The 55,438-nt window shown below is 63.7% G+C and carries 50 protein-coding genes (1 of these 50 running past the window's edge); 22 read left to right on the top strand and 28 right to left on the bottom strand.

Annotated elements, in window-relative coordinates:
• Positions 1-578, bottom strand: the 5' portion of a protein-coding gene (locus BLS51_RS09110; RefSeq protein ID WP_090181380.1) for a hemerythrin domain-containing protein. Its footprint begins 7 nt before the window's first position; only the first 578 of its 585 coding nucleotides appear in the window; it begins with the start codon at positions 576-578; the stop codon falls past the left edge of the window.
• An 84-nt stretch (positions 579-662) separates the two neighbouring features.
• On the bottom strand, positions 663-1,721 hold the full coding sequence (locus tag BLS51_RS09105) for an FUSC family protein (RefSeq protein ID WP_090181384.1): 1,059 nt from the start codon (positions 1,719-1,721) through the stop codon (positions 663-665).
• Positions 1,722-1,811: 90 nt separating this feature from the next.
• Between BLS51_RS09105 and BLS51_RS09100 the strand changes: the two genes are divergently transcribed.
• The gene (locus BLS51_RS09100) at positions 1,812-2,699 is read left to right on the top strand and encodes a LysR family transcriptional regulator (RefSeq protein ID WP_090181386.1); all 888 of its coding nucleotides are present in this window, start codon (positions 1,812-1,814) and stop codon (positions 2,697-2,699) included.
• On the opposite strand, the gene BLS51_RS09095 is transcribed toward BLS51_RS09100, so the two are convergent.
• Complete coding sequence (locus BLS51_RS09095) at positions 2,677-3,645, bottom strand: LysR substrate-binding domain-containing protein (protein ID WP_090181388.1); 969 nt, start codon at positions 3,643-3,645, stop codon at positions 2,677-2,679. The two genes, BLS51_RS09100 and BLS51_RS09095, sit on opposite strands and share 23 nt — an antisense overlap.
• A 105-nt stretch (positions 3,646-3,750) precedes the next feature.
• Between BLS51_RS09095 and BLS51_RS09090 the strand changes: the two genes are divergently transcribed.
• Positions 3,751-5,007 (top strand): aminotransferase class V-fold PLP-dependent enzyme, encoded by a 1,257-nt coding sequence (locus BLS51_RS09090; protein WP_090181390.1) that lies wholly within the window; start codon positions 3,751-3,753, stop codon positions 5,005-5,007.
• Here the strand turns inward: BLS51_RS09090 and BLS51_RS09085 are convergent.
• Both BLS51_RS09085 and BLS51_RS09080 read right to left on the bottom strand, forming a co-directional pair.
• The gene (locus tag BLS51_RS09085) at positions 5,004-7,091 is read right to left on the bottom strand and encodes a TonB-dependent receptor (RefSeq protein WP_090181392.1); all 2,088 of its coding nucleotides are present in this window, start codon (positions 7,089-7,091) and stop codon (positions 5,004-5,006) included. The two genes, BLS51_RS09090 and BLS51_RS09085, sit on opposite strands and share 4 nt — an antisense overlap.
• 84 nt (positions 7,092-7,175) lie before the next feature.
• Entirely contained in the window at positions 7,176-7,547 is a 372-nt protein-coding gene (locus BLS51_RS09080; RefSeq protein ID WP_090181395.1) for a DUF2946 domain-containing protein, read from the bottom strand.
• A 153-nt stretch (positions 7,548-7,700) separates the two neighbouring features.
• Between BLS51_RS09080 and BLS51_RS09075 the strand changes: the two genes are divergently transcribed.
• Positions 7,701-8,390 (top strand): hypothetical protein, encoded by a 690-nt coding sequence (locus tag BLS51_RS09075; RefSeq protein WP_090181398.1) that lies wholly within the window; start codon positions 7,701-7,703, stop codon positions 8,388-8,390.
• Between the two features lie 18 nt (positions 8,391-8,408).
• Positions 8,409-9,062: a TonB family protein gene (locus tag BLS51_RS09070; protein WP_090181401.1), complete on the top strand. Its 654-nt coding sequence runs from the start codon at positions 8,409-8,411 to the stop codon at positions 9,060-9,062.
• Here the strand turns inward: BLS51_RS09070 and BLS51_RS09065 are convergent, their stop codons facing one another.
• A complete protein-coding gene (locus BLS51_RS09065) occupies positions 9,063-9,248 on the bottom strand; it encodes a hypothetical protein (protein ID WP_229207492.1) in 186 nt (61 codons plus the stop codon).
• 43 nt (positions 9,249-9,291) lie between these two features.
• Positions 9,292-9,714 carry a response regulator gene (locus tag BLS51_RS09060; protein WP_090182209.1) on the bottom strand — a complete coding sequence of 141 codons (423 nt, stop codon included), beginning with the start codon at positions 9,712-9,714 and terminating at the stop codon, positions 9,292-9,294.
• Positions 9,715-9,913: 199 nt separating this feature from the next.
• Between BLS51_RS09060 and msrA the strand changes: the two genes are divergently transcribed.
• From msrA to BLS51_RS09025, 7 genes are all read left to right on the top strand, one after another.
• The gene (gene msrA, locus BLS51_RS09055) at positions 9,914-10,417 is read left to right on the top strand and encodes a peptide-methionine (S)-S-oxide reductase MsrA (protein WP_090182210.1); all 504 of its coding nucleotides are present in this window, start codon (positions 9,914-9,916) and stop codon (positions 10,415-10,417) included.
• Between the two features lie 108 nt (positions 10,418-10,525).
• Positions 10,526-10,924 carry a DUF1842 domain-containing protein gene (locus BLS51_RS09050; protein WP_090181408.1) on the top strand — a complete coding sequence of 133 codons (399 nt, stop codon included), beginning with the start codon at positions 10,526-10,528 and terminating at the stop codon, positions 10,922-10,924.
• 45 nt (positions 10,925-10,969) lie between these two features.
• Entirely contained in the window at positions 10,970-11,983 is a 1,014-nt protein-coding gene (locus tag BLS51_RS09045) for a cupin-like domain-containing protein (RefSeq protein ID WP_090181411.1), read from the top strand.
• A 15-nt stretch (positions 11,984-11,998) separates the two neighbouring features.
• On the top strand, positions 11,999-12,733 hold the full coding sequence (locus BLS51_RS09040; RefSeq protein WP_090181414.1) for a YoaK family protein: 735 nt from the start codon (positions 11,999-12,001) through the stop codon (positions 12,731-12,733).
• A gap of 18 nt (positions 12,734-12,751) precedes the next feature.
• The gene (locus tag BLS51_RS09035) at positions 12,752-13,447 is read left to right on the top strand and encodes a TetR/AcrR family transcriptional regulator (protein ID WP_090181415.1); all 696 of its coding nucleotides are present in this window, start codon (positions 12,752-12,754) and stop codon (positions 13,445-13,447) included.
• A 75-nt stretch (positions 13,448-13,522) separates the two neighbouring features.
• Entirely contained in the window at positions 13,523-15,748 is a 2,226-nt protein-coding gene (locus BLS51_RS09030; protein ID WP_090181418.1) for an ATP-binding protein, read from the top strand.
• Positions 15,749-15,756: 8 nt separating this feature from the next.
• Positions 15,757-16,212 carry a response regulator gene (locus BLS51_RS09025; RefSeq protein WP_090181421.1) on the top strand — a complete coding sequence of 152 codons (456 nt, stop codon included), beginning with the start codon at positions 15,757-15,759 and terminating at the stop codon, positions 16,210-16,212.
• On the opposite strand, the gene BLS51_RS09020 is transcribed toward BLS51_RS09025, so the two are convergent.
• Positions 16,199-17,821: a response regulator gene (locus tag BLS51_RS09020; RefSeq protein WP_090181424.1), complete on the bottom strand. Its 1,623-nt coding sequence runs from the start codon at positions 17,819-17,821 to the stop codon at positions 16,199-16,201. The genes BLS51_RS09025 and BLS51_RS09020 overlap by 14 nt on opposite strands.
• 124 nt (positions 17,822-17,945) lie before the next feature.
• Here BLS51_RS09020 and BLS51_RS09015 point away from each other — a divergent pair, with 124 nt between their 5' ends.
• Positions 17,946-18,524 carry a biliverdin-producing heme oxygenase gene (locus BLS51_RS09015; protein WP_090181426.1) on the top strand — a complete coding sequence of 193 codons (579 nt, stop codon included), beginning with the start codon at positions 17,946-17,948 and terminating at the stop codon, positions 18,522-18,524.
• Here BLS51_RS09015 and BLS51_RS09010 read toward each other — a convergent pair.
• Positions 18,487-19,608, bottom strand: a complete 1,122-nt coding sequence (locus tag BLS51_RS09010; RefSeq protein WP_090181429.1) for a branched-chain amino acid ABC transporter substrate-binding protein — start codon at positions 19,606-19,608, stop codon at positions 18,487-18,489. The genes BLS51_RS09015 and BLS51_RS09010 overlap by 38 nt on opposite strands.
• A gap of 142 nt (positions 19,609-19,750) precedes the next feature.
• Positions 19,751-21,967, bottom strand: coding sequence for a hypothetical protein (locus BLS51_RS09005; protein WP_139168674.1), 2,217 nt, complete (start codon positions 21,965-21,967; stop codon positions 19,751-19,753).
• A gap of 181 nt (positions 21,968-22,148) precedes the next feature.
• Here BLS51_RS09005 and BLS51_RS09000 point away from each other — a divergent pair, with 181 nt between their 5' ends.
• The 5 genes from BLS51_RS09000 to BLS51_RS08980 all read left to right on the top strand — a co-directional run bounded on the left by BLS51_RS09000 (position 22,149) and on the right by BLS51_RS08980 (position 29,438).
• On the top strand, positions 22,149-22,502 hold the full coding sequence (locus tag BLS51_RS09000) for a hypothetical protein (protein WP_090181434.1): 354 nt from the start codon (positions 22,149-22,151) through the stop codon (positions 22,500-22,502).
• Between the two features lie 84 nt (positions 22,503-22,586).
• Positions 22,587-25,007 (top strand): catalase, encoded by a 2,421-nt coding sequence (locus BLS51_RS08995; protein WP_090181436.1) that lies wholly within the window; start codon positions 22,587-22,589, stop codon positions 25,005-25,007.
• A gap of 82 nt (positions 25,008-25,089) precedes the next feature.
• Positions 25,090-26,712: an MFS transporter gene (locus BLS51_RS08990; RefSeq protein WP_090181440.1), complete on the top strand. Its 1,623-nt coding sequence runs from the start codon at positions 25,090-25,092 to the stop codon at positions 26,710-26,712.
• Positions 26,713-26,715: 3 nt separating this feature from the next.
• Positions 26,716-28,041, top strand: coding sequence for an HlyD family secretion protein (locus BLS51_RS08985; RefSeq protein ID WP_090181442.1), 1,326 nt, complete (start codon positions 26,716-26,718; stop codon positions 28,039-28,041).
• Positions 28,038-29,438, top strand: a complete 1,401-nt coding sequence (locus BLS51_RS08980) for an efflux transporter outer membrane subunit (protein WP_090181444.1) — start codon at positions 28,038-28,040, stop codon at positions 29,436-29,438. Before BLS51_RS08985 ends, BLS51_RS08980 begins: the two co-directional genes overlap by 4 nt.
• On the opposite strand, the gene BLS51_RS08975 is transcribed toward BLS51_RS08980, so the two are convergent.
• From BLS51_RS08975 to BLS51_RS08940, 8 genes are all read right to left on the bottom strand, one after another.
• The gene (locus BLS51_RS08975) at positions 29,428-29,889 is read right to left on the bottom strand and encodes an AraC family transcriptional regulator (protein ID WP_090181446.1); all 462 of its coding nucleotides are present in this window, start codon (positions 29,887-29,889) and stop codon (positions 29,428-29,430) included. The two genes, BLS51_RS08980 and BLS51_RS08975, sit on opposite strands and share 11 nt — an antisense overlap.
• Complete coding sequence (locus BLS51_RS08970) at positions 29,861-32,983, bottom strand: efflux RND transporter permease subunit (protein ID WP_090181448.1); 3,123 nt, start codon at positions 32,981-32,983, stop codon at positions 29,861-29,863. Before BLS51_RS08970 ends, BLS51_RS08975 begins: the two co-directional genes overlap by 29 nt.
• 9 nt (positions 32,984-32,992) lie before the next feature.
• Positions 32,993-34,105, bottom strand: coding sequence for an efflux RND transporter periplasmic adaptor subunit (locus tag BLS51_RS08965; RefSeq protein WP_090181449.1), 1,113 nt, complete (start codon positions 34,103-34,105; stop codon positions 32,993-32,995).
• Positions 34,106-34,119: 14 nt separating this feature from the next.
• Entirely contained in the window at positions 34,120-35,574 is a 1,455-nt protein-coding gene (locus BLS51_RS08960) for an efflux transporter outer membrane subunit (RefSeq protein ID WP_229207493.1), read from the bottom strand.
• Positions 35,571-36,269 (bottom strand): CerR family C-terminal domain-containing protein, encoded by a 699-nt coding sequence (locus BLS51_RS08955; RefSeq protein WP_090181453.1) that lies wholly within the window; start codon positions 36,267-36,269, stop codon positions 35,571-35,573. Before BLS51_RS08955 ends, BLS51_RS08960 begins: the two co-directional genes overlap by 4 nt.
• Before the next feature lie 288 nt (positions 36,270-36,557).
• Positions 36,558-37,913, bottom strand: coding sequence for a hybrid sensor histidine kinase/response regulator (locus BLS51_RS08950; RefSeq protein ID WP_090181455.1), 1,356 nt, complete (start codon positions 37,911-37,913; stop codon positions 36,558-36,560).
• Between the two features lie 53 nt (positions 37,914-37,966).
• Positions 37,967-38,707 carry a 2OG-Fe dioxygenase family protein gene (locus BLS51_RS08945; RefSeq protein WP_090181457.1) on the bottom strand — a complete coding sequence of 247 codons (741 nt, stop codon included), beginning with the start codon at positions 38,705-38,707 and terminating at the stop codon, positions 37,967-37,969.
• Positions 38,704-39,159 (bottom strand): MarR family winged helix-turn-helix transcriptional regulator, encoded by a 456-nt coding sequence (locus BLS51_RS08940; RefSeq protein WP_090181459.1) that lies wholly within the window; start codon positions 39,157-39,159, stop codon positions 38,704-38,706. The genes BLS51_RS08945 and BLS51_RS08940 overlap by 4 nt, the downstream gene beginning before the upstream one ends.
• Before the next feature lie 115 nt (positions 39,160-39,274).
• On the opposite strand from BLS51_RS08940, the gene BLS51_RS08935 reads away from it, so the two are divergent.
• On the top strand, positions 39,275-40,360 hold the full coding sequence (locus tag BLS51_RS08935) for an HD-GYP domain-containing protein (protein ID WP_090181461.1): 1,086 nt from the start codon (positions 39,275-39,277) through the stop codon (positions 40,358-40,360).
• A 2-nt stretch (positions 40,361-40,362) separates the two neighbouring features.
• Positions 40,363-42,273, top strand: a complete 1,911-nt coding sequence (locus tag BLS51_RS08930; protein WP_229207494.1) for a CHASE domain-containing protein — start codon at positions 40,363-40,365, stop codon at positions 42,271-42,273.
• Here the strand turns inward: BLS51_RS08930 and BLS51_RS08925 are convergent.
• A complete protein-coding gene (locus tag BLS51_RS08925) occupies positions 42,264-43,079 on the bottom strand; it encodes a sugar phosphate isomerase/epimerase family protein (RefSeq protein ID WP_090181466.1) in 816 nt (271 codons plus the stop codon). The two genes, BLS51_RS08930 and BLS51_RS08925, sit on opposite strands and share 10 nt — an antisense overlap.
• Positions 43,079-43,918, bottom strand: coding sequence for a phytanoyl-CoA dioxygenase family protein (locus BLS51_RS08920; RefSeq protein ID WP_090181468.1), 840 nt, complete (start codon positions 43,916-43,918; stop codon positions 43,079-43,081). Before BLS51_RS08920 ends, BLS51_RS08925 begins: the two co-directional genes overlap by 1 nt.
• Positions 43,919-44,028: 110 nt before the next feature.
• On the opposite strand from BLS51_RS08920, the gene BLS51_RS08915 reads away from it, so the two are divergent.
• Positions 44,029-44,952, top strand: a complete 924-nt coding sequence (locus BLS51_RS08915; protein ID WP_229207495.1) for a LysR family transcriptional regulator — start codon at positions 44,029-44,031, stop codon at positions 44,950-44,952.
• 88 nt (positions 44,953-45,040) lie between these two features.
• On the opposite strand, the gene BLS51_RS08910 is transcribed toward BLS51_RS08915, so the two are convergent.
• The 3 genes from BLS51_RS08910 to BLS51_RS08900 form a co-directional block, all read right to left on the bottom strand.
• Positions 45,041-45,328 (bottom strand): XRE family transcriptional regulator, encoded by a 288-nt coding sequence (locus tag BLS51_RS08910; protein WP_090182211.1) that lies wholly within the window; start codon positions 45,326-45,328, stop codon positions 45,041-45,043.
• A gap of 14 nt (positions 45,329-45,342) precedes the next feature.
• Positions 45,343-45,672: a type II toxin-antitoxin system RelE/ParE family toxin gene (locus tag BLS51_RS08905; RefSeq protein ID WP_090181472.1), complete on the bottom strand. Its 330-nt coding sequence runs from the start codon at positions 45,670-45,672 to the stop codon at positions 45,343-45,345.
• A 77-nt stretch (positions 45,673-45,749) separates the two neighbouring features.
• A complete protein-coding gene (locus tag BLS51_RS08900) occupies positions 45,750-46,805 on the bottom strand; it encodes a hypothetical protein (protein ID WP_090181475.1) in 1,056 nt (351 codons plus the stop codon).
• Between the two features lie 152 nt (positions 46,806-46,957).
• Between BLS51_RS08900 and BLS51_RS08895 the strand changes: the two genes are divergently transcribed.
• On the top strand, positions 46,958-47,410 hold the full coding sequence (locus tag BLS51_RS08895) for a hypothetical protein (protein WP_090181478.1): 453 nt from the start codon (positions 46,958-46,960) through the stop codon (positions 47,408-47,410).
• Positions 47,411-47,434: 24 nt separating this feature from the next.
• Here the strand turns inward: BLS51_RS08895 and BLS51_RS08890 are convergent, their stop codons facing one another.
• Positions 47,435-48,508 (bottom strand): serine hydrolase domain-containing protein, encoded by a 1,074-nt coding sequence (locus BLS51_RS08890; protein WP_229207496.1) that lies wholly within the window; start codon positions 48,506-48,508, stop codon positions 47,435-47,437.
• A gap of 84 nt (positions 48,509-48,592) precedes the next feature.
• On the opposite strand from BLS51_RS08890, the gene BLS51_RS08885 reads away from it, so the two are divergent.
• Positions 48,593-48,928: an apolipophorin gene (locus BLS51_RS08885; protein WP_229207497.1), complete on the top strand. Its 336-nt coding sequence runs from the start codon at positions 48,593-48,595 to the stop codon at positions 48,926-48,928.
• Positions 48,929-48,931: 3 nt separating this feature from the next.
• On the opposite strand, the gene BLS51_RS08880 is transcribed toward BLS51_RS08885, so the two are convergent.
• The 4 genes from BLS51_RS08880 to BLS51_RS08865 form a co-directional block, all read right to left on the bottom strand.
• Positions 48,932-50,989: a tetratricopeptide repeat-containing diguanylate cyclase gene (locus tag BLS51_RS08880; RefSeq protein ID WP_090181481.1), complete on the bottom strand. Its 2,058-nt coding sequence runs from the start codon at positions 50,987-50,989 to the stop codon at positions 48,932-48,934.
• Between the two features lie 171 nt (positions 50,990-51,160).
• Complete coding sequence (locus BLS51_RS08875) at positions 51,161-52,939, bottom strand: ABC transporter ATP-binding protein (RefSeq protein ID WP_090181484.1); 1,779 nt, start codon at positions 52,937-52,939, stop codon at positions 51,161-51,163.
• Positions 52,929-54,683: an ABC transporter transmembrane domain-containing protein gene (locus BLS51_RS08870; protein WP_090181486.1), complete on the bottom strand. Its 1,755-nt coding sequence runs from the start codon at positions 54,681-54,683 to the stop codon at positions 52,929-52,931. The genes BLS51_RS08875 and BLS51_RS08870 overlap by 11 nt, the downstream gene beginning before the upstream one ends.
• Positions 54,684-54,806: 123 nt before the next feature.
• On the bottom strand, positions 54,807-55,391 hold the full coding sequence (locus BLS51_RS08865) for a phasin family protein (RefSeq protein WP_090181488.1): 585 nt from the start codon (positions 55,389-55,391) through the stop codon (positions 54,807-54,809).
• Between the last annotated feature and the right edge of the window lie 47 nt (positions 55,392-55,438).

Genomic DNA, 55,438 nt, shown 5'->3' with positions numbered 1-55,438 from the left:
GGCTTGGCTTTCCTGCTCAGCAGCAGCGCGGCGGCTGCGGTGCCAACCACGCCCAGTACTAGCGCGGCGGTGCTGCCGGAAAAGCCGACTGCGGTTTCCATGGCGATCTTGCCGGCTTTCGGGCCGACCAGTTCCAGGCGGCGCCTTGTCATCGCCGCGCCCAGTTCACTGAGGCGGTCCTTGCCCAGCAGGCGCTCGGCGTGCGGCAGCAGCACGGTTTCTTCGTCAGCGACGTGGTGGATCACGTCGCGCATCAGCTCTTGCAGCAGCTGGCCATGCCGGATATCGGTGGCTGGCGTGGCACGCAACTCGGCGATCAGGCGGCGCATCTCATTATGTTCAGGTACGCTCTTCTGCAGTACCGGCTCGTTGCTGTCGATGCTGCGCATGGCCGGGTAAAAAATCTCTTCTTCCAGCGTGGCGTGGATTTCCAGCGCGTCGCAGATGGTTTCTGCCAGCGCTTTCTTGACCTTCGGCTTGGCGTCCGCCGTGTATTGATGGAAGGTGACCAGCACGTGCGAGTGGTCGAAGCGGATCATGTCGGTAATGGTCGGGCTGAGTTTCTTAAGCGAAAACATAACGATGTCTCCTGGCTGGGGGCTGGGAGTTCCATCATAGCGGCGACGCCGCGCCACTTGCGTAGGATGACGCCGATTTGCGTGTCAGACAGCGCCGCGTTTCAGCAGCTTATCCGTCAGCGGCCACAGTACCAGCGTGGCGGCGATGGCGATCGCGCTGCCGAGCAGGTTGTTTTCCAGCCGCGCCAGCGCGTAGTTGTAATCAATGGCCGGCATGGCGTAATCGGCCACCAGCACGAAGGAGGGCGTCAGGAAGGCGACGAACACGCTGTAGCCCACCGGCCGCAAGGCCATCGTCAAACCGATCAGCAGGAACACCGCCAGCGCGATCTGCAGCGGCGTTTGTGCCAGGCCGCTGATGGCAATCGCAATCAGGGTGCCAACCACCGTGCCCAGTGCGCGCTCGACGCTGCGCGGCAGCGTGCCGGAAGCGGACGGTTGAAGGATCAGCAGCACCGCCATGGTGGCCCAGTAGCCGCAGGGCAGATCAAGAATATGCACGGTCAGGTAGGCGGTGGTGGTGGCGATGCCGAGACGCAGCGCGAAGTGCATGCCGTCGCTGGACAGCGAGGTGTGTTCGCGCAGTTGGGCGATGGCGTCGCGCACCGTCTGCACGGCGGCCTGCTGCCAGCTGGTGTTGTGATACTCCGGCGCGAAAGGACGGATCTGCCAGATCACCATGCTCAGCGCGGTGGCGAACAGGCAGCCCAGCAGGTACAGGCCGAGGTAGGCCATGTCGCCGGCTGCCGCCGATGGATGGTCGATCATCACCACGCAGGCGGTGGCCGCCAGGATCGCCACTTGATACGGGCGCTCGCCCCAGATACGCGTCAGGCCGGCCATCGTGACGAAGATCAGGATGGCCAGCGCACCGGCGGTCGGGCTCAGTGCGGCCGTGTAGGTCACCAGCGCGCCGCCCACCGTCGACAGCAGGGCGAACGACAGCATCGACGCCAGGCGGCTGCGCGCGGTGTCCGGCGCTGTGGCCAGCGAGGTCCAGAAGGCGCCGATGGCGGCCCAGGAGAAATCCGGCACGTTCAGCGCGCAGCCCACCAGCAGCATGATGGCGGAAGCCGAGGCGGCACGCATCCCGTCCAGCAGGTTGGCTTTGGCGGCGGTGGTGGTGATGAGGGTCTTGAACATGACGATAGATTAAAAGACCGGCATCGGCAAATCCAATATTTCGTGGTAGTCTCTTCAAGACGAAAAAGATATCGATACGTAAGGAGTCATATGGAATTTCGCCAGTTGCGTTACTTCCTGGCGGTGGCCGAACATCTGCATTTCACCGTGGCGGCCGAGCGGCTGGGCATCGCACAGCCGCCATTGAGCCAGCAGATCATCAAGCTGGAACGGGAGATCGGCGCCAAGCTGTTCATCCGCCATCCGCGCCGGGTGGAGCTGACCGAGGCGGGCGTGATCTTCAAGGAGCGCGCCCAGCGCGTGCTGGAAGATGCCAACGACGCGCTGGAACATGTCAAGATGGCGGCGCGCGGCGAGAGTGGCCATTTGTCGATCGGCTTTGCCGGTTCCACAGTATTTCATCCGACGGTGGCGCGGTTGCTGCGCCGCTTCCGCGAGGACTATCCGGGCGTGAAGATCCGTACCGAGGAAAGCAACGCCGCCGCGCTGGTCGGCAAGCTGGCGGATGCGCAGGTGGATTGCGCGATGATACGCCTGCCGCTGGACTGCGGCGATGCCGTGGTCACCACATTGGTGCAGGAGAAAATGATCGCGGTGCTGCCGAATGGCCATGCGCTGGGCCGTCGCCGCACCATCGACCTGAAGCAGCTGGCTGCCGATCCGTTCATCCTGTATCCCCGCGCGATCGGGCCGGAGCTGTATGACGCCATCATCAGCGCCTGCCGCACGGCCGGCTTCTCGCCGAAGATCGAGATGGAGTCGCCGCAGATTTCTTCCGGCGTCAACATGGTGGCAGCGGGCTTCGGCGTGGCCATCATTCCGGAATCGATTGGCCAGTTCCGCGCCGAGGGCGTGACTTATCAGGACATCAGCAACAAAGACCTGGGCACGGCGATTGCGCTGATTACGCGGCCGCGCGAGAAGTCTGTCACCGTGAATAACTTCCGCGAACTGGTCAAGCAGTTTCACCGGCGTTGAGGTCGAAGCTGTGCAGCGGGCCTGAGTGCTCGCCAGCCGCCATCGCCTCCGACAAGGTGCGCATGTCGATTTCCAGCCGCTTGCGCATGGCGCCCAGCATCTGCCGCACAAAGGGCGACGCCGGCTGCGCGGCGGGTTGCACCGTCAGCGAGGTGTAGGTCAGCCGTTCGGAGAAAGGACGGAACACCAGCCCGGCGTGCAGGTAGTCGCAAGCGGTGATGGGATTCACGACGGCGATGCCGACCTGGTTGCGTACCAGCTCGCACTGGCTGATGGTGAACGGGCATTCGACCACCGTGCGCAGTTCCACGCCGTGATTGCGGCAGATGCGGTCCAGCCGCAGGCTGACGCTGTCCTCGGGATTCAGCGCGATGAATGGATACCTCGCCAGCATGGCGGGCGTTATCCGCTTGTGCCGCGCCAGCGCATGGCTGGCGGGCAGGGCAACCACGCCGAAGTAATGTGCGAATAAAGTTGTTTCGATCCCGCTGGTGGAGACATCGTCCGCCACCACGCCCAGCTCCGCCTCGTTGCCGAGGATACGTTTGCGGACATCGGCCGAGCCCATAATCTGTAGTGATACCAGCGTGCGTTCGCGCTGCTGCGTCAGATCCGCCAGCACGCGTGGCAGAAAGCCGACGCCAACGCCGGGAAAGCTGGCAATGCGGATGCGGCCTTCGCCGAACTGCCGCAGCGCGCGCAGGCGCTGTTCGATCACTTCCATGCCCACAAAATGCCGCTCCACTTCCGCCAGTAATGCTTTGGCTTCCTGCGTCGGTTGCAGCTTGCCGCCGGTGCGCAGGAACAAGGCCAGGCCGGCGCTGTTTTCCAGCCGGCGCAGCGACTGGCTGATGGCGGGCTGTGTCAGGTTCATCAACCGGGCAGCCTTGGTGGCCGAGCCGGTGGTCATCACTACCCGAAAGATCTCTATTTCGCGGCTCAGCATGGCGGCACCTATAACTGGAATTTATGGAATGATAAATCATGCGCCATGCACGATGATGGCCAATCTCTATACTGGTCTGCAATATCAACTCTGTGGAGGTGCGGGATGGATGGATTTCAGGCTGGCCGGCGCAAGCTGCTTGGGGCGGCTGTAGGCATGACGGCATTGACGGCGGCAGGTGCGTCACGCGCTGCACCGGCAAGCGGCGCCGATTGGGACGCAATCGCGCAGAGTTACGATATCGCCGGCGACTTCGTCAACCTGGAGAATGCCTACTACGGCATCATGGCGCGGCCGGTGGCGGAGGACTTCAAGCGCAATATCGATTACCTGAATCGCTATAACTCCTACCACCTGCGGCGGCAGTTCGACCGCGCCGGCATGGATCAGCTGCGCACGCTGCTGGCAGCGCACACCGGCGTGGCGCCGGAAGAACTGGCGATCACGCGCGGCGCCACTGAGTCGCTGCAAAACCTGATCTGCAATTACAAGTTGCTGAAGCGTGGCGACAGCATCATGTACGCCAATCTGGATTATGACGCCATGCAGTACGCGATGAACGACCTGGCGCAACGCAGCGGCGCCAAGGTGGCAGTGGTGCAGTTGCCGGATCAGCTTAACCGCCAGGCCGCCGTCGACACCTATGACAAGGCGCTGCGCGCCAATCCACGTACGCGGCTGCTGCTGCTTACCCACATCAACCACCGCACCGGCTTTGTGCTACCGGTGGTGGAGATTATCAAGCTGGCCAAGGCGCGCGGCGTCGATGTGATTCTAGACGTGGCGCAGTCGTGGGGACAGCTGGATTACAAGCTGCCGGACCTGGGCGCGGACTTCATTGGCGCCAACCTGCACAAGTGGGTGGGAGCGCCGCTGGGCACCGGTTTCCTGTACATCCGCAAGGAGCGGCTGGCGGATATCGGCATCGAACGCGGTGACGAGGATTACGCCGTCACCGACATCCGTTCGCGCGTCCATTCCGGCACGGTGAACGCCGCCGCGCTGATGACCATCCCCGCTGCGCTCAAGCTGCACGACGATATCGGCGTGGCGAATCGCGGCCGCCGCCTGCGTGCGCTGCGCGACCACTGGGTAAGTCAGCTGCGCGGCCATGACGGTGTGCAGATCCTGACGCCGGACGAGGAGGGCAGCTACGGCGCTGTCACCTCGTTCCGCCTGAAGGGCCACACCAGCTTCGAGCAGAACGTGGCGCTGGTGAACCGGCTGGTGGAGCAGTACCGCATCTTTACCGTTGCCCGCAAAGGCCCGGCGGGCGGCGCCTGTATCCGCGTGACGCCGGGGCTGTTCACGCGCACCGCAGATCTGGATCAGCTGGTCGCCGCCATCCGCAACCTCGCCTAGAATGCCTGGCGAAGTTGCAGCTCGTAGCGCCGGTCCGCACCGAGCAGCCATTGGGCGCTGTTGTAGTAGGCGGTCTGCGCGTAGCGCTTGTCGAAGACATTGAAGCCACGCGCAGTCAGCGCGGTGCGGTCGGCCAACTGCCAACGCAGGCCCAGGTCGACGGTGGTGTAGGCCGGCATCTTCAGCGTATTGGCGCTGTCGGCGTTGAGTTCGCCGACATAGTGGGCGCTGGCGAGTGCCGTCCATTGCGGCGCGATGCGGTAGCTGCCGAAGATATTCGCCATCCGTTCAGGGACATCTGCCGGCGTATTGCCGGCGCGCGACACCAGCTTGCCGCCGCTGTTCTCGTTGAATTCATCGTACTGCGCGCGCAGCGCGGTGGCATTCGCCTCCAGTCGCCACAGTGCGCCGTGGCTGAATACCACGGTCGCTTCCAGGCCGCGCGACGACTGTTCGCCGACCTGAATGCTGCGGCTGATATTGCTCGGGTCGCGCGTCAGCAGATTGTTCTTGACGATGCGGTAGGCGGATAGCGTCCACTCGCCATCGCCGCCCCAGAATGTCTGCTTGGCGCCGGCTTCGATCTGCTTGCCCTTGGCCAGGTCGAACGCGGCGCGCGTGGTATTGGTGAACAGCAGCGGGCCGAGCGGATCGTGCGCCACCGAATACTGCGCATACAACGCGGTATGTTCGTTCAGCGCGCGCACCGCGCCGAGGCGGTAGCCGGTGTTGCTGAAGGTTTTATCGAACGATGACGATGGCGTCACCAGGTCGCGCTTTTCCACTTCGTCGCGGTCGTGGCGCAGGCCGGCCACCAGCGATAGCTTGTCGTCCAGTTGCAGGCGATTCTCGATGAAGCCGGCGTACTGGCGCGCACGCACCTGGTACTTGAGGAAGGCGTTGTCAGGGCTGAAGAATTCGCCTGCCAGCGGTTGATCGATATCGACCACGCTGCTGCCTGAGTAGGGCGAGTTATTGGTGTGGCCGAAGCGGCTGCGATTGAATTCCACACCGCCGGAGAAGGTGTTGCGCATGCCGAACAGCAGACCGTTCAGCGTGGCCACGGTCATATTGCCGGACTGCTCCTGGTTGTGGCGGATCTCGGTGTAGTCGGAGCGTTCGATTTGCGTGGTGCCGGGCAGCCAGCTGTAGCTCTCGGCGTTGCGCCATTGACGCCTGCTGCGGATGTGATACAGCGTGCTGCTGACCGATACGCCATCCACAGGCTGCCAGTGCAGCGCGGCGCTGGTCTGCTGGTCGCGATATTGAATCACGCCGTCGGCCACGTTGTAGTTCTTGTCATAGGTGCGCGGCGAGAACTGGCCGTCAATCAGCGGTACGCCAAAGTAGCGCATCGGATGCTGGTCGCTCTGCGCGTGCGAGAGCACCACATTCAGCGTCGGGCTGATGTCGTAGCGCAGCGCGGCGGAGATATTGTTATCGCGCGATTCGCCATTGGCCATCCAGTTGTCGCTGCGGTTGCCGCTGACGTCCAGCCGGTAGGACAGCTGTTCGCTGATGCCGCCGCCGCTGCCGAAGCCGTAGCGCCGCGTGTCATGGCTGCCTGCGCCCAGCATGATCTCGTTCTGTATCGCTCCGGCGCCGGGCTTGCGTGGAATGATGTTGACCACACCGCCAATGGCGCCGGCGCCGTAGATCACCGAGGCCGGGCCGCGCAGAACTTCGATGCGCTCGACCGACCAGGTGTCGAACGGGAAGGTCAGCGCGCCGCTGCCGTACTGCTTCATGCCGTCATACAGCTGGGTGACGGAGGCCAGGTCGGTGAAGCCGCGCGCCGCCAGCGCCGAGCCGCCGTTGCCCGGATGCGGGAAAACATTGAGGCCGGCGGCACGGCTCAAGGCATCCACGATACGGGCGTCGCCGCGATCGACCAGTTGCGCGCGGCTGATGCTTTCGATGCTGGCCGGCGTTTCCAGCGGCGTCAGTCCGAGGTTGCTGCCGGTGCTGGTGTTGCGTTCCAGGCTAGCTTGTTGTGCGCCCTTGATTTCCACGGTGGGCAGGTCTTCCGCATACGCGTTCATGTTCATTGCGGCGGCGATAAAAATAACAGGATGGATTTTCATGATGTATCTGCGTTGAGTGCCGCGCGCACGCGGCGAAGCAGCCCAAGCGCGCAAAGGCGTCGGGCGATAAGGCACTGCTGGAACTCAAGCGGAGAAAGGTGGCGCGCGCGGGTTGGCCGTGGACCAGGCGAACAGCGGCTTTGGGGCGTGATAGAACAGCGCGGGGAAAACCGCCTGGCCGGAAGGCAGCGGGAAATGCCAGGCAGATGGTGGCGGTAGCGACGGTGGCGTCGCATGCGCGGCGCAATACGGGCAGTGCTCGAAGGCGTGGACGATGGCGTCCGACAGCGACTTGCCCTTCAGCGGCTGCTGACCGCTGACCGTACACATCTCCAGCCCAGGAATTGTCGAGGCGGCTGTCACCGCGTGCGAAACGGAAGGTGCGATGGCACTGAACAGGAGCGCCAGGATGGCGATCCACAAGTGCAGTACATTCCGTTTATCCGATAAGCGCATCCACGAATTATAGCCAGCGCGGGGCGCCCCGGTCTACAAGCTGCGTCAATAATCCGCCAGCCTGGCCCGATCGACTGTCCTTGCTGATGAGTGCGCGGCGATTTTCCGCGATGAGGTAAATTGTATTTATAACATCAACGAGGAAATCTGCCTATGAAACGTCACGCCACTGTTGCGGCCATGCTGCTGGCCGCGCTGCTCACCGCTTGCCACAAGAAGGAAAAGACCGAGGAGGCGGTGCCTGTCGCCGCACCAGTTCCGGCTCAGGCCACCGCTCCGGTACCGGCCGCTGATACGCCGCCCGCCGAGCAAACACCTGAACAGCGTGAACAGGCTCGCAAGAAATCACAGCTGGAATATGGCGTGATGGAGGACAAGTACATCAATGATGCGCGCGCCCAGTGGGCCACGCAGGCCAAGGCCAGCTCGGTGTTCGGCGGCGCCGACAAGCGCAAGCCCGGCGATAGCAACACGCCGGAGCGTGCCACCGGTCCGGCGGACGGCAATTCCTGGACCAACGAAAACATCGACAAGGGCTTCGACTGGCTGGAGCTGGAGTACGCCACCCCGGTCAACGCCACCGAGGTGCGGGTGGTGATTGACAGCGGCCAAGGCGTCGAAGCGATCAACAAGGTCGAATTGCAGGACACCGATGGCAAGTGGAGCACCGTGTGGGAAGGCGTCAACGACGTCAAGCGCGACTATCGCGGCAACCGCACCTGGTTTGTGCGCAGCTTCGACAAGACCGCCAACAAGATCAAGGCAGTCAAGCTAACCTACGCCAACAACCTGCAACATGACTACAAGGTGGTCGACGCGGTGCAACTGGTCGGGGACAAGTAAGCGCGCTATGATCGCGGCATGAACAAGAAATTGCTTGCGCTTGCCGCTGTCGTCCTGATTGTCGTCGTTATCAACCTGGTCGGACGTGCTCAGCCTGAAGTGCAACGGGTGCCGTTCGCGGCGCTGCTGACGCCAGCCAGCTGCGCGCAACCGCAGTGGCCGGCCGAAGCGGTCCGCTACGAAATCACCGGCACCACCATCATCAGCTTCCAGATCGGCCAGGACGGCAAGGTGCGCAAGCCCACCGTCAGCAAAAGCAGCGGCTGGCAGATACTCGACGCCGCCGCCATCGCCGGCATCACGCAATGCGTGTTCCGGTCGGGGCTGAAGGAGGCGCGTGACGGCGCCGTCTTCCCTTTGCAATACGAATGGAAATTCAGCGATGCGCCGGCGCTGCGGCCGCTGCTGGTGAAGGATAGTTGTCAGCCATCGGCGCAGTTTGCCGGCTTCCGCGAAGCCGATCAGCGATCGAGCGGTCCGGATGGCATTCTGCTGCGCTTCCTGCTTAACGCCGATAGCGCGCCGGTGCGCGTGGTGGCAGAGCCCAACGGCCAGCCGCAGGCGCTGGTGGGGCAGGCGATCGCTTATCTGCAAACCTGCCGCTTCGCCTACGACGCGCAATTGAGCGGCGAACGCACCGATACCGCTTTCGGCCGCGTGTTGCTGAAATAGCTAGCGCAGGTCGCCGGCACGACGCTGTTCGGCGTCGTTCAGCACGCGGGCGATGACAGCCAGCGGCAGGCCGGCGTCTTCAAGGAACAGGGCAGCCGCTTCGCGGCCTTGTTTTTGCTTCATGGCAATGCCGGCATTGACGGCGATCGCCTTGTCGCGGTCGGGGCGGGTACGTCTCTCAAGCATGATGACACCTCCTGTCTGACCTCAGACAGTATCACAAAAGCAATTACACTGCCTCGCTGAGGGCAGCCGTGCAGAGTTGCTCACGCTTGGCCAGCGCATTGCGCACGGCGGCCAGAATACGGTCCAGGTTGGCCGGCTTGATGACATGTTCGTCAAAGCCGGTATCGACCACGCGCTGGCGGGTGACTACGTCGCCCCAGGCGGTGAAGGCGATCAGCGCGACGTCATCGTAGTCCGGCACAGCGCGCAGCGCAGCCGCCACCTGGTAGCCGTCCATGCCCGGCATGCCGAGATCGAGCAGCACCGCGTGCGGCTGGAAAGTGCGTACCGCTTCCAGGCCGGCCAGGCCAGCATAGGCGACGGCGGTGCGGTAACCCTGCAGTTCCAGCAGCTCGGCGGAGATATCGGCCGCTTCGTTGTTGTCGTCTACGACTAAAATACGTTGGATGGGTTTGGTCTGGTCCATGATCTCGGAACGGTAAAAAAACACGACGTTCGGCTGGGTCCAGGCCGGGGAATTGGTAGCGCGACAAACTAGGGGGCACGCGTGAAGGGAGCTAATTGGCTTTCCTAACGTCAATTATAGTGGGATTTCAGGTATTTGCTTGAAGAAATATGTATCTGTCTCCAAATTGAGCAAGAACATTTATGGAAAGGAATTCAATATGACGACCAAAACAGAGAGGGCCATCCTGGCTGGCGGCTGCTTCTGGGGCATGCAGGACCTGATCCGCAAGCAGCCGGGCGTGGTCAGTACCCGTGTCGGTTACAGCGGCGGCGATGTGGCCAACGCCACTTACCGCAACCATGGCACGCACGCCGAGGCGATCGAGATTGTCTTCGATCCGGCCGTCACCAGCTACCGCAAGATGCTGGAATTTTTCTTCCAGATCCACGATCCGAGCACCAGCAACCGCCAGGGCAACGACATCGGCACCAGTTATCGTTCTGCCATCTTCTACGCCAGTGACGAACAGAAGGCGGTGGCTGAGGACACCATCGCCGACGTCAACGCTTCCGGCTTGTGGCCGGGCAAAGTGGCGACCGAACTGGCGCCGGAAGGCCCGTTCTGGGAGGCGGAACCCGAGCATCAGGACTATCTGGAGCGCATTCCGAACGGCTACACCTGCCATTACATCCGTCCGGACTGGGTTTTGCCTAAGCGATAAAATTGTTGTTAATCAGTGGCTTAGTCATCTGAAGGTATTCGGAAGGACACTTTTCAGCGGCACACCTAGAGTGAAGACCTGTTCCACATCTTCACTTTAGGAAATGCCATGAGTCAGTTATTTGCCGCCGTCTATGAAATCCGCAGCGCCTCCCAGAGCCGTCCTGTTTTGCGCCTGAACCTGGTGGTCAACCGGGTCAACGGCAGCGTGGTTGGCACCGCGATGGTTGAAACCGTTACCGGCGATATTCACGAAATATCGGTGCGCGGCCACCATCTGGAAATCGAAAGTGCCGAGTCTTTGCAGGCCATCGTGCTGGCTGGCACGCCGCCGATTTTTGCCGTGCTGGACGAGCAGCCGGATTCCTTCCAGGCGCTGATGGTGTTGCCTTCGGCTAACAAAACCGGCCAGGCTTATTTCAAGATGAGTGTGGGCAAGATCTATCCGCGCGTCATCGATGTGCGTGACGGTGTCGCCCGCGCGGTGTTGCCGGAGACCGTCTACTAGTATACCGTGTAGCCTGAACCTGATATGTAGGAAAGGGCAACCCGGATGAACCAGCAGGACGCGGCGCCGGCCGTGGAGGTCAACGATTCCTGGCGCGGATGGATCGCCGAAAACCTGATCCTGGGCGGCCATCCCGAGCAGCTGGCCGGCATCATGGTTGCCTCCGGCATTGCCGAGGCTTCGGCGCGCGCTGAAGTCGATGCTGCCCTGCGCAGTCCCTACCTGAGTGGCGTATCGCGCCTGCACAACCGGCTGGCCAAGCGCGACTGGGTGCTGGGCATTCAGTCGCGGCTGAACCGGCTGGCGCAGGCCGAGGTGCCGCGCCGCGCGCGCCTGTCGGGCGACGCCTTTCTGCACGACTATTACCGCCGCAACCAGCCGGTGATCATCACCGGCATGCTGGAGGATTGTCAGGCGAGCAACAAATGGAGCTTTGACTACCTGTCCACTGCGCTGGGCGGGCGCGAGGTCGAAGTGCAGTTTGGCCGCGATGCCGACGCCGACTATGAGCTGAACAGCGTCGCCCACCGCCGCCGCCTGCCGTTTGCCGATTACGTGGAACTGGTGCGCAACGCCGGCGTCACCAACGATTTCTACATGACCGCCAATAACGACGGCCATAACCAGGACGCATTGCGCCAGCTGATGGCGGATCTGCCGCCGCTGTCCGAGTACCTGAGCGAAGCTGGCGGCTTTTTCTGGTTTGGCCCGGCCGGCACCATCACGCCCTTCCACCACGACCTGACCAATAACTTCATGATCCAGGTGGCGGGGCGCAAGCGGGTGCGGCTGATCGCCCCGTGCGACACGCCCAATATCTACAACCAGCGTCACTGCTTCTCGCAAGTCGACGGCCGCGCCATCGACTTGCAGCGCTTCCCGCTGATGGCCAATGTGACCGTCATCGACTGCGTGCTGGCGCCGGGCGAAATCCTGTTCCTGCCGGTGGGCTGGTGGCATTTCGTCGAGGCGCTGGACGTCAGCATCACGGTTTCCACCACCCGTTTCCGGTGGGACAACGACTTTTACAGCCATTATCCGAGCAACCAGGATTACTGACGCGCGAGGCCGCCCATGCCCATGCATTACCTGCGGAGCTACGCCAGCCCGCAACGCGACGACACCGGCAACCGCCGACTCGGGTTATCGCTGGCCTTCGTCGCCGGCGCGGTCAACGCCGGCGGCTTCTTCGCGGTAGGCGAGTACACCTCGCATATGTCGGGCGTGGTGTCGGCGCTGGCGGACAATCTGGTGCTGGGCAAATTCACGCTGCTGCTGGCCGGACTGGGTTCGCTGCTGGCGTTCTTTTTCGGCGCCGCCACCTCGGCCATCCTGATCAACTGGGGCCGGCGGCGCCAGGCGCACAGCCGCTATGCGCTGCCGCTGATGCTGGAGGCGGCGCTGCTGCTGGTGTTCGGGCTGCTGGGCGCGCGGCTGGCGGCGAACGGCCACATTGCCGCCACGGTGGCGCTGCTGTGCTTTGTCATGGGGCTGCAGAACGCCATTGTCAGCAAGGCGTCGCGCTCGGAGATCCGCACCACCCACGTCACCGGCCTGGTGACCGACATCGGCATCGAGCTGGGCAAGCTGTTTTACTGGAACCGCGACCACGCCGCCGACGGCCGTGTCACCGCCGACCGCCGCCGCCTGTCGCTGCTCAGCGCCCTGCTGGCGATGTTCCTGGCCGGCGGGCTGGCCGGTGCTTTCGGCTTCCAGTGGCTGGGCTTCAGCGCCACCGTGCCGCTGGCCTGCGCGCTGCTGTTATTGGCGGTGGTGCCGCTGCTGGACGATGTGCGGCGCGGCGGCTAGTCGTCTATACTCGCCTCCATGAACGATACCCACACCACCCCCGCAGCCAACCACCAGAAGCGTGCCGGCATCGAACGCCGCGAGCGTACCCGCGCGCTGTTGATACGCAGCGCCATCGACGTCTTTGCCCGGCTGGGGCCGGATGCGCCGGTGGTCGACGATTTTATCGCCGCCGCCGGCGTTGCGCGCGGCACCTTCTACAACTACTTCAAGACCGCGCACGAACTGCTGGCCGCCGTCACCGAGGAGTTGAACGAGGAGGTGCTGGGCATGGTCGATCCGCTGGTGCTGCGCTATGACGACCCGGCCGTGCGCTTCTGCGTCGGCACCCGGCTGTACGTGCATTTCGCGCTGCGCTACCCGGTGTGGGGCGCCTTCCTGACCCGCATCGGGCCGGCCCATGCGGTGCGTGGCCGGCGCATGGACCGCTACCTGCTGCGCGACCTGGCGCTGGGCCTGTCCAGCGGCCGCTTTACCGCCGGCAGCGCGCTGGTGGTGCGCGACATGATATTGGGCTCGCTGTTCTTCGGCATCGAGACGCTGCTGACCGAAGGCGGCAGCGACCAGCACATCGAGGACATGCTGTACACGGTGCTGCACGGTATCGGTCTGCCGGCCGAGGAGGCGCGCGCCATTGCCTACATGCCGCTGCCGGCGCTCGGACCGGTGGCGTCGCCGGTGTTTGCCACCCTGAAAACGGTCCAGGACAACTAAGTGTTTCGTGCGGCGGAAGATGGCAGAGCTTGGTATGATGCAGGCCTGATAATTCAGGATTCTTCCGTCCCCGCCATGCCCCAGGACAGCACCGCCATCGATATCGCCAGCTGCGAGCGCGAACCCATACGCACGCCTGGCGCGGCGCAGCCGCATGGCTTTTTGCTGGCGCTGGCCGGTGGCGCGCAGCCGCAGGTGGTGCAAGTCAGCGACAACCTGGCGCAGTTCACCGGCCTGATGCCGGAAGCGGCGCTGCAACGCCCGCTGGCAGACATCATCGGCGCAGCTGGTGCGGCGGTGCTGGCGCAGCTGCTGGTGGACGGCGAGCTGCGTGAGCGTCCGGCTTACCTGACCACTCTCAGCGTGGGCGACACGGCATTCGACGTGCTGGCGCATGCGTGGGATGGCTTGCAGATCCTGGAGTTCGAGCCGGCGCGCGACGATCACGGCGCCGAGTTGCAGCGCTTGTATCCACTGGTCGGCGACTTCCTCAACAAGATCAATGATGCCGACAGCATTGAAGCATTGTGCGCGCTGGCCGCCGCCGACATCCGCGCACTGACCGGCTTTGGCCGGGTGCTGGTCTACAGCTTCGACGAAGACGGCCACGGCAATGTGCTGGCCGAATCGCTGGCCGATGGTTACGACAGCTATGTCGGCCAGCGCTTCCCCGCCAGCGATATCCCGCGCCAGGCGCGCGAACTGTATATCGCCAACCGCGTGCGCATCATCCAGGACGCCAACTACACGCCGTCCCTGCTGACGCCAGCGAGCAACCCGCTCAGCGGCAAGGCCAGCGACCTGTCGTTTGCCGCGCTGCGCAGCGTCTCGCCGGTACACCTGCAATACATGCGCAATATGGGCACGCTGGCGTCGATGTCGGTGTCGCTGGTGGTCAAGGGCAAGCTGTGGGGACTGATCTCCTGCCACCATGCGGAGCCGCGCATGCTCAGCTTCCACCAGCGCACCGTGTGCGAGCAACTGGGGCAGATTCTGGCGCTGCACATCAAGAATCGCGGCGATGCAGATGAGCTGCAATTCCGCCTGGAGGTGCGGCGTTCGATGGTGCGCATCCTCGGTGGCCTGACGCAGGGCGCCGACTTTATCGAAAACCTGCGCAGCGTGCTGCCCGAACTGCTGCACTTCGCCCGCGCCGGCGGCGTCGCCATCGTCATCGACGACAGGCTGACCACCTTTGGCGACACTCCGTCCGATGAACAGATCCGCGCACTGTCCGACTGGCTGGGCGCCAACGTCCACGAGGAGGTGTTCCACAGCGGCCACCTGTCGGCACAGTATCCGCCGGCACTGGAATTCACCGACAGCGCCAGCGGCCTGCTGGCGATGCAGATCTCGCGCATCCACCAGCACTACCTGCTGTGGTTCCGTCCCGAACACGTCTACCACATCGACTGGGCCGGCCGGCCGGATGGCAAGGAACTGCGCGCCGGCCAGCTGACGCCGCGCACCAGCTTCCAGCTGTGGCGCGAAACCATACATGGCAGCAGCACGCCGTGGCGCGAAGGCGAGGTGGAACTGGCGGTGGAGTTCCGCACCGCGCTGCTGGGCATCGCACTGGAACGCGCCGAGCAGATGGCCGATCTGGCCGAGGAACTGGGCCGCGCCAACAAGGAGCTGGAGGCGTTCTCGTATTCGGTGTCGCACGACTTGCGCGCGCCGTTGCGCCACATCGTCGGCTTCTCCGACCTGCTGATGGAAACCGCCGGCACTGACAGCCCGGAGCGGCGCCAGCGCTTCCTCGCCAACATCAAGGATGCGGCCCGCCTGGCCGGCAAGCTGGTTGACGATCTATTGAGTTTTTCGCAGATGGGCCGCGCCGCGCTGCGGCCGATCCGCGTGCGCATGGACGACCTGGTGCAGGGCTGCATCGACAAGCTGGCGCCGGACCTGCCGCAGCACCGCATCGACTGGCAGGTCGGGCCGCTGCCGGAGATCATCGCCGATCCCGCCTTCCTGCAGCTGGCCTTGTATAATCTGTTGTCGAACGCGGTCAAGTTCACGGCAGGGAGCAATCCGGCGGTGATACGCATCAGCAGCGAACAGCTGCCGGGCGAGACGGCGTTTCACATTGCCGACAATGGTGTCGGTTTCAACATGGAATATGCCCATAAGCTGTTTGGCGTATTCCAGCGCCTGCACCGCATGGAAGATTTCCAGGGCACGGGCATTGGTCTTGCCAATGTGCGCCGCATCATCGAGCGCCATGGCGGCCGTGTCTGGGCCACTTCCGTGCCGGGGGAGGGCGCAACGTTTTCGTTCGCTTTGCCGCATCATGATTGAGAGTACCCATGTTAAAGCCCATACTGCTGGTAGAAGATAATCCCAACGATCTGGAACTGACCCTGATCGCGCTGGAGCGCAGCCAGTTGGCCAATGAAGTAATCATCGTGCGCGACGGCGCCGAGGCGCTGGACTACCTGCATGCGCGCGGCGCGTATGCCACGCGCGAGCAAGGCAATCCGGCGGTGGTGCTGCTCGACCTGAAACTGCCGAAAGTCGACGGCCTGGAAGTGCTGGCCGAGATCCGCGCCTCAGCCACGCTGAAAAGCATGCCGGTGGTGATGCTGACCTCGTCCAGGGAAGAACAGGACCTGGTGCGCAGCTATGAGCTGGGCGTCAATGCCTATGTGGTCAAGCCGGTGGACTTCGCCGAATTCGTGCGTGCCATCGCCGACCTGGGCATCTTCTGGGCGGTGCTGAATGAACCGCCGCCAGGTTCGCATCGCTACATCAAGCCGCAGTAATCGACGGCGTGTTCCGCCGCAGCAGGTGGCGGATGCGCGCGCTCAGCACCTCGGCGGTATAAGGCTTGTGTAGCAGGTGCACATTCGGCGGCAGCTTGCCATCGTGCGCCAGCACGCCTTCGGCGTAGCCTGAGGTGAACAGCACCTGCGCCGTGGGCTGCTTGCGCTGCACCAGCTCACTGAGTTCCAGGCTGCTGACTTTGCCGGGCATGATGACGTCGGTGAACAGCAGGTCGATATGGACGCCATCCTCAATCAGTTGCGCCGCCTGTTCGGCGTCGGCGCTGCTCAATACCTTATAGCCCAGCGCGGCCAGCAGGTCGACGGTGGCGACGCGTACTTCCTCTTCATCTTCCACCACCAGGATGGTTTCCACGCCGCCGCTCAGCGGTTGCACCGGTACAGGCATCAGTACCTGTGGCGTGCCCTCGCTGCGGCGCAGGCAGATCTGCACGCAGGTACCTTTGCCGACCGTGCTTTGCAGCGCGATCTCGCCGCCGGACTGCTTGACGAAGCCATAGGCCATGCTTAATCCAAGGCCGGTACCCTGGCCGGTTGGCTTGGTGGTGAAGAATGGTTCAAAGGCACGCAGGCGTACCTCCTCCGGCATGCCTTCGCCGGTGTCGGCAATGTCGATCAAGACGTAGTCGGCGCTGCTTTCACCATGGTTGTCCGGCAGCGGCGAGCCGGCCGGCAGGTTGCGTGCGCGGATGGTCAGCGTGCCTTCGCCATTCATGGCATCGCGCGCGTTGATGGCCAGGTTGAGGATGACGTTGTTGAACTGGCCGATATCCACCTCGGTGTTCCACAACTGCGGCGCGATGTCGGTGATGACCACCGCGCGCGGTCCCAGCACGCGGCGCAGCATGTCGTCCATATTCGCCAGCACCGGTTCCAGCGCCACCACCGCGTTTTGCAGCGGCTGGCGGCGCGCGAACGCCAGCAGGTGCTGCGCCAGACGCGCGCCGCGTTCGACGCCGCCGAGTGCATTGTCGATCCGCGCCATGCCTTGCGGGTTGACGCCGCCGATCATCTTCACCAGTTGCAGGTTGCCGCCGATGATCTGCAGCACGTTGTTGAAATCGTGCGCCACACCGCCGGTCAGCTGGCCGATGGCTTCCATCTTCTGCGACTGCTGCAGCGCCGCCTGGCTGGCGCGCAGTTCTTCCTCGCGCTGGCGCAGTTCGAGGAAGGCGGCGTCGCGCTCGCAGCGCGCCCGGTAGGCCGCGCTGTGGTAGCGGATGCGTGCTTCCAGTTCGCGCGCGTCCGGCCATTTCACCAGGTAGTCATTGGCGCCCAATGCGAAGGCGCGCGCCTTGATGTCGGCGTCGTCCTCGGACGAGAGCAGGATGATGGGCACATGCTCGGTCTCCGGCGTGGCGCGCAGCATGCGGATCACGTCGAAGCCATCGGCGCCGGGCATGCGCAGGTCGACCAGCACCACCGTGGCCTCGGTTTCACGGCACAGCGTGGGCGCGTGCTCGGCGCGCTTGTCGTAGCGCAGGCGGATGCCGTCCTGACGTGACAGGTGGTAGCCGATCAGGTCTTCAGCCATGGCTTCGTCGTCAATCAGCAGGACCGAGCAGGGTGGGGCGGTAATATTGTTCATAGGCAGCAGATAATGAGTACGGAAATTCTACCCGAGCATGGGAATCGGCGAATGTGCTGTTGCGTACCGTGCGCATAAAGCGCGTGTGTACAATCATCAAATCATGTTGAGTTAGGGGAACAAGTTGGATGTATTGACCGCCTTGCGGGCCGCTACTGCGGCGCGCCACGCCGCGCTGGATACACGCACGCCACTGGCGGCCGAGGCGCCCGATTTGCGCGCCTACCGCGATCATTTGTCTTTGCTGGAGGCGTGGCTGGCGCCGCTGCAACCGGTGCTGGCTGATGCGCAAGCCGGCCTGCCGGCGCGCGATTACCTGTCGCTGATCCGTGCCGACCTGGCGCATCCGGCGCTGGCCGGCTTGCCGGCGTTGCCCGTATTGCAGCCGGCGTCGTTGACGCAGCTGGACGATGCAGCGTATCGCTGGGGCGTGGCGTATGTGGTCGAGGGATCGCAACTGGGCGGCGCGGTGCTATACAAGCGCCTGGCGGAGCGGCTGGCGCCGCATCCGCTGGCTTATCTGCGCGGCGAGGGTGCGCCGGGCCCGCGTTGGCAACAGTTCCTGGCCGCGCTACGTGCCGCCGTGGTGACAGAACGCCAGATTGAGCAGGCTTGCCGGGGCGCCCAGCAAGCCTTCGACAGCCTGATCGGCCTGGTCGACAGCCTTAATAGCTCGTCAGCGCAAGCGGCTGGCCGGCCTTGAAGGTGAAGATGGTCACTGGCGACTGCTTCATATCGCCCTTGGCATCAAACGCGTAGGTGCCGGCCACGCCCTGGTAGGCACCGGCGCTGATGACTTGCTGCACTTTTTGTGCATCGGTCGAATTCGCCTTTTGCATCGCCTGGGCGTACATCATGGTGGCGTCGTAGTAGGCGGCCGCGTAGACGTCGGCATCCTGCTTGAAGCGGGCCTTGAACTTGGCCTTGAAGGCCGGGCCTGCCGTGGCTTTTTCCAGGATGGCGCCGCCTTGCGAGCACAGCACGTTGTCGCCGACGGCATCGCCGCCCAGCTTGCCCATTTCGGCGGTGCAGATGGTATCGCCGCCCAGCAGCTTGGCGGTGATGCCCAGCTGTTTCATCTGGCGCGCCATCGGTGCGGCTTGTGGTGCATAGCCACCGAAGAAGATCGCTTCGACCTTTTTGGTTTTCAGCTTGGTCAGGATGGCGGTGAAGTCGAACGCCTTGTCATTGGTGAACTCGTGGCCGACCACATTCATGCCGGCGGCCTTGGCTGATTTCTTGAATTCTTCCGCCACACCCTGGCCGAAGGCGGTGCGATCGTCAATCACGGCCACGGTCTTGAATTTCAGTTCCTTGGCGGCGTACAGCGCCATTTTCGAGCCCAGCTGGCTATCGCTGGCGTTGACGCGGTACAGGCCCTTGTAGCCTTGCTGGGTCAGCTTTGGATTGGTGGCGACGGTGGCGATCAGTGCGCCGGCGTCGTTGTAAGCGCGCGATGCGGGAATCGCCACGCCCGAGTTGTACGGGCCGACCACGAAGTGCACGCCTTTGTCGATCAGTTTCTGGGCGGCTGCCATGCCGGCTTTCGGATCGCCCTGGTCGTCTTCCGACAGCAATTCGAACTTGATTTTTTTACCAGCCACGGTGATCGGCTTGGCATTCAGCTCTTCTACCGCCAGGCGGGCGCCGCTTTCATTGTCTTTGCCCGAGAAGGCCTGGGAGCCGGACAACGGTCCGCTATGGCCGATTTTGACGACGGAGTCCTGGGCGTGGGCGCCAAAGGCTGCCATCAGTGCCAGTGCGGCGGCGGTGTGCTGCAATTTCATGCGATCTCCTGAGTGACTATAGTTGTGTGATTATTCCCGAAAACACAGAATATTATCGTGTGAGTTGGGGCTGTAAACCATAGCCAATCAGAATTTAATTTGGTGCGGCCGCCCCACGATGGGGCGGCGCCAGTCGGCGGCATCAAGGGGCGTTGCCGATGCCGCGCGCAGGTGTTGTTGCATTGACAGCGCCGACACGTGGAATGGCGGCCTGTGCTGCTTGTGCCGCGCGACCGCTGGTACCGGCTACATTGTTGATGTTGTAGGCGGCGATGGCGGCTGCCAGCGCCGGGTTGCTGCGCAGGTCGGACGGGGCATTGGCGGCAGCCTGGGCGGCTGCGGCTTGTGCGGCATTGACCTGTTCGGCATTGGCCTGGGCGGCCGCCTGTGCAGCTGCTGCCTGCTGGGCGGCGTTGGATGCAGCGGTGGCTTGTTGTGCTGCATCAGCGGCAGCGGCGTTGGCTGCTGCCAGGCTGGTCGCGGTTTGCTGCGCGGCGGCCGCCTGTTGCGCAGCGACGCTGGCCGCCGTGGCGGCGGCATCGGCGGTGCCAGCGTTGTTCTGGGCGGCGCGCGCCTGGGCGACGGCGGCATTGGCAGCGGCGTTCTGCGCAGCCATGGCGTCCGCCGCATTTTGCGCCGCTTGAGCCTGTACCGAGGCCGCCTGTGCCGCAGCGTTGGCGATCGCCACCTGGGCGGTGGCATTTTCCGTGGCTTGTGCCTGCTGCGCCTGCGTGGCGTTGGCAGGCAGCGTGACGCTTTGCGCGGCGTTCTGTGCTGCGACTGCCTGCTGCTGCGCCAGCTGTGCGGCCGAGTTGGCGCTGTTCACTGTGGTGGTGGCTTGTTGGCGCGCGGTCTGGGCCTGGGCGGTGGCTTGCGCTTGTTCGGCAGCGCTCTGTGTCGCAGCTTCTTCTGCTTGCGCCTGTTCAGCAGCCTGCGCTTCATTAGCCGCCTGCGTCTGATTCGCGGCCTGCGTTTGGTCAGCCTGAGCTTGGTTTGCTGCTTGCACTTGGGCTGCCGTCTGTGCGGTGGCCTGTGCGTTGGCAGTCTGTTGCGCGGATTGCGTGCCGCTGAGCTGTTGCTGCGCTTCTCGGGCGTCGGCAGCCTGTTGCGCGCGCTCGGCAGCGGCCTGGTTCAGGGCTTGCGTTTGCAGCAGCGAAGAAACGCCGGCGGCTTGCGCCTGCTGGAAGTTCTGCTGCTGGATGGCGGCTTGCTGAAGCTGCGTTTGTTGCGCGGCCTGCGCCTGTTCGAGCTGCGTCTGGCGATCCAGCGCGGCCTGTGTTTGCTGCGTCTGCGTCAGATTGGCTTGCTGCGTGGCGCCCTGCAAGAGCTGGGCGCGTTGCGCATCGGCCGCCTGGTCGGCTTGCGCCAGCTGTGCCGCTTGCAATTGATCGCTCTGTGCTTGCAGCTGCTGCGCGTTGGTCTGCTGTGCGGCCTGGGCCTGTTGCGCAGCGGTCTGATTGGCTTGCAGCTGCTGCGCATTGGCCTGCTGCGCGTCTTGCGCCTGCTGGGCTGCCAGTTGTTGTTGGTTGACGATAGGTGACGGCGTCTCCGGTTGCTGAGTGTTGGTGGCTTGTTCCAGCTGCGCGCGCTGCGCCGCGAGGCGGTCGGCGGCGGTTTCCGGCAGCGGATTCTGCGACAGGTTATCGATCGCCGCGCGCGCCAGGTCCAGCCGAGCGTTGGCCGCCAGGTCGGCCGGCGTCAGCGCCGGCTGCTGGAACGCACTCAGCGTCTGGAATGGATTGCTGTTCAAGCCCGGAATCTGTGAACTGCCCGATGCGCTCAGCCGCTCGGCAAACTGCGTCGCCTGATCACGGAAATTGCCTAAAGTATTCTGCAACGTCTGCGTGGTTTGCTGATCGTCGACATTCAGCGCCGCCCGCAGTAACTCCGGCTCCAGCGACAGCCCGCCAGTCAGATCCGACAGCAACGGCGGTTGCAAGGTCAGCCCCAGCCGCGCCAGATTCTGCGCCTGCGTATTCGCCCCATCATTGGGCTGCTGGTTCAGGTTGTTGACCAGATTATTCAGCAGCGAAGCCTCCAGCGGCTGACCCTGATCGAAATCCACGGTTGGCAGCAGATTAAACGCGTTGACCACATTCTGCACCGCCGAGTTCACCGTATCCGACCGCTGCGCCTGCGTCCCTTGCGCCTGAGCAATCTGCTGCTGTGCATTGGTTACTGACAGCAGGAAACTCGCTACCGGCGACAAATCTACCTGCACAGAGGCCGCAGGCGGCGCATCCAGCGCCGAGCCCACCGCATTCACGGTAGCGCTATTAACTGCCGCCGCCTCCGCAGCGCGATTAACCGGTTGCAATTCCGTCGTCGACGACGGTGTCAGGGATGAGATAGGGAACATGCCGCTCTCCAGAAATAGTCTATGCGTCACTCATAGCATGCGCCGCAGAGACGGCCGCGTCCGTGTGTCACTTCACATAAGCGGGCTTTTTCGCGACCGTGCGCTTCCGCACGGTCAGCCGTGGCCGAAGCGCTTATCGTGACAGTTCCTGCACCGCAAACCCAAACGAGAGGATCGCATCATGGAAAACAGCATCGACAGCAAAATCAACAACACCCGCGACGGCGTCACCCAAATCGGCAAGGACCTGCGCGCTGACGCGCACGCCACGATCGACAAAGTCGCTGAAAAAATTCCGCCAGCGACCGAGCGCCTGGCAGCCCAAGCCCACACCGGCGTCGACAAAGTAGCCGACACCGCAGAAAGCACCTCCGAGCGCTTGGCCGCGCGCGGCAAGCAAGCGGTGGAAACCTACAAAAACCTCACCGAATCGAGCCGCAGCCACGTCAGCGCCAATCCGCTGATCTCGGTGCTGGTGGCGGCTGCCGCAGGCTACGGTATCTCCAAGCTGCTGGGCTCGCGCAGCAGCAAATAAATCTGTTTCGCCCGGCCGGTATCGCAGCCGGGACGACCGGCAGTGTCCCGTACCGGGCTCCGTTCGTCTCTTTAGAGGATATCCATGGCAAACAGCAAGCAATCGCCGGCCTCCGTCATGGGGGCCGGTTCTGTACTCAGCACCGTCTCCGGACCATCGACGGCCTCCACCCCGGACACCCTGGGCGGCGCCAGCCCGCATGAGCAAACCCTGATCGACAAAGTCGCCGGCGGCCAGCAAACCGCAGCCGGCATGCCATTCAACGCCAACAAGGAAGGCGAGCATGGCGACGCCGCACGCACGCCGCAGCCAGGCAAGACCTGCCCGCTGCCGCATCCCGTCGCCAGCGCCAGCACTGCTGCTGAAACCAACGCCTCGCCGAAAGTCGGCAGCGGCGTACCGCCGCTGGGCGTGTGCCCGGCCGGCCATCTGGACCGCGTGCGCGCCGACGGCAGCGATCAGCGCCTGACCACCAACCAGGGCGTGCCTGTTGCGGACAACCAGAATTCGTTGAAAGTCGGCCTGCGCGGGCCGACCGCGATGGAAGACTTCATCCTGCGCGAAAAGCTCACGCACTTCGACCATGAGCGCATTCCTGAACGCGTGGTGCACGCGCGTGGTTCGGCCGCACACGGCTATTTCGAAGCTTATGAAGACCTGAGCGCGATCACCCGCGCCGCGCCGTTTGCCGCCGCCGGCAAGCGCACGCCGGTGTTTGTGCGCTTCTCCACCGTCGCCGGCGAGCGCGGCTCGGCCGATACCGTGCGCGATGTGCGCGGCTTCGCCGTCAAGTTCTACACCGACGAAGGCAACTGGGACCTGGTCGGCAACAATATGCCGGTATTCTTCATCCAGGATGCGATGAAGTTCCCGGACCTGGTGCACGCCGTGAAGCCGGAGCCGCATCACGCCATGCCACAGGCATCCAGCGCGCACGACACCTTCTGGGACTTCGTCTCGCTGATGCCGGAATCGACCCACATGCTGATGTGGCAGATGTCCGACCGCGCCATCCCGCGCAGCTACCGCACCATGCAGGGCTTCGGCGTGCATACCTTCCGCCTGGTGAATGCGCAGGGCGAGTCGGTGTTCGTCAAATTCCATTGGAACCCCGTCGGTGGCACGCACTCGCTGGTGTGGGATGAAGCAGCCAAGATTGTCGGCGCCGATCCGGACTTCCATCGCCGCGATTTGTGGGAAGCGATTGAAGCCGGCGCCTATCCCGAGTGGGAACTGGGCCTGCAGATCTTCACCGAAGAACAGGCCGACGAATTCCCGTTCGACGTGCTTGATCCGACCAAGATCGTGCCGGAAGAACTGATCCCGCTGCGCATCGTCGGCAAGATGACGCTGAACCGCAACCCGGACAACTTCTTCGCCGAGACCGAGCAGGTGGCGTTCTGCACCGCGCACATTGTGCCGGGCATCGACTTCACCAACGACCCGCTGCTGCAAGGCCGTATCCACTCCTACCTGGATACGCAGATCAGCCGTCTCGGCGGGCCGAACTTCCACGAGATCCCGGTCAACGCGCCGCTGGCGCCGGTGCACAACAACCAGCGCGACGGCATGCATCGCCAGGCCGTGCATCGCGGCCGCGTATCGTATGAGCCGAATTCGCTGGGTGGCGGCTGCCCGTTCCAGGCTGGCATGGCCGGCTTCACCACCGCCTTCCGCCAGCAAGCGCAGCCACCGGAAGACAAGGTGCGCGGCAAGCCGGAGCTGTTTGCCGAACACTACGCGCAGGCGCGCCTGTTCTGGATCAGCCAGAGCCCGGCCGAGCAGGCGCACATCGTCAACGCTTTCCGCTTCGAGCTGACGCGGGTGCAGACGCCGGCGGTACGCGAACGGCTGCTGTCGATGCTGGCGAATGTCGATCCTATCCTGGTCGAAGGCGTGGCGCAGGGCCTGGGCGTGGAAGTGCCGGCTCCGATGCCGCTGGCGCTGGATGTGCCGGCGCCGCATTACCAGCCTTCGTCGGCGCTGTCGCTGCTGTCGCGTCCCGGCGCCATCGGGCCGAAGACGCGCAAGGTCGCCATCCTGGCCGGCCATGGTGTCGAGGCGGACAGCCTGAAAGCCATCTATGCCGACCTGCTGGCCGCCGGCGCCGCGCCGCGTGTGGTGGCGCCGCAACTGGGGCAACTGGTGGCCGCCGACCGCAGCCGCCTGGATGTCGAGATCTCCATCGACGCCGGACCGGGCGTGCTGTACGACGCAGTGGTGATTGCCGATGGCGCAGCCAGCGTCAAGATGCTGGTGGAGGATGCCGATGCGCGCGAGTTCGTGCGTCATCAATACCGCCATTGCAAACCGATACTGGCGGTAGGCGCCGGCAAGGAGCTGCTGCTGGCGGTGGGCATTCCTGCGACCCGGCCGGACGGCTCGCCTGACCTGGCGCTGTGGACGGTGGAGGCCAGCGCGCTGGCTGGTACGCTGGCCACGTTCAAGCAGGCGCTGGGCGACCATCGCAACTTCCAGCGGGAAAACGACGCCTTGCCGGTGTAAGAGCTCCTATCACCATCGAAGTATGCAACGATGGCGAGCATAGTGATATGCTCGCCATAATGCATTTTAGGACCTTTGACGCATGGACGTTTACGCCCCTCAAGCCTGGCAACCGCACGAGCGTCCCACCTTGCCTGGATCGCCGTCCAATCCGCATCACTCTTTTCCGAAACGGATCGCGTTCCTGGTGGTCGGCTTCATCGTCGCCATCACCGGTGGCCTGGGGAATGCGCTGGTGTCGGTCAACCTGCTGTACGCACAGGGATCGCTGGGTGTCTACCTGACCGAGATCCAGTGGCTGCCGGCCGCCTATGTGATGACCAATGTGACGATGAACCTGTTGCTGGTGAAGTTCCGCCAGCAGTACGGGCTGCGGCTGTTCACCGAGTTGTTCCTAGTGCTGTATGCGCTGGTCACGGTGGCGCACTTGTTCGTACACGGCCTGGGTTCAGCCATCGCGGTGCGGGCGGCACACGGCATGAGCGGCGCGGCGCTGACCACACTGGGCCTGTACTACACGCTGCAGGCATTCCCTGCGCAGCACCGGCTGAAAGGCGCGGTGCTGGGCATCGGCTTTTCGCAACTGGCGATTCCGATGGCGCGGCTGTTCTCGTCGGACCTGATGGAGATCGGCGAGTGGCGCGGCCTGTACTTCTTTGAACTCGGCCTGGCGCTGGTGTCGCTGGCCTGCGTGCTGTGGCTTAAGCTGCCGCCGGGCGACCGCATCAAGGTGTTCGAGAAAATGGACTTCCTCACTTTCGGGCTGTTCGCACCGGGCGTGGCGCTGCTGTCGGCGGTGCTGGCGCTGGGCCGCACCGTATGGTGGCTGGAAGCGCCGTGGGTCGGCTATGCGCTGGCCGGTTCGATCGTGCTGATCGCCGCCGCGTTGGCGGTGGAGCATAACCGCGCGCGGCCGCTGATCAATACGCGCTGGCTATCGAACGCCAATATGGCGCGGCTGGCGCTGTCGGTGCTGCTGATCCGCGTGGTGCAGTCGGAGGCCAGCGGCACGGTGGGTTTCATGCAGGCGCTGGGCTTGAACAATGATCAGATGATGCTGTTGTGGTGGATCGTGATGTTCGGCGCAGTGGCTGGTATGGTGATCAGCGCGCTGACGATCACGCCGGCGCGCGGCACGGCGCAGCTACTGTTTTCGCTGGCGGTGATGGCCATCGGCGCCTTCATGGATTCGCATGCCAGCAATCTGACGCGGCCGCATGAGCTGTATCTGAGCCAGTTCCTGCTGGCGTTTGGCGGTGCGATGTTTGTCGGCCCGACCTTCATTTCCGGATTTGGTGCGGTGATCGCCGCGCCGAATAACCTGATCAGCTTCTCGGTGATGTTCAGCATCACGCAGACGCTGGGCAGTTTGCTGGGCACCGCGCTGACCGGCACCTTCCAGGTGTGGCGCGAGAAGTACCACTCCAGCATTCTGGTCGAGCATCTGACGCTGCTCGATCCGCAGGTGGCGGCGCGCATCCAGTCCGGCGGCCTGGCGTCGCTCAGCGGCGCGGCCACGCGTGAGGCCAATATCCTTGCGTATAACGATCTGTTCTTCGCCATCACCGTGCTGGCGCTGGTGACGATGGCGTGGCTGCTGGCACGCTGGCTGTGGACCGAGTGTGTGGTGTGTCAGGGTAAAGCCGGGCCGAATGCGCAGACGGGTATCGCCAATGTCTCTCTTAATAATTCTGGATCTCGCTAAAACATGGATAACAATACGCCAGACAACGCATCCTCTTCAGACAGCCGTGTCGCGGCAGTCGCCGCTGCGGCAGCGGCGGCCGCAGTCGCCGCATCGGCGCCCGCAGCGCCGGTGCCGGACCGGCGGGCACAGATCATTTCGTCGATTATCTTCGCACTGGTGGCGCTGATCGGCGTGCTGATTGTGCTGTACGCGTGGCGGCTGCCGCCGTTCAGCAGCGCCATCGTCTCCACCGAGAATGCGCTGGTGCGTGGACAGGTGACGCTGATCGGCACGCAATTGCCTGGCTATGTGGTGGAGGTGAGGGTGCAGGACTTCCAGTACGTGAAACAGGGCGAGTTGCTGGCGCTGATCGATGACCGTATTTATCAGCAGCGTTATGAACAGGCGCAGGCGCAAGTGGCGGCGCAGAAGGCGGCGCTGGAGAACTGGGCGCAGTCCCATCGGTCGGCGCAGGCGGGCGTGCTGCTGAACGAAGCTACGCTGGCCAATGCGCAGGCGCAGGCGGCCAAGTCGCTGGCGGACCTGAAGCGCGTGGACGCGCTGGCGGCGGATGGCTCATTGTCGCAGCGCGAGCAGGATGCAACCAGGGCGGCGCGCACGCAGACGGTGGCGGCGGTCGAGCAGGCGCGCGCAAACCTGGAGATTTCGAAACAGCAGGTACGCACGGTGACCGTCAACAAGCTGTCGCTGGAGGCGGCGGTGGCGAATGCGGAAGCGGCGCTGAAGGCGGCCAGGGTGGATCTGGATAACACGCGCATCACGGCGCCGGAGGATGGTCAGCTGGGGCAGGTAACGGTGCGCAAGGGCGCCTATGTGAACACTGGCGCGCAGTTGATGGGATTGGTGCCGAAGCAGTTGTGGGTGATCGCCAATCTGAAAGAGACGCAGATGAACCATGTGCAGGTGGGACAGCCGGCGACCTTCAAGGTCGATGCACTGGACGGCGCCAAGCTGACTGGCGTGGTGGAGCAGATTTCGCCTGCCACCGGCTCGGAGTTCAGTGTGCTGCCGGCGGATAATGCGACTGGCAATTTCGTCAAGATCGCGCAGCGTATTCCGGTGCGCATCCGCATCGACCAGGGCCAGGCCAACGCGCGTCGCCTGGCGCCGGGCATGTCAGTCATCGTCAGCATCGATACCTCGGTGAAGGTGCGCGAAACCAGCCACACCAACGCCCCGACCGCCGGAGCAACCGCCGTCGCGCCAACGTCACCCACTGCCGCATCGGCCGCTCGCACCATCGCGCCACCGGTGCCTGTTGCCGCACCGGCCGCTCGCGCCGCTGCGCCGGCTTCCGCACCGGTCGCCATCGGGGCCAAGCCATGAGCAGCGGCGTCGTATCTGGACGCGCGACGGCTGGCGCTGTGGCGGCGGCTCTGCTGCTGGCCGGCTGCGCTGCGACCGTCGCACCGCCACCGGCATCGACTGTTCAGGTGCCGACTGCCTGGCGCACTGCCGTTGAAGGGCAGGGCAGCGGCCCGGTGGCGCAGCAGTGGTGGCAAAGCTTCGGCGATCCCGCGCTGACCGCGCTGGTCAACAAAGCATTGCAAAACAACGGCGACCTGCGCGTCGCCCGCGCCCGCGTTGCCCAGTACCGCGCGCAGATCGGCGTGGCCGAAGCGGGCCAGAAACCCACGGTCAGCGTCGACAGCGCACCCTCGCGCGCGCGCCAGCTGGCCTACACCGGCGCCCCGTACGTGACCAACATCTACCAGGCCGAATTCCAGGCCAGCTACGAGATCGACGTGTGGGGCCGCCTGGCCGCGCTGACCGACGCCGCCACCGCCAGCTACCAGGCGGAACAAGCCAACGCCGATGCTGCTGCACTGTCCATCGCCGCCACAGTCGCCTCGGGCTATCTCAACCTGCGCGGCCTCGACGCCCAACTGGCGCTGACCGAAGCCACGCTCAAGCTGCGTGAAGAATCCGCCCGGCTGGCGCAGCGGCAGTTCGAAGTGGGCTACAGCTCCCGCCTCGAATGGCTGCAGGCGCAAGCTGAATACCAGACAACCGCCGAACAGGTGCCGCAACTGAAACGCCAGATATTCGAACAGGAAAACGCGCTATCGATCCTCACCGGTGGCAATCCTGGCCCGATCGCGCGCGGCACCGAACTCGCGGACCTGCAAGCGCCGGCAGTGCCGGAAGGCCTGCCCTCCGAACTGCTGCGCCGTCGTCCCGACATCGCCCGCGCCGAATACAACCTGGTCGCCATCAACGCCAACCTGCAAGCCACGCGCGACCAGTTGCTGCCTTCGTTCAAGCTGACGGCAACCGGTGGCATACAAAACCTGAAATGGCACGACTTCGTCAACGCCCCGACAGCGTTGTGGCGCCTGAGCGGCATCGTTGCCGCACCAGTATTTGAAGGAGGCCGCGTGCAAAGCCAGACCGACGCGCTGGCGGCGCAGCGCGACCAGACCATCTTCGCTTACGAGAGCGCTGTACGCAGCGCGTTTTCGGAAACCGAGAATGGCCTTGGCGCCATCGTGCGGCTGAGAGAGCAGGCGATCCAGAACGACGCGCGCCGCGCCACCGCAGCCGAAACGCTGCGCATCGCGCACAACCGCTATCGCAATGGTTACGCCTCGTATCTGGAAGAACTGGACGCCCAACGCACACTGTACAGCGCGGACGTCGGGCGCCTGCAATTGAAGACGCGCATCCTGGTCGCCTCGGTCGACCTGTATCGCGTCATGGGTGGTGGCTGGACTAGGCCTTGACCGGAATGCAGAGCTCTGCGGTGAAGATCCCGGTAGCGGGATCCATCGCATAGTCGGCAGGGTAGCGCTCGAAGCACAAGCCTTCGTCGACCTTGCCTTCGGCCGACAACTGGCCAAAGAACGCACCCCAAGCCTTGGGCACATCGCCGGCAGTCCCTTTGAATGGCGCCACTGCATAGCGGCCCGCCGGCAGGTGGGTTTCCTTTGCCGGCGGCTTGAGCACGTAGTCCGGCGCGATCTCGACGCAGGCATCGTAGCGGCATTCCGATGGCGGCGTGCTGGCCGGATCATCCTGCGCCACGCCATAGGTCACCTTGCCGGTCAGGCCAAAAGCCTGCTGCCATGGCGTGAACACTTCCTTCCAGAACTCGCCCAGCGCAGGCCCGAACGGGCCTTTGTAACGCAGGTAGGCCACACGGACTTCAGGCAGTTCTTTTATCTCGTAGTGCATGCGTGTCTCCTTGTTCCACCGGTTGGCGGCGCAGCTTGCGCATCATGCGCTTCAGCCAGTGTTCAAAGTCGTCGACATAGGTGAACACCGCCGGCACCACCAACAAGCTCAATAGCGTTGAGGTAATCAGGCCGCCAATCACGGTGATCGCCATCGGTGAACGGAAGCTCGGGTCGGCGCCCCAGCCCAGGGCCAGCGGCATCATGCCCGCGCCCATCGCGATGGTGGTCATCAGGATCGGACGGCTACGTTTGTGGCAGGCATCGACCAGCGCTTCGAAACGCCCCATGCCCGCCTGGCGCGCCAGAATAGCATAATCAACCAGCAGGATTGAGTTCTTGGTGACGATCCCCATCAGCATGATCAGGCCGATCATCGACGGCATCGACAGCGCGCTGTTGGTAATCAGCAGCGCTACAAACGCGCCGCCAATCGACAGCGGCAGCGCTGCCAGAATCGTCGCTGGCTGCATGAAGTCCTTGAATAGCAGCACCAGCACGCAGTAGATGCACAGCACGCCGATCAGCATGGCGATGCCGAAGCTGGCGAACAGCGCGGCCATCTCCTGCGTGTCGCCCAGTTCCGCAATCTTCACCGATGGCGGCAGGTTTTTCAGCGAGGGCAGCGCGCGTGCTTCGGCGTTGACTTCACCCAGCGTGCGCTTGCCCAGTTCCACCTCCAGCGTAACGTTGCGGCTACGGTTCAAGCGATTGATCTGTGCCGGACCGCTTTCCATCGTGATGTCGGCCACGGTGGCCAGCAGTACCGGGCCGTTCTTGCCTGGCACGGTGAGGCGGCCGATGGCGTCCAGGTCAGCGCGGACGGCGTCCGGCAGCTTGACGCGGATCGGCACCTGGCGCTCCGGCAGATTCATCTTGGTCAGGTCGGTGTCGTAGTCGCCAGCGGTTGCCACGCGTACCGTCTGGCCGATCGCGGAGGCCGTGACGCCCAGGTCCGCCGCCTTGGCGAAGTCCGGCTTGACGATGATCTCCGGACGCACCAGCGAAGCGGTCGAGCGTACGTTGCCGACGCCTTGCAGCGTGCGCAGTTCGCGTTCGGCTTTCTGCGCCGCTTCCTTCAGTGCTACCGGATCTTCGCTGCGTAACACCAGCTGCATCTTGACGCCGTTGTCCGGCGGGCCGACCTTGAAGCGGGCGCCGGCGATGGCGTCCAGCTTGTGACGGATTTCCGATTCCAGGTCGGCCATCGATTCCTTGCGGTCGGTGCGGTGCACAGTGGTCAGCGTCAGCACGGCGCTGCGCGCTTCGGCTGCGGCGCCGGGTGCAAAGGCATCGCCACTGGAACCGCCGCCGATGGAACTGAACACCGATGTGATGCCCTTGACTTCCATCGCCGCCTTGCGTGCCTGCTCGGCGATGACGCTGGTTTCAGCCAGCGTGGAACCTGGCGGCAGTTCGAGGTTGATCTGCGTTTGCGCGCGGTCGGCGGCCGGTACGAAGCCGGTCGGCAGCAGGCCGGTGAGCATGATGGAGCTGATGAAGAAGGCGCCAGCCGCCAGCGCGGTCACCAGGCGATGGCGCAGGCACCATTTCATCACCCGCATGTAGCGCGACATCAGCCAGCCGTCCTGCTCTTCGCGGTGAATCGCGGGCTTGAGCAGGTAGGCGGCCATCATCGGCGTCAGCAGGCGTGCCACCACCAGCGAAGCCAGCACCGCGATCACGGCGGTCCAGCCGAACTGCTTGAAGAACAAGCCGGGGATACCGCTCATGAAGGCGGTCGGCAGGAACACGGCCACCAGCGCGAAAGTGGTGGCGATGACCGCCATGCCGATTTCGTCGGCCGCTTCCAGCGCCGCTTCCATCGGCGTTTTGCCCATTCTTAGGTGGCGCTCGATGTTTTCGATTTCAACGATGGCGTCATCCACCAGCACGCCAACCACCAGGGCCAGCGACAGCAGCGTTACGGTGTTCAGCGTATAGCCGAACAGGTAGATGCCGAGGAAGGCCGGCAGCACCGACAGCGGCAGCGCGGCGGCGGCCACCAGGGTGGCGCGCCAGTCGCGCAGGAACCACCACACCACCAGCACGGCGAGGATGGCGCCTTCATACAGCAGCTCCATTGAACCTTCAAAGTTTTCTTCGACCGGATGGGCGTTGTCGATTACCTGTTTCAGATCCACGCGCGGATTGGCTTTTTGCAGTTCGGCGACCGCATCGCGCGCACCCTTGGCGACGGCGGTTTCGCTGGCGCCCTTGGTGCGGAAGATTTCGAAGCCGATCACCGGTACGCCGTCCTGTAGTGCCACGGCGCGTGGTTCGGATACGGTATCGGTCACGGTCGCTACCTGATCGAGGCGCACGTGACGGCCGTCCAGCAGCGGCAGATCCATGGCTGCCAGTTCGGCGGCCGTCTGCACGGTGGCGATGGTGCGCACCGATTGCTCGGCGCCGCTGACATCACCGCGTCCGCCCGGCGCTTCCTTTTGCACCAGGCGCAGTTGGCGCGACACGTCCAGCGCGGAGACACGCAAGGCGGCCATGCGCGCTTCGTCCAGCTCCACGCGGATTTCGCGATACACGCCGCCGACACGCTTGACCGCGCCGACGCCGGGCACCGCCAGCAGGCGCTTGGCAACGGTGTTGTCGACGAACCAGCTGATTTCCTGGCTATCCAGCTTTTCGCCCGGCGCCTGCGAGGCGGCAGCAGTGAAGGTCAGCACCACGCGGCCAGCGGTGGAAGCCTTGGTGACGCTTGGGTCGCGCAGCTCGGCCGGCATGTCGGCCTTGACGCGGGCCACGGCGTCGCGCACATCGTTCACCGCGTCGGAGATGTTCTTCTCCAGGATGAATTCGACAGTGGTGGTGGAGACGCCATCGAGCACGGTGGTGTAGATGTTCTTCACACCTTGCAGCGTAGCGACCGAGTCTTCGATCTTGCGCGAGACTTCGGTTTCCAGCTGCGCCGGCGCGCTGCCGTCCAGCGTGGCGGTGACGGTCACGATCGGCAGTTCGATGTCCGGAAAGTCCTGCACCGGATTGGCCTTGTAGGCCATGAAGCCCGCCAGCGACAGCAATACAAACAGCATGATCGCCGGGATCGGGTTCCTGATAGAGAGGGCGGAGAAATTCATGGACTGTCCTTATTTGGCGACGACATTAACCAGGTCGCCGTCGTTGAGGAAGCCGGCGCCGCGCACCACGATCTGCGTGTTGGCGTCCAGGCCGCCCAGCACTTCGATGCGGTCGCCCAGGCGGCGGCCCGGCTGCACTTTCAGCTGGCTGACATGCTTGTCGCCGTTAAGGCGGAACACGAAGCTGAAGCCGTCGCGCACGACGATGGCTTGCTGCGGCACGGTCATGGCGTCCGATGCGCCCAGCTGGAACTGGCCGCTGGCGAACATGCCGGCTTTGAACGGCGCGTCCTTGGTACTGGCGCTTTGCGGCAGGTCGACGTAGACCAGTGCGGAGCGGGTTTGCGGATCGACAGTCGGTGCGATCATGCGCACCTTGCCGGTGGTTTCGCTGCCGTTGGCCGCTTTCACCACGGCGCTGATGCCGGGCTTGAGGTGGCGCAGGTCGGCGGCGACGACTTCGGCGCGCCATTCCAGGCGGCCCTGGCGAATCATGCGGAACAGTTCCGTGCCGGCGCCCGACACGGCGCCGACGGTGGCGCTGCGTGCGGAGATGACGCCGCTGTCCGGCGCCACCACTTTGGTGTACTTGAGGCGCAGCTGCTGGCTGGCCAGTGCGGCCTTGGCCGAGGCAATGCGGGCGTTGGCGGTCTGTTCGGCGGTGTTGTACTGGCTGATCTGCTGGACGCTCAGGGCGCCGGAGTTTTGCAGCGTGCGGGCGCGGGCGGCGTTGGCGGCAGCATCGGCGGCATTGGCTTCGGCTTCGTGCAGTGCGGCTTGCGCCTGCGCCAGATCGGCGTTGACGGTGTCGGCGGAGAACACGGCCAGCACTTCGCCGGCCTTGACCACATCGCCAACGTTGACGCGCACTTCGGTCAGCCGCAGACCGTTCGATTCGCTGGAGACGCTGGCTTCCTGCCAGGCGGCGACGTTGCCATTTGCGGCTAGCTTGATCGGCAGGCTGGCGTTGCTTGGCTTGGTGATGGTGACGGTCAATGCTGCCTTGGCGGTCGCTTCAGGTTTCTTTTCGTCGGCGGCCTGCGAGTAGGCGGCGATGCTGGCGGCGCTCACTGCAAAAGCGGCGGCCAGGATATAGGCGAGTGGTTTCAGTTTTGCGTTCATGATGGGCGGATGGTTTAGTTGGCGGCCGGCGCGGCGTGCACGGTGGACTGCGATGGCGCGGTGGCGTCTGTGGTTGGCGGCGTGAAGCCGCCGCCGGCGGCGCGGTATAGCGCGACCCAGGCGGCGCTGCGTTCGCGTTGCAGGTTGATGACGGTTTGTTCGGCGGCCAGGCGGGTGCGGCGCGCGTCTTCCAGCTCGAACAGGCTGGCCATGCCGTTCTTGTAGCGCTCGTCGACAGCGGTGTAGTTGGCGCGGTAGCCTTCCAGCGAGGTTTGCGCGTCGTTGGCGCGCGCGGCCGTGCTGTCCAGGTTCACCAGCGCCTGTTCGGTTTCGCTGACCGCCTGGCGCACAGTGGCTCGGTAGCTGATGACGGCAGTGTCGTAGCGGACCTTGGCGGAATCCACGTTGGCGCGGCGGCGGCCGGCGTCGAACACCGGCACCGACAGCGATACCGGGCCGATGGTCCAGGTATCGGTCTTGGTGTTTTCGCCGCCAGCACGGAAGTTGGCGATGCCGACGGAGCCAGACAGCGAAAGGCGCGGATAGCGCTGCGCCTCGGCGTTGCCGACATCGGCGCTGGCCGCAGCGACTTCGCGTTCAGCGGTGAACACGTCCGGCCGCTGGCTGATGGTGCGCGCTGGCAGTTCTGCGATCGCCATGGCTGGCGGTGCGAACGAAGCATAGACGCCTTGTGGCGACGCGGCGGCAAGCTGGCGGCGCAATTCCGGTTCGGCGATGGCAGTCAGCGCGGACAGCACTTTGACGTCGATGTCGCACGCCGCGCGTTGCGAGATGTAGCGGCTGTTGCCATCGGCGGCGCTGGCGCGGGCCAGGGCCAGGCTGGCGGGCGACTGGAAGCCCGCAGTGGCGCTCAGCTCCGTCAGCCGCGCGGTATCGGCGCGTGACGATGCATCCTGCTGCGCCACGGCCAGCAACTGCTCACAGGCGCGCAAGCCGTAATACTGATTGGCCACTTCCGCCGCCACCGACACACGTGCATCATGCCAGCCGGCGTGCGCGCTTTCCAGGCGTGCCTGCGCCGCATCGCGCGCCGCGCGGTTGGCGCCGAAAATATCGAGCTCCCACGAAGCGTTGAAAGCCGCCTGCGACGTGGTCCCCATCGGCAGCGCTGATTGCTGGTTGGAGCGGTTCACCGACGCCGCCGCATCCACATTCGGCGCCAGCGCCGCACCGGCCGCCACGCGTTCCGCACGCGACTGCGCAATGCGCGACGCCGCCGAGGCCACGGTCGGGCTGACTGCCTGCGCCGATTCGATCAGTTGCGCCAGCAAGCCATCCGACTGGCCGCGCCACCATGTGGCGAGATCGGCCTGGCTGCCGTTATGCGGCAACGGTGCCTGCCATTGCTGGGGCGCCAGCGCATCCACCTGCTTTGCCGGCCCCTGCACAGCGCAGCCGCCCAGCGTCGCCGCAACGGCCAACGCCATCGCGCGTAAAAAGAGTCTCATGCTTTCCCTTGTTGAAGTTTGATTTTTTCTGCCACGACCAGCGTCTCCGCAAAGCCGCTCAACTGCTCAACCCATGCCGCAATCGCCTCCGGGCTGGACATCAGGTTGGGCGTGATCGCATTGACCACGTCGCGCCCGATCAGCATCTGCACGCACATCGCGGCCACCGCATACGCCAGCAGGTGTACGCGTTCGTCCGGCTCCTGCAAGCCGAGGTGGCGGCACAGCACACCCGCCAGCGCCATGTGTTCCGGCTTGATGTTGGTCTGGATTTCCTGCTGCCAGAAGCCGGTCGGCTCCAGCATCTCGCGGTAGAACAGCTTGAGCAGCACTTCGGCGTCCGCGCCGGCCATCAACGGCGCCGTCATCTGCTGGTAGAAACCGCGTAGCGATTCGCGCAGCGTGAAGTGCGGCTGGTCGAACATGGCGATGTTGTTTTCCACCGGCGTGCAGATGGCGCTGAAGCAGGCCTGGTACAAGCCGGCCTTGTCGCCGAAGTAGTAGCTGATGGCGGCCACGTTGGCGCCGGCTGCCTGGGCGATCTCACGCGTCGAGGTCTTGGAGAAGCCCTGTTCGCCGAACAGGCGCATGGCCGCATGCAGCAGCCGCTCGCGTGACTGCTCGCCGTCCGAACGGGACTTGCGGCCGTCGTCGGCTGGCTGGCTGGCATCGTGTTGGGTAGGTTTAGCGTTCATGGCGGCGATTACATCACATAATTTAAACAAATGATATAACTAAATCGTTTGTTTAACTTATTGCTGGGTTGTGGTTCAGCGGTGTAGACGTTAGCCGTTTGAAAATATTGCAGCGCGGTTGAAAATTTCAGGCAAAAAAAAACCCGCGACCTCGAAGGTGGCGGGTTGAATTCCAATGTTCAGCGAACGGTTGGAGGAGACAGTTCCAACTATACCTCTCTTTATGTTGCACTGCAATACCGTAGAATTACGTTGTTATTATAGTCATCTTTGGAAATGATAAAAGCGTCATTTCGCCGTCAGCGCCAGCGTGAAGGTACTGCCGTGGCCGAAGTCGCTCTTGAAGAACAGCGTGCCGCCGATCAGGTTGGCCAGGTTCTGGCACAGGTACAGGCCGAGGCCGGCGCCTTCAGCGTGGCGGGTCGACGTCGAGTCCAGTTGCGAGAAGGCCTGGAACAGCTTGGCCTGGTCTTCCTCGCGAATGCCGGCACCGCTGTCGGCCACCGAGAATTCGATGACGTTCTTGCCGCCGTTCTCGCCCGGCTTTTCCGCCAGCGTCACGCGCACGGTGCCGGTTTCGGTAAATTTGATGGCGTTGTTGCCGAGGTTGAGCAGAATCTGCGTCAGCGCACGGCGGTCGGTTTCCAGCACGATGGCCGGATTGGCCAGTTCCATCTCCAGCGTCAGATTCTTTTGCACTGCGAGAGGGCGCAGCGTATCCACCACATCCTTGACCAGATCCTGGCACTGCACCGATTCCAGCTCCAGCGTGACCTTGCCGGCTTCGATCTTGGCGACGTCGAGGATGTCGTTGATCAGCGAGAGCAGGTGGCGCGCGCTGGTGCGGATGGTGTTCAGCTGCTTGTCCTGTTCCGGCGTCAGCGGTCCGGGAAGTTTCATCAGCAGCGCGCCGGTGAAGCCGATGATGGCGTTCAGCGGCGTGCGCAGCTCGTGCGACATATTGGCGATGAAGGCCGACTTCATGCGGCTGGCTTCCGCCAGCTCCAGGTTCTTCAGCGCGATTTCACGGTTGATGGTTTCCAGCTCGCCGGCGTGGTGCGCCAGCCGCATATTCAGCTCGATCACCTGGCGCTCGCGCGCCTGCAGTTCGCTGTTGACCTGCACCGCCTGTTCGTAGGTGGAGATCAGCAAGTCAAGGATCTGCTGGCGGTCGGCGTTGATGAAGTGCTTCTGCTCGCCCAGGTAGAGAGCGATGCCGATCTCCATGTTCTGGTTCTTGCGCAGCTTCTGGTTCATCAGCATGTGGCCGATGCGGTTCAGCAGATAGTCTTCCGCGTACGGCTTGCGGATGAAGTTATCGGCGCCGCATTCGATGCCGCGGATGATGTCCTTCGGATCCATCAGCGACGTCACCAGGATTACCGGGATGTCGCGCAGTTCCGGGTCGGCCTTGATGGCGCGGCACAGCGTGTAGCCGTCCATCTCCGGCATGACGATGTCGGACAGCACCAGGTGCGGCTTGCGCTCGCGGATCGCTTCCAGCGCCAGGCGGCCGTTCGGCGCCACGCGGGCGTTGTAGCGCATCGACTGGATCAGCCGGCGCAGACGTTCGGCCTGGGTGGGGCTGTCTTCGACGATCAGGATTTCTATTTCATCGGGCTGTATTTCGTAGCTGGTGTCCACAGACCACCCTCCTGGTGCATAGTTAGCAGCACAAACTATATCGGATTACCCCCTCAAGGGGAAGTTTCCTGACCCTGGAATCCGCCCGCGCGCCAGGTCAGCACCAGCGTGTCGCGGTGGCCATGCCGCGCCAGTGGCTGAATCGGCGTGGATTCATGTATGACAGTCGCGTCGTCGAGCAACAACATGGTCCATGGCGCGGTCATGGTGAAGCGCTTGCCGTTCGGTCCATCGGCTTCGAACACGCGTGTTTCGCCGCCCTTGATGCCGTCGCGCGCGATCAGGATCACGGCGACGAAATCAACGCCGTCGCGGTGCGCGCCTTCCGGCGTCGGCCGGCCGATGCCGTCGGTGGTGTCGATGCGGAACTGGTGCGCCTCAACATACCATGGCGCGTTGTTTTGACGCGCCGCGCTGCACAGCTGGCCGACGGCGGTGATCAGCGCCGGCCAGGCCGGCTGCGCCACGGTGGCTGGCTGCACCGGCTCGAACAGCCGGTTCATGCCGCCGTGCAGCGCGTTGTATTCAAGCGGCTGCCAGTGCGCGCGGTGCGGCGTCTGCGCCAGCTCGCGGCCCTGCTGCACGAAGCAGGAATGGCGGCGACGGCGATAGCGGCCGCCGTCCTTCAGATAGTTGTCCAGCTCCAGCTGGTCCCAGCCTGGAATCAGCGCATCGAGCGTGTCCAGTGGCAGTCCGGCCAGCGCCGCCACGTCCTGTGGTTGCAGCAGCGCGTAGCCCTGTTCCCGCAGCGCGCTGGCGGCGTCGGCCAGCGGCGTGTAGATCGGCGTCGTCATGCGGAGGCCATCAGGCTGGCGCGCAGTTCGTCCAGCTGCTGCTTCATGCCGACCACCTGGTCCAGCGTGCATTGCGTCGCTTGCAGGATTGAAGGTGGCAGCTTGGCCGCTTCGTGGCGCAGCGCGTCGCCGTGCGGCGTCAGCTTGATGATGACCTGGCGTTCGTCGGCGGCGGCGCGGGTGCGGGTCAGCAGCTCGGCCGCTTCCATGCGCTTCAGCAGCGGCGTCAGCGTGGCGGAGTCGAGGAACAGGCGTTCGCCCACTTCCGAGACGGTCAGTTCGTTCTTCTCCCACAGCACCATCATGACGAGGTATTGGGAGTAGGTCAGCCCCAGGCCGCGCAATAGTTTGCGGTAGAGCTTGCTCATCGCCAGTGAAGTCGAATACAGGGCGAAGCAGAGTTGGGCGTCCAGTTGCGGGACGCCAGCGTTGGGTTGAGTTTGCGTTTCCATGTACCTAGTATAGGTAGCGTGCTATATAATTGCAAGCTAGGGCGGCGAAAATAGTTTTGGCAGGCAAATCCGCTCGGTTATGATGATGGTAAGAACCTACAGGGAGCAGCGGCGCATGAATGTCAAAAAAGCCATCGTACTGATCGTCGATGATGCTTCGGACAACCTGATCCAGATGAACAGCATGCTGGAGGAGCAGTACGAAGTCCGGCTGGCCAACAGTGGCCGCGCCGCGCTGGACATCATGCAGCATGTGCCGCGCCCGCACCTGGTGGTGCTGGATGCGGATTTGCCGATCGTCGATGGCTATAGCGTTTGCCAGCAACTCAAGTCCAGCCCCGACACGGCTGAAATTCCCGTCATCTTTTTACAACGCACGCTGGACGAGCAGCGTGCCTTTGAACATGGCGCCGCCGACGTTGTGGCCAAGCCGGTGCTTGCCGAGGTATTGCGCGCGCGCGTCGACACCCACCTGCAACTGCGCCACTCGCGCGAGCTGCTGAAGCAGCAGCGCAACTTGCTGGAACATGTGGTGGAAGAGGTCACGCTGGAATTGAGCCAGATGCTCGACGCGATGATCTGGGCGCTGGCCTCGCTGGCCGAGACGCGCGAATACGAAACCGCCAACCACCTGCGCCGCGTGCAGCATTATGTGTCCGCGCTGGCGCGCCAGCTGCAATCGCACAAGCGCTTCGAGGAAGAACTGAGCGAGGCGAATATCAAGGCGCTGTTCAAGGCGGCGCCGCTGCACGATATCGGCAAGGTGTCGATACCGGATGCGATCCTGTTGAAGCCCGACCGCCTGACCGACGCCGAATTCGACGTCATGAAGATGCACACGGTGTATGGCCGCGACGCCATCGCCAACGTCGAGAACGCGCTGGGCTACACCAATGCCTTCCTGCGCTACGCGCGCGAAATCGCCTACTCGCACCAGGAGAAGTTCGACGGCTCCGGCTATCCGCAAGGACTGGCCGGCGACGCGATTCCGATGTCGGCACGGCTGATGGCAGTGGCCGATGTGTACGACGCGCTGATTTCCAGGCGCGTCTACAAGCCAGCGTTTACCCACGAAACCGCAATGGAGATGATACGGCAGGGCAGCGGGGAGCACTTCGATCCCGACGTGGTCGATGCGATGCTGACGGTGGAGGAGGAGTTCATGGCCATCGCCAACCGTTACAGCGACGCTGCCGGCTAATCATGCGCGGGCGCGGCTACCTGGCTTTCTTTGTCGGGATATGCCTGACGGCCTGGACCTGCTATTTTGTGATGGAAGAGCAGCAGAAGCTGCAAATCCGCGCCGGCTTCCAGCGCGACACCGAGAAGGTGGCACGCGACACGCAAACCCGCTTGCAGATCTACGCCGATTCACTGCATGGCATGAAGGGTATGTATGCCATCAACGACCATATCAGCCGGCAGCAATTCCACCGTTTCGTCAATGCGCTGAAGATCGAAAAACGCTATCCGGGCTACCAGGCCTTGCAGTTTGTGCGCATGGTGCCGGAAGACGGATTGCCGGCGTTTGTGGAAGGCGTCAGGCGTGAAGGCTATCCGGAGTTTCATGTGCATCCGGCCAGTCGCCGTCCGCTGCATTACATCATCGAATACACCGAACCGATGAAGGGTAACGAGAATGCCTTCGGCCTGAACCTGGCGGCGCTGCCGCCGCACCTGAAGGCGCTGGAACTGGGGCGCGACAGCGGCGAAATCGTCGCCACCGAGCGCATCACGCTGGCGCAGGACGCCAGTGGCGAACCAGGATTTGTGGCGCGCGCGCCGGTGTACCGCAATGGCGAGCCGCTGGAGACCACGGCGCAGCGGCGCGAGGCGCTGGTGGGTTTCGTGGCCATCGTCTTCCGCGTCAATGCGCTGATGCGCGAAGTGATCGATCCGGCGCTGCTGGAACATCTGCACGTGCGTATCGAGGACGGCGGCTTCCAGGGTGGCAAGGCGCCGCCGCCGGGCACCGACACGCTGCTGTTCGACAGCGATGGCAAGGTGGAGACGCACCAGCAACGCGCCGACGCCGTGCCGGGGCTGAGCGGGCAAACCGTGCTGCCGGTGGGACAGCGCAACTGGATCATCAAGTTCGAAGGGCGCTCCGGTGCACGCTATGGCCGCTCGCAACTGCCGGTGGTGTTGATCGGTATCGCCGGTGTCATCATCAGCGCGCTGATCGCCGCGCTGCTGGTGACCAACCGCCGTGAGTCGGATGCGCGCCATGGACTGGAAAGCAGCCTGAAAGAGCTGGAGCGGCAGAAGAGTCAGGCGGAGCAGGCGCGCAACGATTTGTCGCGCGTGGTGGCGACGCTGAAACAGGCACAGACCAATCTGCAAACGTCGGAGAAGATGGCGTCGCTGGGCGCGCTGGTGGCCGGCGTCGCGCATGAATTAAACACACCGATCGGCAACAGCCTGTTGACGGCAACCGCGCTGGGTGACATGGTGCGCGACTTCGAGCGCCGCCTGAAGGACGACGGCGGCCTGAAACGCTCGGCGCTGGAAGCGCTGCTGACCGATGGCCGCAAGGCATGCGACATCATGGCCAGTTCGCTGACGCGCGCGGCCGACCTGATTACCTCGTTCAAGCAGGTGGCAGTGGACCAGGCCAGTGGCCAGCGGCGCCGCTTCCGCCTCGACGAAGTGCTGCACGATACGCTGGCCACGTATGCGGCGCAACTGCGGCGTGCTTCCTGCACGGTGACGGTGGATGTGCCGGCCGACCTGGTATTCGATTCCTATCCGGGCAGCTTGAGCCAGGTGCTCAGCAACCTGATAGGCAATGCGCTGCTGCATGGCTTCGATGGTCGCGAGAGCGGTGTGCTGACCATCAGCGCGCGGCGCGAGGGACGTGATCTGGTGGTGCTGCAAATGAAGGATAACGGCATCGGCATGACCGACGTGGTGCTGCACAAGATATTCGATCCGTTCTTCACCACCAAGATGGGGCAGGGCGGTTCCGGGCTGGGAATGAATATCGTTTATAACATTGTGACCGGTGTGCTGAAAGGGACGATACGCGTGGAGTCGGTGCCGGCGACAGGCACCAGCGTGCTGCTGGTGCTGCCCTTGTCGCCGGCACAGGAAGAGCAGACGGCTCAGGCGTAGCGCTGGCGCAGCAGCTGCAACATGGCGACGTTGAGTTCCCACGCGTTCGACACTTCCTTCTGCGTGTAGGGCAGCGTTTGCGTGTAGGGCACCGGGCCGAATTCCGGCGTCAGCGTCATCAACTGCGCGCCGGCGGCACGGCGCAGGCGTATCACTTCATCCCACCACGACAGGTGCGCTTCCAGCGCCGCTTGCGATTCCGGCGCGCGGAAGTCGGCCACCTGCGGGCCTTGCGCGTGACCGACGCGGGCATGGATGTGGCGCACGTGCGGCAGCGTTTGGGCCAGCGTGTCCGGCTGGTCTTCCAGCAGCGATTCGCAGGCGCAGCACCAGTGCGACAGGTCGGCGGTCAGTTGCAGTTGCGGCATCTGCTGCAAGTAGGGCAGCAGCAGCATCGGGTGGCCGCTGAAGCGGCTGCGGTGGATCTCGTGATAAATCGGCACGCCGTGCTGGCGCGCGATGTCGTCGGCGAGTTCCAGCAGTTCGCGGTTCTGCTCCGGCGTGAAGTAGTCCTTGCCGGTGTGCGAGTTCACGTGCAGCGGCTTGGCGGCGCAGGCGTTGTGCAGCAGTTCGGCCAGCGCAGCCTTGTGCGGCGCGAACGTCGGATGGAATACCGTCTCCCATTGGGCGACGATCAGGCCCAGGCCGGCGTCGGCGATCTGCCGCGTCCAGGCGTCGCGCTCGGCGGCGTCCAGCGGCAGCGACATCTCGATGCCATCGAAACCGGCGGCCTTCACGCGCTCGATGAACACCGGCGCCGGCAGCTCGTTATTGCCCCACTGGGCGGCGAAAATCTGAATGCGCATTACAGGAAGCCTCGCACCGGCAGCTTGTCGTCGCGCTGTATCCAGTTCTGTGGCGAGTATTTTGTCGCACCGTCGGTGACGTGCAGCGTGTAGGCGTGGCGCGATACCGCAGAGCGGTTCGGCGCGCTGTAGTGTGGCAGCAGGCCGTGGAAGCATACCAGGCTGCCGGCCTTGCATTCCAGCGGCACGGCGGTGCTGTTGTCCGGCCATGGCATCTCGCTCAGTTTTTCCATGCGCACGTCGTCACCGTTGCGCAGGAAGCGCTCGCGCATCGGGCCGCGATGGCCGCCCGGTTCTGCCCACATGCAGCCGTTGTCCAGCGTCGCGTCTTCCAGCGCAAACCAGAAGGTGGTGACGCTGACTGGATCGGTGTCGAAATAGGTGGCGTCCTGGTGCCAGCGCACTTCGCCGCCGATGCCAGGCTGCTTGAAGATGTACATCGATTGCCAGACTTGTGGATCGCTCAGGCCCAGTTCACGCGCCAGTTCTTCGAGGCGGGCGTCGGCGGTGAAGGCGCGGAAGGCTGGTTCCAGGTCGTGCATGGCGTGGCCGATCTTGTTGATCGACAGTTGCTTGGCCTGTTTCAGTTTGCCGTCCGGGCCGAAGGCTTCTTCTTCAAAGAAGCAGCGGACGGTGTTGTCGGAGCCAAGGAAGTAATCGTCGGTGGTCTTTTCCTGCTCGATGGTGCTGAAGATGCCGGATTGGGCGCTCGGGTCGAAATCGTTGACAATCTCGGCAGCGCGGGCGCGCAGCCTGGCGATTTCGTCGGCGGACTTGAAACCGGGGATCACAATAAAACCATCACGTTGATATTGTTGTTTTTGTGCGTCTGTCAGCATTTCTGGCTCCATGGCGGGATATTTGATCTATCGCATTTTACGGGCCGCGCCGGGGCGTCACAATCCGCAAAAGGTTGACACATTGTCGCTGAAATGGAGACAATCATCGTATGGATCAGTTACGGGCGATGGAAATCTTTGTGGAAGTGGCAAGGCTGCGCAGTTTTAGCGAGGCCGGACGGCGCCTGGGCCTGACGCGCGCCATGGTCAGCAAGCATATCCTGCAACTGGAAGAAAAGCTGGGCGCCCGGCTGCTGCACCGCTCGACGCGCGAGGTTAGCCTGACTGATGTCGGCCAGGCTTATCTGGCGCCGTGCATGGCGACCGTGTCGCAGGCGCAGGAAGCGGCAAGGGTGGTGGCGCAGGCCGGCGACGACCTGGCCGGGCCGCTGCGGATACAGGCGCCGTCGAGTTTCGGCAGCGAGTGGCTGGCTGGCGCGCTGGCGCGCTTCGCCTTGCAGCATCCACTGCTGGAACCGATGCTGTTTGTCGATGACGCGCTGCTCGATCCGATCCAGCATGGCTTCGACCTGACGATACGGGTGGGCGGCATCCCGGATGTCCATGCGCTGGCCATGCGTCCGCTGGCGCCATGCCGCGCCGTGCTGTGCGCATCGCCATCGTATATCGCGCGGCACGGCATGCCGGCCACGCCGCAGGAATTGCAGCAGCACCGCTGCCTGCATTTCAGCCACCTGACCGACGGCACCCAATGGCACTTCACGCGCGGCGACGCGCAGCAATCGGTGCGCGTGCCGGCTGCCTTCACCGCCAACAACGGCCTGGTGCTGCAACAGGCGGCGCAGCAAGGCCTGGGCATCGTCTACAACACCACCTTCCTTGCCTGGCGCAGCCTGATGGAAGGCACGCTGGTGCCGGTGCTGGGCGACTGGGAACTGCCGCTGAACCATCTCAGCGCGCTGTATCCCGCCAGCCGCCAGCCATCGCCGAAAGTTCGTGCGTTGATCGATTTCCTGGTCGCTGAATACCATCCTGTCCCGCCATGGGACCGCGCGCTGGCGGGCCTGGTGTAACCGGCACTGGCCGGGTCAGGCCGCCTACATAGAATTCGAAAAAGCGGCGGTTGTCGAAGCGCGCCTCGCGAGATTTATGACTGCCAAGCTATGCAGGAACAAGTTCGATTTTAATTTTCTTTCCCAATGCTGCCGCTGCGCTCGTCAGGGTAGTGAGTGTGAGGCTCGCATCGTTTTCGTCCAGGAGGCGGTTCAGTGAGGCCCTGCTCGTACGCATTTTTTCGGCCAAGCTGGTCTTGGTCAGGTTTTGGCCTTTCATCTCTTCGGCAATCTGCCATGCGATGACGCGTTTTACAGCCACGGCTTCCGCTTCTTCAAGCATGCCTTCTTCCTTGAGGAAGTCGTCAAAATTGCTACCGATATTCTTCGTTTTCATATAGGACTCCACAATTATTTCATGCGTTGCTTTGCGATACGGATGTCTGCCAACGGTGTTTGTTGAGACTTTTTGATAAAACCGTGGAGTAGCACCATGTCTCCACCTTCGATCGTAAATAGTACTCTTGCTGTGCGGCCCTGTAGCGAAGTTCGTACTTCCCATAAGCGCTGGTCCATTTTTCGTACAAGTGGCATTCCCAAGGGCCAACCGTATTGGACGGTTTTGATATCGTCGCCGATGCGCTTTCTGTCGCTTACTTCTAGCGATTTTAGCCAGTCCCGAACTGGTTCGGTACCGGCATTCGTCACGTAAAAGTGGACACTGAGCGTGGTCGACGGCATGCGCTCAGTGTATTAAATCAGCTACGTCTCACAAGTCCGTTTAAGCGGTTTTCGCCGCACTTTTGCGGTGCATCAGTTTATTGGATGGGTAGGTCCCAGGCGCCGTCGCGATAAATGCGCTCGTCGTCCAGATAGACGCCGTCGGTGAGGGCGAAGACGTCGATGTGGTAGCGGGCGTCCTTGCGCTTCAGTTGCGGCTTGCTGTAGACGCCGTGCTTGGCGCCCAGCGACAGGTGGATGCCGCACATGCGTTCATAGGTGCCGATGTCGTCCACCATGCAATCGCGCGAGAAGGCGCGGTTCATGCCGAAGCCGAGTTCGCGCAGCCATACTTCACCTTCGTGCTCGCGGATGATCGATAGCATCTGCTCAAACTCCGGCGTGCTGTTTTCTGTGCCGACCACGCGGCCTTGGTCGACGATGATGGTGATCGGCGTGGCCGGCTTGTTGACCAGGAATTTGGTGTCGCCAAACACGAAGATGCGCGCACGGCCGCTGACTGCTTCCAGGTCCTGCGCTTCGGTGAACACCTCTCCCAGCGGGAACTGGCCACCGATATTGGTCATGCCGCTGTAGTCGCCGATATTCAGCTTGGCCGATTCGAACGGCGACTCGAACACCAGCTGTGCGCCGTCGCCGCTATCCACCACGCCACGTTGGGCGCGGTCGATGCGCGCCTTCAGCGCGTGGCCGACGCCGCGATAGTAGGACGGGTCGTAGGCCAGCGAGGCGATGTAGTGCAGTCCCTGCTCGCCCGGCATGCGCGACAGGTGCACGTGCTCGATCACTTTCAGCCCGCGCTTGAACAGTTCGATGCGGATGCGGTAGGCGTCCATGCGGAAGCTGGTCGATTGCACCAGTACCACCAGGTCGCCGGCCTGCATGCGGTCGAAGGTGGCCAGGATGACGTCCGGTGTGGTGCTGTCGAAATCGATGAACCCGGCGTCCGGCGCGGCGCGGCGATAGGCTTCGGTCAGCGCGCGATTCAGGTCGGTGCGGGTGTCGTAGACGATCAGCGCCGCGTGTGGCGCGCGGTGCTCAAGTGCGATGGTCAGCGTGTCGCGCAAGTTGCGTTCGGCCAGGTCGACTGCGGTTTCGGGAATGTCGCCGAAACGGGAGGGGGAGGACATCATGGTGAGGCATTTTATGGGATCAGCCCGCATTATAAGGCAGTTGCCGGGTGCGCCACGCCGCTGCGCATTCTCCTTGTAATGGACAAGTTGGCGATATAGAATTAAAAAAATAGCCTAGCAGCAACTCCGTGGCGACAACGACAGGAAGCGTGATGAGCAGAGTGATGGGACAGGATTTGCCGCTGGAGCGACCGGATACGACCGGCCGCGCAGCATTGTTTGTGCCGACGTCGGCGATCAAGGGCGACGTGCTGGAAACGGTGCGCATGGGCGCGGCAATTGTCGGTTATGGCAATCATGACCGAACGCTCACCATTTATTACGAAAGTAATCGCTTCAACGAAGCCCACCTGAACAAATGGGAGCAGAAGGCGCGCAAGGCGTTTGAACGGCTGGCGGAGAATTTGCCGACCGTGTCCAAGATGGTCAGCAAGCCGGAAAACTTCGAGCAGGTCGGTTACATCAGCAACAAGGGCATCCTGATCCGCCGCATGGAGAAGTTGCAGGACTGGCTGGCACAATCCGACATGCTCGATAGCGGACCGGCTTCCGAAACCGTCGACTTCGCGCCCCCACCACCACCCAAGAAAATCGTCGCCGAGTAAGCAGCGCCAACTGGATGCGCTGCTTCATTTTATCGGGCGGTAGAAGTCGGCGATCTTCGGGATGAAGCGTTGCGGATTGGCGCCGGCCAGATTGGTCAGCATGACGATCGCCAGCTTCTGCTCCGGATAGACGATGAAGGCGGCGCGGGCGCCGCCGATGCCGGCCACGCGCAGCTCGGGCGTCGTTTGCAACACCGGCCAGCCGGCCGCCCATTCGCCATCACTGCCGTTGTTGAGCTTTTCCACTGTCCACATGCGGCGCAGCGAGGCAGGCTGGATCAGGCGCCCTTCCGACAAGGCAATCAGCCAGCGCGCCACTTCGCTGGCGGTGGTTTGCATGCCGCCGCCGGCCCACAGGCTGTAGGGCATATCGTAGTACCAGTGCGACAGGCGGTTGTTGTCGTCCGGCGCCAGCGTGCCGCGCGGTGTGCGGGCGTAGATGGTGGCGGCGTTCGGCACCAGGTCGTAGCTGTCGCCAAAGGTTGATAGCGGCATGCCGACCGGCTGGAACTGGCGCTCGGCAATGAAACGCTCATACGGCAGCTTGCTCTGTTTTGTGATGATCTGCGACAGCAGGCCGTAGTTGGTCTGGTTATAGGCGAAGCGTTCGCCGGCTGGCGCGACCAGCGGCTGCGCCTTGACCGCTTTCCAGGTCTCGGCCTCGGTGCCGTGCTGGTCGATGATGTCCGGCAGACCGGAGGTGTGACCCAACAGCTGGCGCACGCGGATGGTGCGCCAGGCTGACGGCAGATCGTCCAGGTAGCGTGAGACCGGTGCGTCCAGGTCCACCAGGCCCGCTTCGGCCAGCTGCATTATCGCCACACCGGTGAAGGACTTGGTGGCGGAGTTGATCGGGAAGCGCGTGGCCGGCGTCGCCGCCACCTGGTTCTCGACGTTGGCCAGGCCGTAGGTTTCGGACAGCACCACCTTGCCGTCCTTGATGATCGCGAGCTGCACGCCCGGAATATGCTGTTCCTGCATGGTCTGCTGCACCCATTGCCGCGTTTCGCGGTTGGCGTCTTCCAGCGTGGTGGCGGCGCTGGCGCTGGCGCATAGGCCCAGCAGCAGTGCGAATAGCGTAGTGGTTTTTATCATCATGTCAGATAGTCTAGCAAAACGTGCGCTGCGGCGATACGGACTTATGTATGCTGTTGGAAACAACTCATTCTTCAGGAGATGAACATGATGATGCGTTATATCGTAGTGACGTTGACGGCGCTGGCGCTGCTGGGCGGCTGCCAGAAGAAGGAAGATCCTAGCGAAGCCGGTCCGGCTGAACGCGCCGGACGCAAGGTGGATCAGGCGACCGAGCAGGCCGGCGCGCGTCTGGACAGCGCCGCCAAGCAGGCCAATGAACAGTTGAGCGACGCCGCCAAGGAAACCAGCCAGCGTCTGGACAAGGCGGCCGACAAGGCCGGCGAAACGTTGAACAACGCCACCAGGGAAGCCGGCCGCAAGCTGGAACAGGCCGGCGAGAAAATGCAGACCTCGGCCGAGGAGCGCGAGTCCCGGAAGTAAGCCTCAGTGCTGGTGCGCCGCCTGCTTGATCGACACCACATTGGTGTGTTCATCGGGCGTTGGCGGATGCACTTCCGGATCGCCACCCAGCACCACGCTGAGGTCGACGAAGCCGGCACGCCAGGCGCGTTCCAGGTCCTGCTCGATCGCCTCCATCGTGGTCAGGTGGAAGTTCTCGAAGCCGCGCACGCCGTAGGCGCGGTTGCGGCCATGCGCCTTGGCCAGATATAGCGCCATGTCGACCAGGTTGACCGCGCGCTCCCACGGCAGCGGCTCGCTGCCGGGCGCCAGCGGGAAGGGCGAGAAGCCCACCGACACATTCACCGAGATCTGCTGCTCCTGATAGGTCAGCGTCTGCGACGAAATGCCAAGCAGGATGCGCCGCGCCACTTCGTCGACGCCCTGGCGCGGTATCGCCGGCAGGAAGGCGAGGAATTCCTCGCCGCCCCAGCGCACGATCATGTCGGTTTCGCGCAGCGCCACGCGCAGGCTTTCGGCGATCATCTTCAGCACCGCATCACCGGCGGCATGGCCGTAGTTGTCGTTGATATGCTTGAAGTGGTCGACGTCCAGCAAGAACAGCGCGCCGACCATATCGTCCTGGCGTTCCTGCGTATTCAGGCAGCGCATGAAGTCCTGGAAGTGGCGGCGGTTGTACAGCGATGTCAGCGGATCGAGCGTCGACTGTGCCTTCAGCTCCAGGTTCTTCACCTCCAGCTGCGCGTTGGTATGGCGCACCTTGCGGTACAACAGGCCGACCACGGCGGCAGCCAGCGCGAACACCAGGGCCAGCAGCCACCACACGCGCTGTTGCAGGCGGCGGTTGTCGATCTCCGCGCCCTTGGCCTGGTTCTCGTGGCTGAGCAGTTCGATCTGGCGCTGCTTCTTCTCGCCCTCGTACTTTTCCTGTAATTCCAGCATCGCTTGCTGGCGGCGTTTCTCGAACAGCTCGTTGGAGATGTCGCGCTCGCGGTGATAGGCTTCCACCGCGCCAGCCAGGTCGCCGGCGCGCTCCAGCGCTTCGCCGTATTCGCGCAGCGCCACTTGCAGGTCCGGCTTGTTGTTCTCCTGCTGGTAGCGCGCCAGTCCCAGCTCGTACTGCTTCTTGCCTTCGGCCAGCCGGCCCATGCCGAGGTAGGCCTGGCCCAGATTGAGGCGGCCGGTGGCTTCGGTGGACTTGTCGTTGGTCTTCTGCGCTGACTGCAGCGACTCCTGCGCGTACTGCACCGCGCGCGCAAAGTCGTGCTGCTTCAGGTAGCTGTCGGACAGGTTGACCAGTGTGATGCCGACCATGCGTTCTGCGCCCATGCGGCGCTCTAGCGCCAGGCTTTCCTGCAGCACGCGCAAGGCGCGCTTCGGCTGGCCGGAATCGATCGCCAGGCCGTACTCGGTGTTCTTGGCCATTGCCATGCGGCCGGGCGAATCGAGTTTTTCGGTTTCGCTCAGCAGTTCGGCCAGCGTTTCGGCGGCGTTCTCGTATTCCTTCATCTGCGTGTGCAGCTTGGCCAGCGCGTTCAGTGCGGCCACCAGGCTGAGACTGTCGCCGGCTGGCGGCCGCGCCATGTCGACCGCGCGTTGCAGCGTCGACAGCGCTGAAGGGAAGTTGCCTTGCTCGGCATAGGTCTGGCCGGCGGTGATGGTGGCCTGTACCTTGAGCGGATTGTCGCTGGTGGTCAGCGCCAGCTTTTCCGCCTCGAAGGCCAGGCGGTGGGCGGCATCCACTTCAGCCTGGGCGAACAGCACATAAGTCTTGGCCAGCATGCCCTTGGCGATGATGGCGTTATCGTGCAGCGATTTGCCGAAGGCGATCACCTGTTCGGCCGCTTCCAGCGCCACGTCGTTCTGCCCCAGGCGCATGCGCGCGGCGCTCATCTGGATGAGGAATTCGGCGCGGGTGTAGGAAGAGGCGGCGGCCAGCTCGGGCTGCAGTTTCAGCAGTTGCACCAGCGCCTTGTCGGGGACGAAGCGGCTTTGTTCGCGGACGTCGAGGATGCGTTCATCCAGCGTCGCCTGGCCCAGCGCCCAGGCGGGCGCCAGCGTCAACGCAACAGCTGCCATCATGGCGCGCCGCTGCGTGTGCCACCAGCTGTTGTTTCTTGATCCTGCCAACTTGACGCCCTCGCTATTGCCATGCAATGTCCAGACAATTATATGCCTGTTGCAGGCGAGAAAGCCCCGGAGCGCGTGATTTTTCCTCAAAATCGCACAGTTTCCGGGCGCTTTACAACTACATTAACTTGCTAGTTGCTGCAAAAGATATAGGCGTTGATACAAGCCGCCATCGATCTGCATCAACTGCTCGTGCGGACCGGTTTCGGTGATGCGGCCGTGATTGAGCACGATGATGCGGTCGGCATCGCGGATGGTCGACAGGCGGTGGGCGATGGCGATCACCGTCACCTTGCCGCGCAGCTCATCCAGCGCGGTCTGCACGATCTGCTCTGTTTGCGAATCGATGTGCGACGTGGCTTCATCCAGCAGCAGGATGCGTGGCGAGCCGGCCAGCGCGCGGGCGATGGCGATCAGCTGTTTCTGGCCGACCGACAGGCGCGAGCCGCCTTCGCCCAGCGGCGTGTCGTAGCCCTGCTCCAGCGCCGTGATGAAGTCGTGCGCGTGAGCGGCGCGGGCAGCCGCTTCGATCTGCTGCTGCGTCAGGCCGCGGCCCATGTCGATATTCTCGCGCGCGGACGCGGCCAGCAGGAACGGGTCCTGCGGCACCAGGCCCACTTCGGCGCGGAAGCGTTCATTGTCGATGTCGTCCAGCGGCACGCCGTGCATCAGGATGCTGCCGTGCGGCGCCGGATAGAAGCGCAGCAGCAGCGACAGCAGCGTCGACTTGCCGCTGCCGGTGTGGCCGACGATGCCGACAAAATCGCCCTGCGGGATCTCCAGCGACAGGTCGTGCAGCACCGGCTGGCCTTCGTTGTAGGCGAAGTTGAGATGGCGGATGGCGACTGCCGGGGCGTGGACATCGTCTGCCGTCGTGGCGCGTGTGCCAGCGCCGCTATGTTCCTTGGCAGGGCCTTCATCCAGCAGCGTCGCCACGCGCGCGGTGGCCACTACCGATTGCTGCAACTGGCTGAACTGCATGGTGATCTGGATCAGCGGCTCGATCACGCGCGCCAGGTAGCTGATGAAGGCATACAGCACGCCGACCTCGGTGGCGGTCATTTCGCGCTGGCCGAACAGGAAGATCACCGCTGCCAGCAGCACGATGTTGAACAGGTCCAGCGCGGGACGCAGCAGCCAGGCGTTGGCGCGCAGCTCGGCCAGGCGCGCCGTGTAGTGGTTGTCGTTGGTGGTGGCGAAGCGCTGGCCGAAGCGCTGCTCGGCGTTGCTGGCCTGGAGCACGCTCATGCCGCCGATCGATTCCGCCATCTGGCCATTGATCTCGCTGCGCAGCGCGCGCGCGCGCGTCACCGCCGGCGCGCTCCAGCGCTGGTACAGCCAGACGATCAGCAGCACCGCCGGCAGCAGCGCCAGCACGATCAGCATCAGACGCCAGTCGAGGAAGGCCATGGCGCACACGGTGCCGACCAGTACGATGGTCGAATCGAGCATCACGAACAATACCTGGATGTACAGGCTCTTGACCGCTTCGGTGTCGTTGGTGACGCGCGATACCAGCTGGCCGGTGATGGCGCGGTCGAAGAAGGACATCGGCAGCAGCAGCACGTGGCTGTAGACCATTTCGCGCAGCCGCATCACCGAGCGCATGGCCAGGCCGGACAGGCGCACCAGTTGCAGGTAGCGCAGGCCGCTGGCGATCCAGCCGGTCAGCACCAGGCCGGCCAGCAGACCGGCCATGCGCGGCCAGTCCAGGTGGTGCGGCAGCAGGTGCTCGTCGATCAGCGCCTTGCCCATGATGGGACCCATCACTTCCAGCAGCGCGGCGACGATCAGCCACAGAACCGCCCAGGACAGGTGGTGGCGGTCGGGCAGGGCGGCGCGATGCAGCAGCGCGAATGCCTGCCGCATCTGGCCGCCGGTGGATTTCTCTTCAGGCTTCATCAAGACTTGCTTCCAATTGTTGATAGCGCCACTGGCTGGCGTACCAGCCATCCAGCGCGAGCAGCTGTTCGTGGCTGCCGGTTTCGGTGATGCGGCCTTCGCGCAGCACGATGATCAGGTCGGCGCTGACCACGGAGCTGAGGCGGTGGCTGGCGATGACCGCGCTGCGGCCCTGGCGCTGTTCGCGCAGCTCTTCCAGGTGTTGCAGGATGCGCGTCTCGGTGCCGGTATCGACGGCGGACAGCGCATCGTCAAGCAGCAGCAGATCGTTGTCCGCCAACAGCGCGCGGGCGATGGCGACGCGCTGGCGCTGGCCGCCCGACAGCGTGATGCCTTTTTCGCCGACCTGGGTATCGTAACCGTCGGCGAACAGCAGGATATCGTCGTGGATGGCGGCCAGGTTGGCGGCGTGTTCAATCTGCGCGCGCGTCGCGCCCGGCTTGGCAAGCGCGATGTTATCGGCGATCGAGGCCGAGAACAGGAAGGACTCCTGCGGCACCCAGCTGATGGCCGCGCGCAACGCGTGCAGCTTGTATGCGTCAAGTGCGTGGCCGCTCCATTGCGCGCTGCCGTGTTGCGGCGTCAGCTGGCGCAGCAGCACGCGCAGCAGCGTCGACTTGCCGCTGCCGGTGGGGCCGACCAGGCCGAGGGTCTGGCCCGGCTTCAGCACCAGCGAGATATCGCTGATGGCTGGCGCGCTCTGCGCGGAGTAGGCGTAGCTGATATCGCGCAGCGTGATCGGGCCGCTGGGGATATTGGTCAGCGTGCCGTGATCGTCGATGGCCAGCGGCGCTTCCAGCATCGGGTGCAGGCGCTGCCAGGCGGCGCGGCCGCGCTCGATCAGCGACAGCACCCAGCCGGCGGCGAACATCGGCCAGATCAGCTGGCCGAGGTACATGGTGAACGCGGTCAGCGAACCGACTGTCAGTTGACCGTGCCAGATCAGGTAGCCGCCGAGGCCCAATGTCAGGCCGCTGGCGGCGGTCAGCGTCAGGCCGACAGCGGGTTCGTAGGCGGCCTCCCATACCTGCGCGCGCAGACTGGCGTCCGAGGCCTGGCCGGCCAGGTCGGAGAATTGTTGGGCGCTACGCTGTTCCAGGCCAAGCGCGCGCAAGGTGCGCACGCCAGACAGCGTTTCCTGCACATGGTCATTTAATGCGCTGAAGCGCTTCAGCGAGTCGGCGGAAGCGGTGTGGATATGTCCGGAGATATACCAGAACGCCCACGCCATCAGCGGGAAGGGCAATAGCGCGATGCACGCCAGGCGCCAGTCGACGCCGAGCAGCATCACGCCCAGTACCATCACCAGCGTCAGGGCGCCGTCGAAGCCGGCCAGCATGGCCTCGCCGGCGGCCATCTCGATGGCGTCGATATCGTTGGTGGCCAGCGCCATCAGGTCGCCGGTGCGCTGGCGCTGGTAGAAGGCAGGGCCTTGCAGCGTCATGCGGGTATACAAGCGGGTGCGCAGCGACACGCCGAGCCGGTAGGCGGCGCCGTACAGAATTTGTCGCCAGGCGACGCGCAGGAAGTAGATGCCGAGGCCGATCAGCAGCAGCGAACCGATTTCCATCAGCAGCGCGTTGCCGGACAGAGTGTGATTGGCCAGTCCATCGATCATGGCGCCGACCTTGCGCGGCACCCAGACGCTAAGGGTGGCGACGCCGGCCAGCATGGCGCCGGACACGATATAGGCGCGGCTGTGCTGGCGGACAAACCCGCCGATCAGCCGTGAGAGTTTAGACATGCATGTTGCCTCGAAAAGCGTGTAGCCCGCTAGGATACAGCATGCACAAAAACTTCGGGTTCAGTGCCGACATTCGGACATTTCGCGCGCGAAATGTCCGAATGTCGGCACTGACCCTGAAGTTTATTTCTTGGCTTTGGGGGCGGATTTTTCTGGCTTGGGTGGCGGGGCCGGGAACGAGGGCTTGAGGTCGGCTTTGACTTCGATGAAGTCTTGCTGATCGGGGATCGGTGCGGCCAGCGGCTTGGCTTTCGGCACCTTGGGCGCGGCTGGCGCGACGACGGCTAACGGTTCGTTGGCGGCAGTAACGGCGGCGCTGACTGCGGCGGCCAGCGCTGGCGGTGTGGCTTTGACCTTGGTGACGGCCGGCTCGCTGACATTCTTGAAGCTGCTCTGGGCACTCTTGACCAGCTCGCTCTGGGCACTGGAGGCGATGCTGAACAGTTCGCGTCCGTAGGCCAGCAGCGCGTCAAAGCTGGGCGGCTGGGAGGCGCTCAGGCTGAAGAATTCTTGCGGGTCCTTGATCGCCAGCAACTGCCTGGCGGCGGCCGACGATTTCTCGACCGAAGCCTTGGTGGTGTTGATGTTGAGCGCGATGAATTTTTCGGCGCTGTCGACAGCCGTGCTGGCCAAGGTGTTGAAGATCTGGAACTGCACTTCCAGTTGCGATTTCGTGGCTGCGGAAAACTGTTCAGTAATCGATGACATAATTTCTCCTGAGATTATGATGCAACGCAATAAGACCATTCTAGCCA

It is taken from the genome of Duganella sp. OV510 (genome assembly GCF_900100205.1).
Taxonomy (GTDB): Bacteria; Pseudomonadota; Gammaproteobacteria; order Burkholderiales; family Burkholderiaceae_D; genus Rugamonas.
This window is presented reverse-complemented; position numbering and strand designations above follow the sequence as displayed.

What these genes read in the sequence shown, in the direction of transcription:
- BLS51_RS09105 (WP_090181384.1), bottom strand. Translation starts at nt 1,721, where the DNA reads ATGTTCAAGACCCTCATCACCACCACCGCCGCCAAAGCCAACCTGCTG.
- BLS51_RS09100 (WP_090181386.1), top strand. Translation starts at nt 1,812, where the DNA reads ATGGAATTTCGCCAGTTGCGTTACTTCCTGGCGGTGGCCGAACATCTG.
- BLS51_RS09095 (WP_090181388.1), bottom strand. Translation starts at nt 3,645, where the DNA reads ATGCTGAGCCGCGAAATAGAGATCTTTCGGGTAGTGATGACCACCGGC.
- BLS51_RS09090 (WP_090181390.1), top strand. Translation starts at nt 3,751, where the DNA reads ATGGATGGATTTCAGGCTGGCCGGCGCAAGCTGCTTGGGGCGGCTGTA.
- BLS51_RS09085 (WP_090181392.1), bottom strand. Translation starts at nt 7,091, where the DNA reads ATGAAAATCCATCCTGTTATTTTTATCGCCGCCGCAATGAACATGAAC.
- BLS51_RS09080 (WP_090181395.1), bottom strand. Translation starts at nt 7,547, where the DNA reads ATGCGCTTATCGGATAAACGGAATGTACTGCACTTGTGGATCGCCATC.
- BLS51_RS09075 (WP_090181398.1), top strand. Translation starts at nt 7,701, where the DNA reads ATGAAACGTCACGCCACTGTTGCGGCCATGCTGCTGGCCGCGCTGCTC.
- BLS51_RS09070 (WP_090181401.1), top strand. Translation starts at nt 8,409, where the DNA reads ATGAACAAGAAATTGCTTGCGCTTGCCGCTGTCGTCCTGATTGTCGTC.
- BLS51_RS09065 (WP_229207492.1), bottom strand. Translation starts at nt 9,248, where the DNA reads ATGCTTGAGAGACGTACCCGCCCCGACCGCGACAAGGCGATCGCCGTC.
- BLS51_RS09060 (WP_090182209.1), bottom strand. Translation starts at nt 9,714, where the DNA reads ATGGACCAGACCAAACCCATCCAACGTATTTTAGTCGTAGACGACAAC.
- msrA (WP_090182210.1), top strand. Translation starts at nt 9,914, where the DNA reads ATGACGACCAAAACAGAGAGGGCCATCCTGGCTGGCGGCTGCTTCTGG.
- BLS51_RS09050 (WP_090181408.1), top strand. Translation starts at nt 10,526, where the DNA reads ATGAGTCAGTTATTTGCCGCCGTCTATGAAATCCGCAGCGCCTCCCAG.
- BLS51_RS09045 (WP_090181411.1), top strand. Translation starts at nt 10,970, where the DNA reads ATGAACCAGCAGGACGCGGCGCCGGCCGTGGAGGTCAACGATTCCTGG.
- BLS51_RS09040 (WP_090181414.1), top strand. Translation starts at nt 11,999, where the DNA reads ATGCCCATGCATTACCTGCGGAGCTACGCCAGCCCGCAACGCGACGAC.
- BLS51_RS09035 (WP_090181415.1), top strand. Translation starts at nt 12,752, where the DNA reads ATGAACGATACCCACACCACCCCCGCAGCCAACCACCAGAAGCGTGCC.
- BLS51_RS09030 (WP_090181418.1), top strand. Translation starts at nt 13,523, where the DNA reads ATGCCCCAGGACAGCACCGCCATCGATATCGCCAGCTGCGAGCGCGAA.
- BLS51_RS09025 (WP_090181421.1), top strand. Translation starts at nt 15,757, where the DNA reads ATGTTAAAGCCCATACTGCTGGTAGAAGATAATCCCAACGATCTGGAA.
- BLS51_RS09020 (WP_090181424.1), bottom strand. Translation starts at nt 17,821, where the DNA reads ATGAACAATATTACCGCCCCACCCTGCTCGGTCCTGCTGATTGACGAC.
- BLS51_RS09010 (WP_090181429.1), bottom strand. Translation starts at nt 19,608, where the DNA reads ATGAAATTGCAGCACACCGCCGCCGCACTGGCACTGATGGCAGCCTTT.
- BLS51_RS09005 (WP_139168674.1), bottom strand. Translation starts at nt 21,967, where the DNA reads ATGTTCCCTATCTCATCCCTGACACCGTCGTCGACGACGGAATTGCAA.
- BLS51_RS09000 (WP_090181434.1), top strand. Translation starts at nt 22,149, where the DNA reads ATGGAAAACAGCATCGACAGCAAAATCAACAACACCCGCGACGGCGTC.
- BLS51_RS08995 (WP_090181436.1), top strand. Translation starts at nt 22,587, where the DNA reads ATGGCAAACAGCAAGCAATCGCCGGCCTCCGTCATGGGGGCCGGTTCT.
- BLS51_RS08990 (WP_090181440.1), top strand. Translation starts at nt 25,090, where the DNA reads ATGGACGTTTACGCCCCTCAAGCCTGGCAACCGCACGAGCGTCCCACC.
- BLS51_RS08985 (WP_090181442.1), top strand. Translation starts at nt 26,716, where the DNA reads ATGGATAACAATACGCCAGACAACGCATCCTCTTCAGACAGCCGTGTC.
- BLS51_RS08980 (WP_090181444.1), top strand. Translation starts at nt 28,038, where the DNA reads ATGAGCAGCGGCGTCGTATCTGGACGCGCGACGGCTGGCGCTGTGGCG.
- BLS51_RS08975 (WP_090181446.1), bottom strand. Translation starts at nt 29,889, where the DNA reads ATGCACTACGAGATAAAAGAACTGCCTGAAGTCCGTGTGGCCTACCTG.
- BLS51_RS08970 (WP_090181448.1), bottom strand. Translation starts at nt 32,983, where the DNA reads ATGAATTTCTCCGCCCTCTCTATCAGGAACCCGATCCCGGCGATCATG.
- BLS51_RS08965 (WP_090181449.1), bottom strand. Translation starts at nt 34,105, where the DNA reads ATGAACGCAAAACTGAAACCACTCGCCTATATCCTGGCCGCCGCTTTT.
- BLS51_RS08960 (WP_229207493.1), bottom strand. Translation starts at nt 35,574, where the DNA reads ATGAGACTCTTTTTACGCGCGATGGCGTTGGCCGTTGCGGCGACGCTG.
- BLS51_RS08955 (WP_090181453.1), bottom strand. Translation starts at nt 36,269, where the DNA reads ATGAACGCTAAACCTACCCAACACGATGCCAGCCAGCCAGCCGACGAC.
- BLS51_RS08945 (WP_090181457.1), bottom strand. Translation starts at nt 38,707, where the DNA reads ATGACGACGCCGATCTACACGCCGCTGGCCGACGCCGCCAGCGCGCTG.
- BLS51_RS08940 (WP_090181459.1), bottom strand. Translation starts at nt 39,159, where the DNA reads ATGGAAACGCAAACTCAACCCAACGCTGGCGTCCCGCAACTGGACGCC.
- BLS51_RS08935 (WP_090181461.1), top strand. Translation starts at nt 39,275, where the DNA reads ATGAATGTCAAAAAAGCCATCGTACTGATCGTCGATGATGCTTCGGAC.
- BLS51_RS08930 (WP_229207494.1), top strand. Translation starts at nt 40,363, where the DNA reads ATGCGCGGGCGCGGCTACCTGGCTTTCTTTGTCGGGATATGCCTGACG.
- BLS51_RS08925 (WP_090181466.1), bottom strand. Translation starts at nt 43,079, where the DNA reads ATGCGCATTCAGATTTTCGCCGCCCAGTGGGGCAATAACGAGCTGCCG.
- BLS51_RS08920 (WP_090181468.1), bottom strand. Translation starts at nt 43,918, where the DNA reads ATGCTGACAGACGCACAAAAACAACAATATCAACGTGATGGTTTTATT.
- BLS51_RS08915 (WP_229207495.1), top strand. Translation starts at nt 44,029, where the DNA reads ATGGATCAGTTACGGGCGATGGAAATCTTTGTGGAAGTGGCAAGGCTG.
- BLS51_RS08910 (WP_090182211.1), bottom strand. Translation starts at nt 45,328, where the DNA reads ATGAAAACGAAGAATATCGGTAGCAATTTTGACGACTTCCTCAAGGAA.
- BLS51_RS08905 (WP_090181472.1), bottom strand. Translation starts at nt 45,672, where the DNA reads ATGCCGTCGACCACGCTCAGTGTCCACTTTTACGTGACGAATGCCGGT.
- BLS51_RS08900 (WP_090181475.1), bottom strand. Translation starts at nt 46,805, where the DNA reads ATGATGTCCTCCCCCTCCCGTTTCGGCGACATTCCCGAAACCGCAGTC.
- BLS51_RS08895 (WP_090181478.1), top strand. Translation starts at nt 46,958, where the DNA reads ATGAGCAGAGTGATGGGACAGGATTTGCCGCTGGAGCGACCGGATACG.
- BLS51_RS08890 (WP_229207496.1), bottom strand. Translation starts at nt 48,508, where the DNA reads ATGATGATAAAAACCACTACGCTATTCGCACTGCTGCTGGGCCTATGC.
- BLS51_RS08885 (WP_229207497.1), top strand. Translation starts at nt 48,593, where the DNA reads ATGATGATGCGTTATATCGTAGTGACGTTGACGGCGCTGGCGCTGCTG.
- BLS51_RS08880 (WP_090181481.1), bottom strand. Translation starts at nt 50,989, where the DNA reads ATGATGGCAGCTGTTGCGTTGACGCTGGCGCCCGCCTGGGCGCTGGGC.
- BLS51_RS08875 (WP_090181484.1), bottom strand. Translation starts at nt 52,939, where the DNA reads ATGAAGCCTGAAGAGAAATCCACCGGCGGCCAGATGCGGCAGGCATTC.
- BLS51_RS08870 (WP_090181486.1), bottom strand. Translation starts at nt 54,683, where the DNA reads ATGTCTAAACTCTCACGGCTGATCGGCGGGTTTGTCCGCCAGCACAGC.
- BLS51_RS08865 (WP_090181488.1), bottom strand. Translation starts at nt 55,391, where the DNA reads ATGTCATCGATTACTGAACAGTTTTCCGCAGCCACGAAATCGCAACTG.